This is a genomic window from Ruegeria lacuscaerulensis, from assembly GCF_013034685.1.
GTDB classification, from domain to species: domain Bacteria; phylum Pseudomonadota; class Alphaproteobacteria; order Rhodobacterales; family Rhodobacteraceae; genus Ruegeria; species Ruegeria lacuscaerulensis_B.
Window position 1 is genome coordinate 115,344 of the sequence record NZ_WQGO01000008.1, and the last position, 52,607, is coordinate 167,950.

At 55.2% G+C, this 52,607-nt stretch carries 44 protein-coding genes and 2 pseudogenes (1 of these 46 only partly in view); 24 read left to right on the plus strand and 22 right to left on the minus strand.

From position 1 onward, the window contains the following. From GOV80_RS18685 to GOV80_RS18705, 5 genes are all read right to left on the minus strand, one after another. On the minus strand, positions 1-23 hold the 5' end (the start) of the coding sequence (locus GOV80_RS18685; protein WP_170786987.1) for an SDR family oxidoreductase. It extends 673 nt beyond the left edge of the window; only the first 23 of its 696 coding nucleotides appear in the window; it begins with the start codon at positions 21-23; its stop codon lies off the left edge, out of view. A 10-nt stretch (positions 24-33) separates the two neighbouring features. Further along, the gene (locus GOV80_RS18690) at positions 34-543 is read right to left on the minus strand and encodes a nuclear transport factor 2 family protein (RefSeq protein ID WP_170786989.1); all 510 of its coding nucleotides are present in this window, start codon (positions 541-543) and stop codon (positions 34-36) included. 60 nt (positions 544-603) lie between these two features. Further along, a complete protein-coding gene (locus GOV80_RS18695; RefSeq protein WP_170786990.1) occupies positions 604-1,557 on the minus strand; it encodes an alpha/beta hydrolase in 954 nt (317 codons plus the stop codon). 113 nt (positions 1,558-1,670) lie between these two features. Then, entirely contained in the window at positions 1,671-2,558 is an 888-nt protein-coding gene (locus tag GOV80_RS18700) for an AraC family transcriptional regulator (protein WP_170773749.1), read from the minus strand. A gap of 51 nt (positions 2,559-2,609) precedes the next feature. Continuing rightward, positions 2,610-3,506 carry a LysR family transcriptional regulator gene (locus GOV80_RS18705; protein WP_170773747.1) on the minus strand — a complete coding sequence of 299 codons (897 nt, stop codon included), beginning with the start codon at positions 3,504-3,506 and terminating at the stop codon, positions 2,610-2,612. A gap of 120 nt (positions 3,507-3,626) precedes the next feature. Here GOV80_RS18705 and GOV80_RS18710 point away from each other — a divergent pair, with 120 nt between their 5' ends. The 4 genes from GOV80_RS18710 to GOV80_RS18725 all read left to right on the plus strand — a co-directional run bounded on the left by GOV80_RS18710 (position 3,627) and on the right by GOV80_RS18725 (position 6,403). Further along, positions 3,627-4,121 carry a nuclear transport factor 2 family protein gene (locus GOV80_RS18710; RefSeq protein WP_170786992.1) on the plus strand — a complete coding sequence of 165 codons (495 nt, stop codon included), beginning with the start codon at positions 3,627-3,629 and terminating at the stop codon, positions 4,119-4,121. A 20-nt stretch (positions 4,122-4,141) separates the two neighbouring features. Beyond that, the gene (locus GOV80_RS18715; RefSeq protein WP_170786994.1) at positions 4,142-4,534 is read left to right on the plus strand and encodes a nuclear transport factor 2-like protein; all 393 of its coding nucleotides are present in this window, start codon (positions 4,142-4,144) and stop codon (positions 4,532-4,534) included. Beyond that, on the plus strand, positions 4,531-5,133 hold the full coding sequence (locus tag GOV80_RS18720) for an NAD(P)H-dependent oxidoreductase (RefSeq protein ID WP_170786996.1): 603 nt from the start codon (positions 4,531-4,533) through the stop codon (positions 5,131-5,133). Before GOV80_RS18715 ends, GOV80_RS18720 begins: the two co-directional genes overlap by 4 nt. Before the next feature lie 112 nt (positions 5,134-5,245). Continuing rightward, positions 5,246-6,403 (plus strand): adenylate/guanylate cyclase domain-containing protein, encoded by a 1,158-nt coding sequence (locus tag GOV80_RS18725; protein ID WP_170786998.1) that lies wholly within the window; start codon positions 5,246-5,248, stop codon positions 6,401-6,403. A 579-nt stretch (positions 6,404-6,982) separates the two neighbouring features. Here GOV80_RS18725 and GOV80_RS18730 read toward each other — a convergent pair. The 3 genes from GOV80_RS18730 to GOV80_RS18740 all read right to left on the minus strand — a co-directional run bounded on the left by GOV80_RS18730 (position 6,983) and on the right by GOV80_RS18740 (position 10,666). Continuing rightward, positions 6,983-7,288 carry a LysR substrate-binding domain-containing protein gene (locus GOV80_RS18730; RefSeq protein ID WP_170787000.1) on the minus strand — a complete coding sequence of 102 codons (306 nt, stop codon included), beginning with the start codon at positions 7,286-7,288 and terminating at the stop codon, positions 6,983-6,985. A 225-nt stretch (positions 7,289-7,513) separates the two neighbouring features. Continuing rightward, the gene (locus GOV80_RS18735) at positions 7,514-9,430 is read right to left on the minus strand and encodes an adenylate/guanylate cyclase domain-containing protein (RefSeq protein WP_170787001.1); all 1,917 of its coding nucleotides are present in this window, start codon (positions 9,428-9,430) and stop codon (positions 7,514-7,516) included. Between the two features lie 363 nt (positions 9,431-9,793). Further along, complete coding sequence (locus GOV80_RS18740; RefSeq protein ID WP_237215922.1) at positions 9,794-10,666, minus strand: AraC family transcriptional regulator; 873 nt, start codon at positions 10,664-10,666, stop codon at positions 9,794-9,796. A 179-nt stretch (positions 10,667-10,845) separates the two neighbouring features. Between GOV80_RS18740 and GOV80_RS18745 the strand changes: the two genes are divergently transcribed. Both GOV80_RS18745 and GOV80_RS18750 read left to right on the plus strand, forming a co-directional pair. Further along, a complete protein-coding gene (locus GOV80_RS18745) occupies positions 10,846-11,658 on the plus strand; it encodes an SDR family NAD(P)-dependent oxidoreductase (protein ID WP_170787003.1) in 813 nt (270 codons plus the stop codon). Between the two features lie 38 nt (positions 11,659-11,696). Beyond that, on the plus strand, positions 11,697-12,539 hold the full coding sequence (locus GOV80_RS18750; protein WP_170787004.1) for an SDR family NAD(P)-dependent oxidoreductase: 843 nt from the start codon (positions 11,697-11,699) through the stop codon (positions 12,537-12,539). 362 nt (positions 12,540-12,901) lie between these two features. Here GOV80_RS18750 and GOV80_RS18755 read toward each other — a convergent pair whose 3' ends face one another. Then, positions 12,902-13,393 (minus strand): flavin reductase family protein, encoded by a 492-nt coding sequence (locus GOV80_RS18755; protein WP_170787005.1) that lies wholly within the window; start codon positions 13,391-13,393, stop codon positions 12,902-12,904. 101 nt (positions 13,394-13,494) lie between these two features. On the opposite strand from GOV80_RS18755, the gene GOV80_RS18760 reads away from it, so the two are divergent. From GOV80_RS18760 to GOV80_RS22420, 5 genes and pseudogenes are all read left to right on the plus strand, one after another. Next, positions 13,495-14,469, plus strand: coding sequence for a LysR substrate-binding domain-containing protein (locus GOV80_RS18760; RefSeq protein ID WP_170787007.1), 975 nt, complete (start codon positions 13,495-13,497; stop codon positions 14,467-14,469). A gap of 103 nt (positions 14,470-14,572) precedes the next feature. Beyond that, complete coding sequence (locus tag GOV80_RS18765; protein WP_170787009.1) at positions 14,573-15,634, plus strand: LLM class flavin-dependent oxidoreductase; 1,062 nt, start codon at positions 14,573-14,575, stop codon at positions 15,632-15,634. After that, positions 15,631-16,410 carry an SDR family NAD(P)-dependent oxidoreductase gene (locus GOV80_RS18770; RefSeq protein ID WP_170787011.1) on the plus strand — a complete coding sequence of 260 codons (780 nt, stop codon included), beginning with the start codon at positions 15,631-15,633 and terminating at the stop codon, positions 16,408-16,410. Before GOV80_RS18765 ends, GOV80_RS18770 begins: the two co-directional genes overlap by 4 nt. Positions 16,411-16,413: 3 nt before the next feature. Further along, the gene (locus tag GOV80_RS18775) at positions 16,414-17,217 is read left to right on the plus strand and encodes an SDR family NAD(P)-dependent oxidoreductase (RefSeq protein WP_214648069.1); all 804 of its coding nucleotides are present in this window, start codon (positions 16,414-16,416) and stop codon (positions 17,215-17,217) included. A 93-nt stretch (positions 17,218-17,310) separates the two neighbouring features. Further along, a pseudogene (locus GOV80_RS22420) lies at positions 17,311-17,817 on the plus strand (trimethylamine methyltransferase family protein). A gap of 140 nt (positions 17,818-17,957) precedes the next feature. Here GOV80_RS22420 and xylB read toward each other — a convergent pair. Next, entirely contained in the window at positions 17,958-19,394 is a 1,437-nt protein-coding gene (gene xylB, locus GOV80_RS18790) for a xylulokinase (RefSeq protein WP_170787017.1), read from the minus strand. Positions 19,395-19,515: 121 nt separating this feature from the next. Between xylB and GOV80_RS18795 the strand changes: the two genes are divergently transcribed. The 7 genes from GOV80_RS18795 to GOV80_RS18825 all read left to right on the plus strand — a co-directional run bounded on the left by GOV80_RS18795 (position 19,516) and on the right by GOV80_RS18825 (position 27,052). Next, a complete protein-coding gene (locus tag GOV80_RS18795; RefSeq protein WP_170787019.1) occupies positions 19,516-20,541 on the plus strand; it encodes a LacI family DNA-binding transcriptional regulator in 1,026 nt (341 codons plus the stop codon). Positions 20,542-20,636: 95 nt separating this feature from the next. After that, the gene (locus GOV80_RS18800) at positions 20,637-21,938 is read left to right on the plus strand and encodes an ABC transporter substrate-binding protein (protein WP_170773725.1); all 1,302 of its coding nucleotides are present in this window, start codon (positions 20,637-20,639) and stop codon (positions 21,936-21,938) included. Between the two features lie 106 nt (positions 21,939-22,044). Beyond that, positions 22,045-22,911: a carbohydrate ABC transporter permease gene (locus tag GOV80_RS18805; RefSeq protein ID WP_170787021.1), complete on the plus strand. Its 867-nt coding sequence runs from the start codon at positions 22,045-22,047 to the stop codon at positions 22,909-22,911. A gap of 12 nt (positions 22,912-22,923) precedes the next feature. Next, on the plus strand, positions 22,924-23,754 hold the full coding sequence (locus GOV80_RS18810) for a carbohydrate ABC transporter permease (RefSeq protein WP_170448185.1): 831 nt from the start codon (positions 22,924-22,926) through the stop codon (positions 23,752-23,754). 12 nt (positions 23,755-23,766) lie between these two features. Then, positions 23,767-24,771 carry an ABC transporter ATP-binding protein gene (locus tag GOV80_RS18815; protein WP_170773719.1) on the plus strand — a complete coding sequence of 335 codons (1,005 nt, stop codon included), beginning with the start codon at positions 23,767-23,769 and terminating at the stop codon, positions 24,769-24,771. Continuing rightward, on the plus strand, positions 24,768-25,541 hold the full coding sequence (locus tag GOV80_RS18820; RefSeq protein ID WP_170773717.1) for an L-iditol 2-dehydrogenase: 774 nt from the start codon (positions 24,768-24,770) through the stop codon (positions 25,539-25,541). Before GOV80_RS18815 ends, GOV80_RS18820 begins: the two co-directional genes overlap by 4 nt. After that, entirely contained in the window at positions 25,541-27,052 is a 1,512-nt protein-coding gene (locus GOV80_RS18825) for a mannitol dehydrogenase family protein (RefSeq protein WP_170787024.1), read from the plus strand. Before GOV80_RS18820 ends, GOV80_RS18825 begins: the two co-directional genes overlap by 1 nt. A gap of 127 nt (positions 27,053-27,179) precedes the next feature. Here the strand turns inward: GOV80_RS18825 and GOV80_RS18830 are convergent, their stop codons facing one another. From GOV80_RS18830 to GOV80_RS18840, 3 genes are all read right to left on the minus strand, one after another. Further along, positions 27,180-28,169: a HupE/UreJ family protein gene (locus tag GOV80_RS18830; RefSeq protein WP_170787025.1), complete on the minus strand. Its 990-nt coding sequence runs from the start codon at positions 28,167-28,169 to the stop codon at positions 27,180-27,182. Further along, positions 28,166-29,020: a peptidyl-prolyl cis-trans isomerase gene (locus GOV80_RS18835; RefSeq protein WP_170787027.1), complete on the minus strand. Its 855-nt coding sequence runs from the start codon at positions 29,018-29,020 to the stop codon at positions 28,166-28,168. Before GOV80_RS18835 ends, GOV80_RS18830 begins: the two co-directional genes overlap by 4 nt. A 134-nt stretch (positions 29,021-29,154) precedes the next feature. Beyond that, complete coding sequence (locus tag GOV80_RS18840; protein WP_170787030.1) at positions 29,155-31,077, minus strand: DUF3604 domain-containing protein; 1,923 nt, start codon at positions 31,075-31,077, stop codon at positions 29,155-29,157. A 691-nt stretch (positions 31,078-31,768) separates the two neighbouring features. On the opposite strand from GOV80_RS18840, the gene GOV80_RS18845 reads away from it, so the two are divergent. Further along, positions 31,769-35,089 carry an ATP-binding protein gene (locus tag GOV80_RS18845; RefSeq protein ID WP_170787032.1) on the plus strand — a complete coding sequence of 1,107 codons (3,321 nt, stop codon included), beginning with the start codon at positions 31,769-31,771 and terminating at the stop codon, positions 35,087-35,089. Positions 35,090-35,260: 171 nt separating this feature from the next. Here GOV80_RS18845 and GOV80_RS18850 read toward each other — a convergent pair whose 3' ends face one another. Beyond that, positions 35,261-37,771: a CoA transferase gene (locus tag GOV80_RS18850; RefSeq protein WP_170787034.1), complete on the minus strand. Its 2,511-nt coding sequence runs from the start codon at positions 37,769-37,771 to the stop codon at positions 35,261-35,263. 41 nt (positions 37,772-37,812) lie between these two features. Further along, the gene (locus GOV80_RS18855) at positions 37,813-39,480 is read right to left on the minus strand and encodes a GMC family oxidoreductase (RefSeq protein WP_170787036.1); all 1,668 of its coding nucleotides are present in this window, start codon (positions 39,478-39,480) and stop codon (positions 37,813-37,815) included. 211 nt (positions 39,481-39,691) lie between these two features. On the opposite strand from GOV80_RS18855, the gene GOV80_RS18860 reads away from it, so the two are divergent. Next, a complete protein-coding gene (locus GOV80_RS18860) occupies positions 39,692-40,603 on the plus strand; it encodes a LysR family transcriptional regulator (protein ID WP_170787038.1) in 912 nt (303 codons plus the stop codon). A gap of 167 nt (positions 40,604-40,770) precedes the next feature. Beyond that, positions 40,771-41,043 (plus strand): hypothetical protein, encoded by a 273-nt coding sequence (locus GOV80_RS18865; RefSeq protein WP_170787039.1) that lies wholly within the window; start codon positions 40,771-40,773, stop codon positions 41,041-41,043. On the opposite strand, the gene GOV80_RS18870 is transcribed toward GOV80_RS18865, so the two are convergent. Beyond that, a complete protein-coding gene (locus GOV80_RS18870) occupies positions 41,033-41,977 on the minus strand; it encodes an alpha/beta hydrolase (RefSeq protein ID WP_214648070.1) in 945 nt (314 codons plus the stop codon). The genes GOV80_RS18865 and GOV80_RS18870 overlap by 11 nt on opposite strands. A 118-nt stretch (positions 41,978-42,095) precedes the next feature. Between GOV80_RS18870 and GOV80_RS18875 the strand changes: the two genes are divergently transcribed. Then, positions 42,096-42,686 carry a TetR/AcrR family transcriptional regulator gene (locus tag GOV80_RS18875; RefSeq protein ID WP_170773700.1) on the plus strand — a complete coding sequence of 197 codons (591 nt, stop codon included), beginning with the start codon at positions 42,096-42,098 and terminating at the stop codon, positions 42,684-42,686. A 307-nt stretch (positions 42,687-42,993) separates the two neighbouring features. Here GOV80_RS18875 and GOV80_RS18880 read toward each other — a convergent pair whose 3' ends face one another. The 4 genes from GOV80_RS18880 to GOV80_RS18895 are packed head-to-tail and all read right to left on the minus strand — an operon-like array spanning position 42,994 to position 46,143. After that, positions 42,994-43,728: an SDR family NAD(P)-dependent oxidoreductase gene (locus GOV80_RS18880; protein WP_170787040.1), complete on the minus strand. Its 735-nt coding sequence runs from the start codon at positions 43,726-43,728 to the stop codon at positions 42,994-42,996. Next, complete coding sequence (locus GOV80_RS18885; protein ID WP_170787041.1) at positions 43,725-44,459, minus strand: SDR family NAD(P)-dependent oxidoreductase; 735 nt, start codon at positions 44,457-44,459, stop codon at positions 43,725-43,727. Before GOV80_RS18885 ends, GOV80_RS18880 begins: the two co-directional genes overlap by 4 nt. Positions 44,460-44,467: 8 nt before the next feature. Beyond that, a complete protein-coding gene (locus tag GOV80_RS18890) occupies positions 44,468-45,589 on the minus strand; it encodes a mandelate racemase/muconate lactonizing enzyme family protein (protein WP_170787042.1) in 1,122 nt (373 codons plus the stop codon). Then, entirely contained in the window at positions 45,586-46,143 is a 558-nt protein-coding gene (locus tag GOV80_RS18895) for a TetR/AcrR family transcriptional regulator (protein ID WP_170787044.1), read from the minus strand. Before GOV80_RS18895 ends, GOV80_RS18890 begins: the two co-directional genes overlap by 4 nt. A gap of 282 nt (positions 46,144-46,425) precedes the next feature. Here GOV80_RS18895 and GOV80_RS18900 point away from each other — a divergent pair. Both GOV80_RS18900 and aspT read left to right on the plus strand, forming a co-directional pair. Continuing rightward, positions 46,426-46,649, plus strand: a pseudogene (locus tag GOV80_RS18900) (transposase); the annotation flags it as partial. A gap of 213 nt (positions 46,650-46,862) precedes the next feature. Next, a complete protein-coding gene (gene aspT / locus GOV80_RS18905) occupies positions 46,863-48,563 on the plus strand; it encodes an aspartate-alanine antiporter (RefSeq protein ID WP_170787045.1) in 1,701 nt (566 codons plus the stop codon). Positions 48,564-48,662: 99 nt separating this feature from the next. On the opposite strand, the gene GOV80_RS18910 is transcribed toward aspT, so the two are convergent. After that, positions 48,663-50,294 (minus strand): bifunctional aspartate transaminase/aspartate 4-decarboxylase, encoded by a 1,632-nt coding sequence (locus GOV80_RS18910; RefSeq protein ID WP_170787047.1) that lies wholly within the window; start codon positions 50,292-50,294, stop codon positions 48,663-48,665. A 424-nt stretch (positions 50,295-50,718) separates the two neighbouring features. Continuing rightward, positions 50,719-52,107, minus strand: coding sequence for an SLC5/6 family protein (locus tag GOV80_RS18915; RefSeq protein WP_170787050.1), 1,389 nt, complete (start codon positions 52,105-52,107; stop codon positions 50,719-50,721). Positions 52,108-52,607 lie beyond the last annotated feature (500 nt).

Genomic DNA, 52,607 nt, shown 5'->3' on the forward strand with positions numbered 1-52,607 from the left:
AGTGCGATACGCTGACTGGTCATGGTTACTCCTTCAATTCGCCTCGGCCGCGCGCTGGCCGGCAAGTGCCACAAGCCCACGGTCACCGGATTCCCAGATTGCCGTCATGGTCATCGATGTGACAACCCAGCGGTTGTCCGACTTCTCAAGCTCATAGTCATAACGACCACCAAGAACCCACAAGCCGTCATCAAGACGATGGGTTGCTGTGAAATCCGCCTGTGCCGTCGCAGATGTATCGGACAGGGAGGTGACGGTGTGATTGGTCACCATATGGTGCGTCGCGTCGAAACCGGGCAGAAAGGCGGACCATCCAGCTATAAGCTCGTCGGCGGGTTGTGTTACTGGGTCTCCGCCCCAGAGGCTGGTATAATCCGTCGTGACGGTATCGGAAAACGCGCCGCGCACGCGGGCCCAGTCGTGGCGGTCAGCACCTGCCGCGATGTCGGTAATGGCAGTCGAGATATCCGCTTGTTGTTCAGCAAAAGCCGCGGATCCGATCATAGAGACGGCCGCAAGGGTCGATGTGAGTTTTCTACGCATGAGGATGCTCCGAATAGATGAGGGTGGACGCCGAACGATTGCTCGGCGTCCGGACAGGGCTTAGTTGCTCGAACCGGCGCGGAAGTGGTCAGCGACGGTATCCGCCGCGTGAGTGACATTCTCAGGGTTGTCGTAGAAGTCGAACTGCGTGACATCCTCCAGCCATTGCGCGGTCGCCTCGCCTGCAAAGCCGGCAAGGAAGGTCTGCACGCCCTGTGGGATCGCCGCGCTTTCCGAATGCACAATGGCCAGTGGCTTATCCAAACGCTGCGGATTGTCGGCGGGGTGATAGGTCAGCCAACCTTCCCAGCCCGCATTGTTCCATTTGTCATCGTATTCGGGGATCGCGCCACGGTCGGCCTCATAGTAGTATCCGCCGATTGGCATCAGCACGCCCTCGGCACCCTCGGGCCCTGCGGCAGGAATGATCTGGCCGCCAGCGGCCTCGGCGGCATGGGACACTTCAATCAGCCCTGCGACACCTTCTGCACCGCCATAAACCGCCTCAACGATCTGGGCGTTCTGCAACCAAGGTGCAACCAGACCCAGCCGCTGAACCAGCGGATTGCCAGAGACTGCATCGACCATGTACCCGGCCGAGGCACAAATCCCCAGACCGTTGATGTGGTCGGCATCTACTTCGGGCAAGGTCGCGACGAATGCAATCGCGGCTTGGATGTCCGATGTCTTGGCCTCGGGGCTTTCAACAAAGCGCACGTTGTTCGGCAGATCACCCGATTTGCCCCAACCGCGGAAATCGAAGGTGAAGGCCGCAAAACCGCGTTCGGCCATCTCGCGGGCATAGTTGGCGGGCATCTGTTCCTGAACCGAGGTCCAGGCCCCGGTCACGACGACGGTCGGCAGCGGCTCGGTTCCGCGCTCTTCCGGCAAATACAATGTGCCGGACATGGTGGCGCCTTCGTTCTCAAAGGTGACGGTGCGGGTTTCCACCTGCGCAACGGCGGCTGTCGACGCCATCAACGCGGCAGCAGTGTTCATAGCAAGGGTGTTCATAGCGGTATCTCCCAAAATCTGTCTGGATGGGCATACGCCCAATGACACCTGAGATACGACGCCGGCGGCAGGGATACTTGCACCGGACTGCCGCGTTTTTGAAAGATTCTGCTTCAGAGAGCCCGCGCTGCACGGAACGCGCGCGGGGTCTGGCCCACCACCTGTTTGAAACTGCGCGTGAAATGCGCCTGATCCGAGAACCCGCAGGCCAAAGCGATGTCGCCCAGAGGGCGCGCTGGGTCTTCGATCATCTTCATCGCCTGCTCGACCCGGTAGGCCATGACATATTGCATGGGGGTCGAGCCCAGCGTTTCCTTGAACACCCGCGCGAAATGCGAGGGGCTCATGCCTGCCTCAGACGCCAATTGATCGACGGTGATCGTTTGGTCCAAACGGTCCTGCACATAGGCCAGCACCCGTTGGTAGTGCTGAGAGGTAAAGCGCGAGGACAGCTCAACCTCTTCGGCGCGGCGTTTGCCGTATTTCTGCAGCAGTTTGACCAGAAAAACCCGGCTCATGGCTTCGAACATCACCGCCGAGGACATATCGTCGGTCGCAAGCGCGTCGCGCAGGATGACGCCCGCAGCACATAGGTCAGGATCAGAAAACTGCGGCTGGTCGTGAAACTGCTCCGGGGCCAGCAGCATACCAAGTTCAGACTGCGCAAATCGCTGAACCTTGTCCGGATGCAAAGTAATCACGATCACGTCGGACTGCCCGTACCACCGCCAACCCGACCGCATGCCTGCCGGGGTCACGATGACCTCATCCTTGCAAAAGGTGAAATCCCGCAGCGTGCCGTCCCGCCAGTTTTGCACGCGATGCCCCTTTTCCTGCAGGTTCAGAAGGACGTGGTGTTCCGAAAACACCTCTTCCGGCATCCGATCGGGTTCGGCGCGAAAATACCGCACTGACATCAAACCTGCCGCCGAAGGGCGCTGCATCGCATCGCTGTTCAGCAACGGTTCTGACGGGTAGATATCAGCGTATCTTAGGGGCAAAGAGCGGCTCCGGCTGGCACTATTCGATATGTGGGGTCTGCGCGCGCAGGGTCAAACGCTTTGCTGGCGCTTTATGTGGTCGATGAACAGCCTTAGGGGCATCATGGATTTATACTCGCGTGGGAAATACATGAAAAAGCCAGGGGTGGGTCCCAAGTGGTCGTCCAGAACCGGTTGTAACTCTCCCGCAGCGATCTGGGTGCCGACATAGGCCTTGAATGTATAGGCGAGGCCCAGCCCTCGCTTAGCCAGATCGACGGAGGCTGGAAGGGCGTTGGCGATCAGGTTGCCCTGCACATCGACGTCATACCCTCCCTCGCTCGATTGAAAACTCCACGGCGCAATCTGGCCCGAGGATTGAAACCGGTAGCGGATACAAGTATGCCCCAGAAGATCACGTGGTGTGTCCGGGATGCCTCGTGCCGCCAAGTAGTCCGGACTGCCGACAACGGTCACCGGAAGCGGCGGCGTCAACCGCACTGCCACCATATCCTGCGCCACACGATCCCCCAGACGGAAACCGGCGTGCAGCTCTTCGCCCAGTATGTCTGACAGCGCATCCGTTAGCGACAGCTCCAACTCGATCTCGGGATACGCGGCGCAGAAACTGTTGAGGATCGGACCAACAAAGAGGTGATAGGCAAACTCCGGCATCGCCAGTTTCAACGTGCCCCGCGCGGCGTGACCGGTGCTGCGCGCGCTTTCGACGGCCTCAGAGAGTTGATCAAAGGCAGGCCCAGCGCCACGGATCAGGGCGCGTCCGGCCTCGGTCAGGCTGATCGAGCGTGTTGTCCGAATGAAAAGCGCGGTGCCCAACTGATCTTCCAACGATTTCAATTGATGGCTAACGGTTGACGGCTTGATACCCAGCGCCTCGGCCGCAGCACGTAGCGATCCGTGGCGCGCGATGGCCGTAAAGATTTCAAGCGTGGCAAGTGGCAGGCGCATCATATCTCCGAGCTACCTCATTATTCGATATGATACATGAAAGTAATGCCAGTTTGGTTAATTATCACGCGCTATGAAAATTATTAACTTTGTGTCACCACGTATTCAGGAGGACACAAGATGAACACTCTGACCAAAGTTGCTGCCCTCACCGCTGCTCTGATCACAGGAGAGATCGCCATGGCCGCATCCCCCGAAGACAATATCAAGGTCGTACAGGACTTCTTCGCCGCCTATGGCGCCAACGATCTGAACGGCATCGCAGCCGTGATGGACGAGAACGTAAAATGGCACATCCCGGGCCGCCATCCCTTGTCCGGAACCAAGACCGGTCGGGATGAAGTACTGGCGTTTTTTGAACAGCTGGGCACCGCCAGATTTCAGGCCGAACCCATCTATTTCGGAGCGGATGAGACCCATGTGGTTGATATCCACCGCGGCTGGTCGAACGCCGACGGCAAACCGAATGTCGATACGACCTGGGCGCTCGTCTACAGGATCGAGAATGGCAAGATCGTCGAGGCAACCAACCTGTCCGCCGATCAGGATGCGGCAAACACGTTTTTCTGGTCCCAGTACTCGCTGGCTCCGGTCCCTGAGCGGCTGGCCAAGTGAACTATCAACAGGTGATTCAAGTGACCGATTACCCCGAAATCCGCGGTTTCATCGCCGACTGGTTTGCCCGGTTCGACAGGCTGGATCCGATCGACGCGTTCCTGCCTGACCTCCATCCAGACGTAGAGTGGGATACGCCTGACATCGACACCGCACTTGGCGGACATGACCGGGTGCGGGCCTGGTATCGGGTCGTGTTGAAAACCTTGCAGCGCCCGACCGAGCATCACGTCAGCAAGATCGTAGTCAAACCCGGTGCCGCACAGTTCGAACTTCTGTTTCGCGCCACGACCGTTGCGGGCGACCTCATTGAAGCCAGCGTTCAGGAAGACTGGCGCTTTGAAACCCGACCCGATGGCCGCCCGCTGATCACCCACTATTCCGCAAAATTCTTGCAAGAGGCTGATACATGAAAACCCTCGTACTGACCGCCCATCCGGACCTGAGCAAATCGCGAATCAACCGCGCATGGTTCGACGCACTCTCTGATGTTTCGAACGTGACGACCCGAGATCTAACCGCCATTGGTGGTGCCGAGATGCGTTTTGACACAGAAGCCGAACAGGCCCTCTTGCTGGCGCATGACCGGATCGTGTTTCAATTTCCATTCTACTGGTATTCCGCACCGCCGGTGATGAAGGCTTGGATGGATCAGGTGCTGAACTATGGGTTCGCTTACGGGCCGGGCGGGGACCGGTTGAAGGGGCGCGAGCTGTTGATCCTCGTCTCAACCGGTGGCCCGGAGCACAGCTATCACGCAGGTGGATACAACAACTTCTCCATGGCTGAGTTTCTGAAACCGTTCCAACAGACGGCGAACCTGGCAGGCATGACATATCTACGCCCGTTCGTGGCTCACGGCATGGCGGTGGCAACTCAGGATCAGATTGACGAGAATGTGCCCCATATGCTGGCTTATTTGAGTGATCCCGAACTGGATCCAAGAGTGAGACAAGCCCGATTGCTCAAGCAACTAGAAGACGACCCCTCGCTGGCGGCGGCGGTGAGCTGAAGCCGACGGATCCCGCGTCTGGCAGAAAGGCATGAGTTTTTCAGCCGGCGTGGGTTCTTTCGTGACCAATGACAGCTAAAGTATCAGCGCGGAACAAGAGTGTGAGACCACGATGACCGAGATTGATCACCTGAAACACTGGTTGATTTCCGATGGTCGCCTGCTGGGCGACGAGGGTCTCATTGTCAAAGGGTATTGCGAAGGATTGGTGGCGCTTGGCGTACCCCTGGCCCGCGCAAGGATCGCCCAGAATTACTCGAACCCTTTGCTTAGCGCGCGGGGCATCATCTGGACGCCGGAAGAAACCCGTCGCTACACCGTACCGACCACGGTTCTGGCAACAAGTGCATGGCACGGCAGCCCGTTTGAATATGTCGTCACGCAGCGGCGCCCATTGCGCAAACGCCTGACCGATCTTGACGTTCTGGAAGAACATCCGGTCTATGCCGAGCTGGCCGAAGTAGGCGCCACAGATTTTCTGGCCATCCCGCTGGAGCACGGCAACGGTTCGGTTCAGGGCACCAGCTTCACCTCGGACGCAGATGTTGGGTTTTCGGACGCGCATATCCGATACATCGAAGACACGCGATACGCACTTGCCGCTGCTTTGGAACCCATCGCAATGCGTCATTCGCAAAAAAGCCTTCTGCAAACCTATCTGGGGCACGGTCCCGCCGAAGAGATTGATCAGGGCCACATAAAGCGCGGAGAACACAGAACAGTCTCCGCCGCGATCCTATTTGCAGATCTGCGTGGCTTCACTAGCAAAGCCTCATCCTGGTCCGAAGAAGCTTTGCTTGCCATGATGGGTGAGTATTTCGAAATGGTCGTGTCGCCCATCCAAGAACAGGGCGGTGACGTTCTCAAGTTCATGGGGGACGGCATACTTGCAGTTTTCAACATTGATGACGACGCGGAAACCTCGTGCAGATCTGCTGTGCTAGCTGCAGAACAAGCCCTGACCATCCTGGGAAACTACAACGAAACAGCCGCCGACACGGGAAAAGAGCCAATAGAATTCGTAGTCGGCATTGATTTCGGTCGCGTCACCTTTGGCAACATCGGCAGTCCGGATCGCTTGGATTTCACAGTTGTCGGACAAGCTGTGAATGTGGCCAGTCGTGTTCAGGAGCTATGTAAGAATTTGGATGAAAAGTTACTAGTGACGCAGAGCGTCGCAGAACATATGCCACACCATATGCAATCAGCCGGCTGTCACTCAATCCGCGGTTTATCCAATGAAATCGAGGCGTATAAGGTCCGAGAATAGCTTTTTCAAAGCCAGGTTTTCGGTGACCGCGACCACTGTTATCGCCTCGATCAAAAGAAATTTTCGTTTGCGCTGAACAAGTGGGAACTTCTGAACTTTTACCCGGGTCAACACAAGATAGAGAAGAGCTTACGACGGCCTCGCGCCTCTGACTATGTTTGCAATACGAATGCCAGTTTGAGGTGAAGTTGAACTATTACGTCGACTCAGAAGAGAATAACCGACGCCCACCTATGGTGTATCTTGGCTGTCGGAGATGTCTCGAAGGCGGACGCAAGAAGGAGGCTGGCGGCTTGGTCCGTGGTGCTGGGCTACTGCAGCTTCCTTAACAAGTAGGAAATCGTGTCACTTAATTCTAACCCAATAGCGGCGACTTCAGGATCAGTTGAAAGGTGAAGTTAACCTTTCGCGCCCATCTGGAAAATAGAATATTTGGGTGCCTTTAGCGAAATCGACATGAGTCTCAAATATTGTCAAAACGGCGCTTACTATGAGTGCTGCCAAACTGAATTTGGCACTTTCGACAACTGGCACTGCTGAGTTGGCCCGGTTCTTTTTGAGCCCTGAATTTGGGATTTTTCAACAAGAATTCCCGTTTTCGATCGGTTTTTGTCGTTGCTGATCAAACCAGTCCTCGATCATGTCCAGCAGTGCCGAAACGGCCCGGTAAGCTGCAGCCACCCGCCATGTGGGACGATGATCGTCCGTTTCCAGTATGCTTAACCGACCGTCGGTCACGTATGGCTTCAGCAAGTGGCGCGGCGCACACGTCAGCATGTCCACGCTCTGGACGACAGCCATGATCATTCCGTACTGATCTGTCGGAAGCGTCGCGCAAAACGGACTACCAGTTTCTTGCTCCAGAAAGGCGAGATGATTTTGCAAATCAAGGGGTACCTCGGTGCGAATTCATCTGAGTCTAATGTGGAACGTTGTGAGAATGCATTGGGCGCAGCCCGGCAGTTGGGCGCGTTGGCAACAGGTAATTCGCGAAAAAAGTCACCTCGAAAGCCAATGGATCTGGCTCACAAGTTTACAAAGGGTTGGGGTGCCCGAATGAGAAGGTGCGCCAAGCTTGATGCTACTCCATGCAGGACCGCATCGTAGCGGTCAGCCTGCACTATCCTCCCGCAGCGGGGCAAACTGTCCCTCGGGCATGTCCACAGTTCTGTAAGCTTCGACAAAAGGCAGGATATGTTGATCCGGGCGCGCAAAGCGCCGATACATCCAGACAATGTCAGAAATTTTTATCCCCGGACGAATTTTGTAGAGCCTTTCTCGCGCGGAAATGGCTGCGTCTCGAGGACCCAGTTCAGCCAGAATTGCAACCTCAATAGAAACCGACCACCAGACGTCCGGCTGTGCACCCTTGCGATAGGTCTTCAGCGCTGTTTCGTAATCTCCGTTCAGGAAATGATACTCGGCCAGCGCCTGATACCAGTTTGGGTCTGCTGCATTTGGGTCTAGCGCGATTGCATTTTCGACAAGCGCAGCCCCAAAATCCAGACGACCGGACCATATGAACTCATAGCCGATTTGCCCTTGCAGATAACGATCGGTTCCCAATGCCAGTGCTGCATCGGCGGACGAGAAGAACCCGTCAAGATCGCGTTGAATCTGAAGCACAAGCGCCAGAAGGAAATGAGCGCGCGCAGAATACGGGTTCAGCGACACCGCGTTCCGCGCGGCCTCTTCCGCGCGTTGGATTTTCTGGTCCTGTGTCCCTGGATAAAGCCCGGTAAAAAGCTTCACATCGGTCAGCAGTGCCTCGGCCAATTGCGCCCACCCGCGCCAATACTCGGGTTCGTCCTCGACAACCCGCACAATACAGCCCCGGACGCGCTCTTGCATATCTCGTCGGTTCAGAAAGCCAACGCGCAGCAAGGAACATTCATAAGACGAGAGAAGTTCCGGAGGTTTCGCACGCGCATGACCTGCGTGAATGCGCTTGATCGCCCCGCCTGCGTCACCCAGAGCAGAGGCAACTTTTTCGGTGATGCTCAGTTGAACGTCTAAAATGTTTGAAGTCGTAAGACTTTCATCATACGCCCCAGACCAGACCTGATGCCCCGAGGTTGTGTCTATCAGTCTTGCCGTCACGCGCAGACGATCTGCAACCTGCCGGACGGAACCCTCCAGCACATAGTCCGCGCCGAATTTCTGCCGGATGCTGCTCGGGTCACTTTCGGCCGGCCCAACAGAATGGGTGGATTGGCGGGACAATACATTGAGGTCCTGGTAGCTCCCCAGCTCAACGATGATGTCTTCGCCAATGCCAACAGCCAACAAATCGCGGGCGTCCGTATTGCTAAGGTTTTGAAACGGCAGAACCGCAACGGTCGGACCTGTTGGCTCTGACAACAGAGCGGCTTCATCAAAGGTCATGGCATCGGACGGCTCGTGATCAAAGCCGATCCACCACGTTAATAAGCTTACAACGCCCAGACCAACCAGCACCAAGGCACCGGTCATCAATGGAAGCTTGTTTGATCGCCGTTTGAATGCGGACGCTGTGTCGGACATGACCCGGAAAACTCGAACCGGTTCAGCGATGTTCTTCAGGTTTTTCAGACCGAGATCCTCAAACTCGGCATCTACCTTGCCCATTGCCTGGTGCGCGACACTCTCAGAAACCGCGACACCACCCGGGTCAGCCAGACCTTCGATGCGGGAGGCAACATTCACCCCGTCTCCATAGAGGTCCCCATCAGCGATCATGACATCACCAAGGTTTATCCCAATCCGAAGCTGCAACCGCGACCCGTTGGCGAGGCTGGGAGCAGCCTTTGCCAATGCCTGCTGGATTTCGACGCCACAGGATACAGCATCGACAACCGAAGCAAATTCGACAAGAGCACCATCCCCCATCAACTTGACGAGGCGCCCGTGATGTCTCGCAATTGCGGGATCAAAAATCTCTATGCGCAACGTCTTGAGAGCGGACAATACCCCTGTTTCGTCGCTGCCCATCAACGACGAATACCCAACGACATCGGCAGCCATGATCGCGGCGAGTCGGCGCTGCATAGGACCCTCCTGCTCGCAGTTTAACGGATGTCGCGAAATCTCGACAGTGGATGCCCTACTGATAGTCTAACCAATTTGGCTGTCATGGTTCAGACTAAGTGTTCGCTTCACCTCAACGGCCCCTACTCTTAGCAGACGCAGCAAATGTCAGCTTTCCGTCCAAATCAGACCTTCACTCCATAGACCCCATAATGCGCGCGGCCTAGCAAACCAACCGCATGCTGCGCGCGCAATATCAGCCAATGACCGAATTGCGGACAACTTGCCAATTCGCCGGTAACTAAAACGACCGCTCTCGGAAATTGACCGGCCCGAAAAGTTTGGCTCGTTACATGGCTTGGCGTTTGCGTTTTTCCTGCAGGGCTATTGAACAGTTTCGAAAACCCGATCTTGTCTTGGAGAGCGCCCGAACTTGCGGGCATATTCCCTTGAGAATTGAGCCGGGCTTTCATATCCAACCCCGTAGGCAATCTCTGATATCTTTGCTCCGGTAGATTGAAGCTCATTGCGGGCATGAAGCAGACGCAGGTCTTTCTGGTATTGTAGCGGTGATGTTCCCGTTACCGCCTTGAACTGCTCGAAGAAGGCCGAACTGCTCATACCTACACGCCCGGCAAGCTCTCCGACAACAAGAGGATTGGCCAGATCTGACCGGATTTCGTGTGTCGCCGCGAGAATCCTGCTAGACGTGTTTTCGTGCCACACCAGTTTTTGAAGCGTGCCGCCATGCTGCCCGATCAGCAGGCGGGCATGGATTTCCCTAGCCGTGATCGGTGACAGCATGTGACGCGTCTCTTCGGTTTCGCACTGCTGAAAATACCGCAACAGGGCGCTTTTCATGTCATCATCGGTGTCAGCCAGGCAGATCGAAAATGGATCCGACACGCGTTTACTAGAAGATTGAGGCAGTGAGGATGCCAGACCGCGCACGAGATCCAGATCAAGGGGGAACACGAGAGCAACGTAGGGACGTTCAGGTGTGGCCTCGGTAATCCTTGAGACAACCGGCAGTGCGTTGCTGACGATCAGCGACTGCCCTGCCTGTACGGAGAGCGTTCTGGTACTGGTCCCAACCTCTTTGGCGCCTTGTAAAACCGCGCACAACAGCGGGCGGTAGACATTTGCGTCATGTTGAGTGGTCGAAGGATGGGTGAGAAAAACCGCCCCGCTTTCCTTATGTGTCAGGACACCCTGCGCGACGCCCGCGTGGTCAAGCAGATCCCGAACATAGTCCAATAGTGTATGAGGTCTCATGAATGCCTCCAGTCGTTGCCCTCATCGCTAGCACGGAACAAAAATGACTATTACTGAAAACGCTTACTTGTGGAGAATTAGGCAAGAAAATTGGAAGATATAGAAAGATACATCCTCTTTTTTGTGACTATTGTATGCTTATAAACTTGCGGAGCAACAATGTGAAAACCATTCTGATCACCGGGGCGTCATCCGGTATTGGCGCAGCAACCGCCCGACATTTCCAAGCGAATGGTTGGAATGTCGTCGCCACTATGCGCAACCCTGCAGGCAGCACCGATCTTGGGGCTTTGGAAAACGTGCATCTGACCCAACTGGATGTGACGGATGCGGGCTCAATTGCAACGGCCGTTCGCGATGGCATCGAACGGTTTGGCCAGATTGATGTTTTGTTGAACAATGCGGGTTACGGCGCCTACGGTGCACTAGAGGCCTTTTCGATGGATCGCATCCGACGTCAGTTTGACACCAACGTGCTTGGGTTGATGGAAGTGACCAAAGCGGTTCTGCCTCATTTCCGCCAGAACCGGTCAGGCACGGTCATAAATATCTCGTCCATCGGAGGACAGATTACATTTCCGCTTGGCGCGCTCTATCATGGTACCAAGTTCGCAGTAGAAGGGCTGTCCGAGGCGCTGCATTACGAATTGGAACCCCTTGGCATCCAAGTTCGCATTGTCCAACCAGGCATGATACGGACGAACTTCGGCGGCAGCTCTTTCGATTTCGCGATGGATGAGAACCTGTCGGATTACGCGCCTATGGCCGAAGCCATGGGGCGTCTTTTTGGCAAACTGGCCGCGAACCCTTCTGAACCAGAAACGGTCGCGCAAGTCATTTGGGATGCGGCCAACGAGACCGGAAACCGCCTGCGTTTTCGCGCAGGGCCCGATGCCGAAGAATTGCTGAACGCGCGCAAACAACAGGATGACGAGACGTTCATTGAAGGCCTCAAGCAAAAGATGGCGCCCTGAAGGACCCTTTAGTCATTCGCAGAAAAAAGGGATGCTCCATGTACCGAAAAGCAATCGAAAAAGGTGGCCTGGCTGTTGTAACCGGGGCCGCAAGCGGTGTCGGCAAGGCCGCGGCCCAACGATTTATTCAAGACGGCTTGGGGGTTGTGCTGGTCGATCTGGCGGGCGAGGCCTTGGACAGAGCTGAGGCAGAATTGCGCGAACAGGCCGGGGCGTCCGCAATTGTTCAGGCGGTTCCGACGGATGTTAGCGACGCCAAAGCTGTGAATGCCTTGGCAGATCAGGTCTTTGCGCTCGGTGAGGTGGCTGTCCTGATGAACAATGCCGGTATCGCAGTGCCGTCCGGCAGCTGGGAAAACGCGGAAAACTGGCGCAAATTGTTTGAGGTCAATCTTTTTGGCGTCATGAACGGTGTCCATGCTTTTCTTCCGCGTATGATTAAGGCGGCGCGTCCGGCAGTAGTGATAAACACTGGGTCAAAACAGGGCATCACCACACCACCCGGAAACCCCGCTTACAATACCAGCAAAGCTGCTGTGAAGGTCATGACAGAAATGCTTGCGCATGATTTGCGGCAGGCCGAAGCGGATATCACCGCCCATCTGTTTGTGCCGGGATTTACCTTTACCGGTATGATTGAAAAGTTTATGCCGGAAAAACCTGCCGCAGCCTGGACAAGCGAAGAGGCCGTTGACTATCTGCTGAGGCGCATGTCGGACGGGGACTTCTATATCCTCTGCCCTGACAACGATGTGTCAGAAGAACGCGACCGCAAACGGGTTGAATGGGCCATGGGCGATATCATCAACAATCGCCCGGCTCTTTCACGTTGGCATCCCGACTACGCGGATGCCTTTTCGACGCACGAGGTCTCGGAATAGTCAAACTAGACAAGATGCGGTGATAAATACACCGAGGGTGCTGGTGGATGCGGCGAGTAAGACCGTTGTGTATCTGACAGGCTCCACACCGAAACTTGAATCTGATCGGACAAAACCGGGGGATGTGGTCGGACACTCGTACGAACCACAATATCAATTACTTTGGGATCGTTGCTGGCCTGAAGGGTTTATAGCAATGGCCAAGATAACTTTGCCCCTTAGGATCAAGGATCGGCCCATTTCGGTCATTCGCCAGAGTACCTCAACGCTGCGGACGTTGCCCGCATTGCGGACATTGACCACAACGCAAAGGATTGCACAGTATTGCACAGGCATAACCTCCAATTCCTTCGGTCGCCGGTCTATTTGGGATAGGTCAGCTCACGAAAATCGCCATTCCAATACGCCAGCGGTTTAGTCTCAGAGCTTTCGGCGCGTTCGACCTTGCCGATCAGAATGCGGTGCGTGCCGAATGAGACTGTCTGAATATGCAGGCATGTGAAGATTGCGGCAGCATTTGACAGGACCGGCAGGCTCGTCCGTTGGTCAATCGTCCAATGTTCAGAGGTAAAACTACGCGGATCCGTAAGGTCGGGGGCACCGGCGAACGCAAGCGCCAGCATGTCATGCTGAGGCGCGACATAGTTCACGCAAAAGATCCCGTGTTCCTCAATCATGCCCAGAATGCGGCTTTTCTTGTTGATGCAGATCAGCACTGCAGGTGGTGCTGCCGTCAGGGAGCAGGCTGCGCTGACGGTCGCGCCATGCGGGCCGTGCTCGCCGCTGGTAGTGACAATTGACACAGGCGTCACCGCCTTGCGCATTGCGGATGTAAATTCAGTAGGGTCCAGCATGTCGCCTCCTTCGGTCTCAGGCATTTCTGTGGGGGCGACCGCCTTGAATACAAGAACGAATTGCTTAAGCTTTGCCTAACAAAAACTTATGCAGGCCTGTGATGCGACGCGCCCTTCGAAACAAACTGGATCATCTTCGCCCCGGTGCTTTGTCGAAACTGGAACCTGTTGGCTTTGACAGCAACCGAATGCGTCGCCCGCTGCCGCCGTTGCAGACCCTGATCGCATTCGAAGCCGCCGCGCGGCTGCAGAGCTTTACGCTGGCCGCGGCGGAACTAAACCTGACACAACCGGCTGTCAGCCAGCAAGTCAAGCTGTTGGAGCATCGACTAGGCGTCAAACTCTTCCGTCGCCGCAACAACATGATCCTGCTGACCGAACAAGGTGAACAATTTGCCGAAGACGTGGCCGAGATCCTAAATACGCTGGGGGAAAGCGTACAGAACCTGGCCCCGGACGCCGGGCGGACGACGCTGACGGTTAGTCTGCTGCCCTCGTTTGCGTCGACATGGTTTGCCGCGCGGGCGCACCGGTTTGTGACGGCCAACCCTACGGTCGACTTGATCACTCTGTCGACCGTGGCAAAGACAGGCTTTGGCCAAGAGGATGCAGATGTCGCCATTCGTTGGGGGCCAGGCGGGTACGAGGACGGGTACGAGGAACGCCTATTCGGCGAGAAGCACATACTTGTGGCCTCTGCGCAAACGGCCGAAACGTTGCGCGACATGTCGGACATCAATGCGCTGGCGGATCGCCCCTTTCTGCACGACACAAATTACAGCGAGTGGCGCGCTGTGATCGAGAAAAATGGCGGTGATCCTGCGGCGTTCGAACGGGGGGCCTTTTTCGGCGACAGCAGTGCCACGGTGAACGCCATTCTCTATAGTCAAGGCATTGGCGTTGTGCGCGATGTGATTGCCCGGCATCTGCTGGTCTCGGGGGCTTTGGTGCAATTGCCATTCGAACCGGTCAAGGGGCCGTATTCCTACCACTTTATCTGCCCCGAACGGCGGGTAGAACAACCGCGCGTTCAGGCCTTTCTGACTTGGTTGCGGAAGGAGGCACAATCTCCATAAGAATTTCTTTGCCACTGGTAAAGGATTCAACATTTGGTGCTTTGCCAGCTTTCCGACAAACTGCACAGACCAAGTGATGTAGCCAGACCGGAGCCTCAACGACATGGAATTTTCGTTGTTCAACCTGATGACCAAGCCTGTTGATGGCTCGTCGCATGCGGATGTGTTCAACCAGATGCGCACCATGACGAAAATGGTGGATGAGGCAGGCTTTGATGTCGCCTGGTTCGCCGAACATCACCTATCGAACTATTGCATCTCGCCCTCGCCGCTGATGACAGCCGCGAATATGGCTGCCCACACCAAACGGATCAAGGTCGGCCCTGCGGTGGTGGTGATGCCTTTCTACGAACCCTTGCGTTTGGTCGAAGATATCTGCCTAGCAGATCAACTGACCGAGGGCCGTCTGGTTCTAGGTCTGGGCACTGGCTATCAGCCCCGCGAATTTAAGAAATTCGGATTCGATATCGACGACCGTCTGATGCGCGGGCTGGAAATCTGGGATTGCATCGAACAGGGCGTCTATGGCGGCGTGATCGACTTTCAGGGCGACCACATTCAGATCAGCGACGCGGCCCTGTCCATCGCTCCGGTTCAGGATCGTATCCGCACCTTTGCCGTCGGAAACGCACCAGAGATGCGCCAGAAGATGATCAACTACGGGGCCGAAACGCTGACCACGCCGGCCATTGGGCCAAGCGCGATCGTGGGGACCGCGCGGCGGCTCTACAAGGAAACGCGCACCGAGAACGGCCTGACGGGTGATGATTTCCCCTTTGCGGTGCAGCGCTATATCTATGTCTCTCAAGACAAAGACGATGCCCGTGCGGCAGCCGAGCAGGTGCTGATCCATGCCCGCATGGCCAACAACATGCGCCGCCCCGAGCCGCTGATGGAGGGCGCGGACCTCAAGATCGTGCCCTTCGACAACGAACCGGATATCGACACGGTTCTGCAGCGCGCCATCATTGGCGATGCCGAAGACGTCACGCAACGTCTCGTGGCCGAAGCGCGCGAGTTTGGCATCACGCATCTAAGCGTCTTCATGCAGATTGCTTCGATCCCCTTTGCCAACACCCTGCGCTCGCTCGAGGTGTTCTGCGATCAGGTCATGCCTGCGGTGAATACCGCGCTCGCGGCGGATAAGGCGGCGCTCGCCTCATGAGCGGGCCGAATTTCTCGCTGGCTGGCAAAACCATTCTGATCACCGGGGCCGCACGCGGATTGGGTGCGGCGATGGCACATGCCTGCGCCGCGCAAGGTGCGCAATTGTGCCTAAAAGACATAAACGGCGAGGCCCTCGAAGCCACAGCAGACGGCTTACGCGCGGATCGAGCAACTGTCCGAACGGCCGCTTTTGACCTAACCGATTTCGACGCCTGCACCGATTGGGTGCAGGGTATCGACCCGATCTGGGGTCTGATTAACAATGCCGGAATCACCAATCACGGGCACGTACTGGACCAGACGGTTGGTGACTACCGCTCGATCTATGATCTGCATGTCTTTGCACCCTTTGTACTGGCGCGTGAAGCGGGCCGAGTGATGCGTGCCAATCAAGGGCCTCAGCGAGGGCGGGTCGTTTCGATCTCGTCCATTGCCGCCACACATCCGCGACCGGGGGTCGGCAATTATGCCTCGTCCAAAGCGGCCGTTGCAGGTTTGACTCGGTCGCTAGCGGCGGATTTCGGTACGGACGGCATCTGTGCCAACGCAATCGCACCCGGCTATGTCCTGACCGAGATGAACCGTAAAATCCTAAGCGACGAAGGTTTCGTGCGCCGAATTGAAAACCGGACACCAGCAGCGCGGTGGGCGGATCCAGCGGAAATCGCGGCACCTGTGGCTTTTCTGATGTCCGAGGCCGCCTCTTACATCAACGGGCAATTGATCGCCGTTGACGGCGGTATGAATGCCTTTTTGCAATCCAATGAGGGATGACTGATGAAACGGTTGGAAGGAAAAGTCGCCCTGGTGACGGGTGCGGGATCCATGAAGGGTGGCATGGGCAACGGCAAAGCCACCGCCATTCGTCTCGCGCAGGAAGGCGCACGGATCTGTGCCCTAGATTTGCATCTGGCCGCGGCTGAGGAAACCTGCAAAATGATCCGTGCCGAAGGGGGCCGCGCCGTTGCGCTGGCCGCCGATGTCACGCAGGAAGATCAGGTTCAATCATCAATTACTCAATGCCTGTCCGAATTCGGCCAGATCGACATTTTGCAAAACAATGTCGGAATCCTGAAAACCGGCGGCGCCATGGACAGCACAGTCGAGGATTGGGACATGCTGGTGCATGTGAACATGAAGGCGGTCTTTCTGCCAACAAAGCATGTTCTGCCTCATTTTGTTGATCGCAAGGGGGGAGTTGTGACCAACATTTCCTCGATCGCCGGGCTGCGTTATCTGGGCACGCCCTATATTGGCTATAATGCCACCAAAGGGTCGATCATTTCCTTCACCCGCAATCTGGCAGCAGAAGTGGCACCACATGGAATCCGCGCAAACGCGATTCTGCCGGGCTTTATCGACACACCAATGGCGCGCGATATCACCGAACAGAATGCGGAAGACCCCGAGGCAATTGACTGGGATGCGCTGGACAAGCAGCGCGCAGCACGCATCCCGCTGGGCCGAGTGGGCACCCCGTGGGATGTGGCCAACGCCGCCGTGTTTCTGGCCAGTGATGATGCGTCCTATATCACCGGCACTGAAATTACCGTCGACGGCGGCGTTTCATGCCGCGTGTAGAGGGACGATCAAGGCGCGCCACACGGGTATTGGACCAGAAAGCAGTGCAGACACGCCTTGCGCCAGCTGCATGCGTGTTTGAAACCGCTGGAAGTGCTGGACCCTGACGCGATCGCCTATCTTCAGCACTACCGCTTCGGAACCCCTGCGATGTATGGGCAATATACCGACTCGATCTCGAAAAAATCCAGCACACTAATGACAGGCATCCCCGAGGTCGCTTTGATCACGACAGCAATCGGTCAGCCTGCATGCAAACTCGACGTGCCTTGGCGAACCTTTTCTAACCATGTGTCCCCGAAGTCCTTTTGACGCGCAATCGGGCTATGAAACGGCTACAACCTTTGCGTCTCGGGGCCAAACCTGGTGCTGCATTCCGGAGGCAGGGATACGGGTCGGCTGGCCATCTGCGATGGCAAGTTCATCGCCAAGGACGCACAAAACCAGTTGATGGCGCGACATGCGGACGGGACATCAGTAGACCGGTTCAATGAGGCGCTTCAGCCCATGCGGCGGGTCGGACCAGTTGCGCGCTATCTCAGCGACCGTTTTACATTGGATCTTTTTCGCAGCGCCTTATTTGGACGGCGTCGTTTGTAAAGAACTGGATGCCTATGTTGCGCGTCGGGAATGAGAACATCAGCTACCTGCGCATTGATGCGTTTCTTGTTCGATGATATCGGAACGAGCCCACCGCAGCGCAGGCAGTTGGCCGAGTTTTTGGTGACAGTACACGGCTCCTATTCCGCCAAACTGACTGCCTGATAAAGCTTCCGAAACCGCGCCAACCGCTTGAACAATAGTGGCATATCTGCGGGCTCGAACCTGTCCGATGTTGGTGGCTGAAGCGCAAGATCAGCTAAATCCAAAGCCCCATCACCACAAGCTGCCAACCGAGCTGCACCATAAGCCGGACCGGCATCAGCTCCGGTCGATCGCACAATTGGCTTTCCGGTCACAGTCGCAATCAATCTCAACAGAAGATCTGATTTGCTGCCTCCTCCTATCGCTGCGAGCTCTGGCAATTCTTCTATAGTGTCACCGAAACTCTGCGCCGCATCGGCAAAGCAGAAAGCAATCGCCTCCACCACGGAACGGCAGATGTCTGCGCGCGTTGTGGAATCCTCCAGGCCAAAGAAACAGGCTCGGATATGCGGATCGCCGTGAGGGCTGCGTTCTCCCGTCAGATAAGGCAGAAAAATTGGCACACGGTCCCCGCTGACCGTTTCGGCAAGCGCGACAACTTCGGCTTCGGAAAGCCGCAATTGGCCACCTATCCAGGAAATTGGTCGCGCGCCGTTCAGCATCGCCGCCATTTGGTACCATCGGTCGGGCAGTGTGTGCGCAAAAGCATGCACATAGCGTTCAGGGTTTGGCTTGTAGCTTCGATCTGCCACAAACAGCTGTCCAGAAGTCCCCAAAGAGATAAACCCCCGGCCCGGTTCGGTGGCGCCCAAAGACACCGCCCCGGTTGCTGCATCTCCACCTCCTGCAACGACTGGCGTCCCGGGTTTCAAGCCGGTCTCAGTCGCCGCTTGTGGTGTCACAGTCCCAACCACACTATGACCATCGAATACCTGCGGCAGCCAATCCAAAGCTACATCTGTGGTTTCGGCAATACCGGCGTGCCAGCCACGCGACGCCTGATCGAGCCACATTGTCCCGGCGGCATCGGACGTATCAGTTCCCAATTCGCCATGCAGCCGTAAACCGATGTAGTCCTTGGGAAGCAGGATGTGGGCCAGTTGGGCATAGTGCTTTGGCTCATGCTGTTTTAGCCATGTAATCTTGGGCGCGGTGAAACCCGGCAAAGGAAGGACCCCAGCGATTTGACCAATCTGCGGCAAGGCCTGTCGCAGATCGTCGCATTCCCGCGCCGCCCTGCTGTCATTCCACAGGATTGCCGGGCGGATTGGGCGCAGATCGCGGCTCAGCAAAACGGCCCCGTGCATCTGACCTGACAACCCGATGCACTTCACCTCCGACAGCGTAACTTGCCCAGAAATTTGGCCTAAGGCGTCGCGTGTCGCCTGCCACCAAAGATCCGGGTGCTGCTCTGACCAACCGGGTTTAGGAGAGGAAGTCTTTATACTCACCGAAGACGTTGAAAGAATTCGACTGGAATCCGCGCAGACAAGCTTGACCGCTGACGTACCGATATCGATCCCGAGATACATTCAAACCCCTTACCTGCACAAAAGTCCGGAACTTGTCTTGCTATTGATCTTTTTAGCGCGCGCAAAGAATATGTAAAAATAGGATAAGATCAAGGCGGCTGAGATACGCAGGCAGACTGGCATGACCAAGATAAAGAATATGGAAGAGTTCGCAGCCCTCAGCGGGATCTCGCGACCCACGGTGTCCAAGTACTTTCACGACCCAGACAGCGTTCGCCCAACTACACGGGCACGCATAGAAGAAGCGCTGGAACAGTTCGACTATCGCCCGAACATCTATGCTGTGAACCAGAACCGCAAGCTGACCAAGAATATCGGCATCGTCGTGCCCTACCTGGCCGATCCGTTTTTCGCTGAAATCGCGCGGTATCTAGAACAAAGCTGTATCGCAGCCGGGTACCGCCCGTTTCTGTTCAGCTCTCATGGCGAACAAAAACTGGAAAACGAAATCCTGGACGGCTTACAATCCTTGAAACCCGCGGGCGTTTTGTTGGCGCCTTTGGGACGTATCTCAGACAAGTCCGCTATTGAGAAATTCTGCGCCAGTGTGCCAACGGTTCTGTTCGACAGTAACCTCGATGGATTGGGCGCAGCGTTTATCGGGTCCGATAATTTCAGCTTTGTGTCTCAGACCGTAGAATACATGACTCGCACCGGCGAGCCGCCTTCGTTTTTCGAAATGCGGACACCTGCGAACCCCAATGCCAACAAGCGACGCAAGGCTTATGTCGACGTAATGGATCGGCTGGGTTTTGAGCCGCATGTGATCAAAATCGAAGGCACAGGTTGGGCCTTTGAAGAGATCGGCCGAAAGGGTGCGCTCAAGGCTTTGGATGAACGCAAGCTGCGCACGGATTCAGTTCTGTGTAGCAATGACCGATTGGCCATCGGCTTTCTGGCGGCGTGTTTCGAACAGGGGATTCGCGTTGGTAGGAAAGACGATTGTACACTGCGGGTGGCGTCGAACGACGATCATCCGTTTGCAAAATTCACCTGCCCGTCACTGACGACCGCCGCGCATGACTATGACAATGTGGCCGCGCGAAGTGTTGAAACACTTTTCGAACTCATTGAAAACGGTGGGAAATTCGAGAGCCGAACAGAAACTCTCTTCCCTGCACGATTGGTCCTGAGGGAATCTGCATAACGATCTAAAATTAACGCGCGTAAAGTTTTTATTGACGGCGCGACAAATCCTGAACTAGGCTCTCTGCACAGCATCCAAGCTCAGGGAGGACAGGGATGTACTTGAAACACGCACTTCGTGCGGCGACTGCGCTAACATTCGTCGCAACGGCAGCGGCCCACGCACAATCCATAACGATCGCAACCGTGAACAACGGCGACATGATCCGGATGCAGGGTTATACCGACAAATTCACCGAAGCGACGGGCGTTGAAGTCGAATGGGTGACGCTGGAAGAGAACGTTTTGCGCCAGCGCGTGACCACCGACATCACCACCAAGGGTGGTCAGTTCGACATCATGACGATCGGTATGTACGAGACCCCGATCTGGGGTGCGAACGGCTGGCTGGTTCCGCTGGATGGTCTGTCCGAAGACTATGATGTCGGTGACATCCTGCCCGCGATGTCGGGTGGTCTGAGCCATGAAGGAACGCTCTATGCGGCACCGTTCTATGGCGAAAGCTCGATGATCATGTATCGCACCGACCTGATGGAAAAAGCAGGCATGGAAATGCCCGAAGCGCCAAGCTGGCAATTCATCAAAGAGGCCGCGGCGGCCATGACCGACCGTGACGCTGACATTAACGGTATCTGCCTGCGCGGCAAAGCCGGTTGGGGTGAAGGCGGCGCGTTCATCACTGCGATGTCCAACTCATTTGGCGCGCGCTGGTTTGACGAAGACTGGAAGCCTCAGTTCGACCAGCCAGAATGGGCCGATACGCTGAACTTCTACGTTGAAATGATGTCGGAATCTGGCCCTGCAGGCTATGCCACCAACGGCTTTAACGAGAACTTGTCGCTGTTCCAGCAGGGCAAATGCGGCATGTGGATCGACGCCACCGTTGCGGCGTCATTTGTGACCAACCCCACTGACTCGACCGTGGCGGATAGCGTTGGATTTGCACTGGCCCCCGATACCGGACTGGGGAAACGCTCCAATTGGCTTTGGGCGTGGGCACTGGCCATTCCGGCTGGTACACAGCAGGAAGACGCGGCCAAACAGTTCATCGAATGGGCAACGTCGAAAGACTATATTGAGCTAGTTGCCGAAAACGAAGGTTGGGCGAATGTTCCGCCTGGTGCGCGCACCTCTTTGTATGAGAACCCGGAATACCAGAAGGTTCCCTTTGCCAAGATGACGCTGGACTCGATCCTGTCCGCTGATCCGAACAACCCCACGGTCAAGCCGGTTCCGTATGTTGGCATCCAGTTCGCTGCCATCCCGGAATTTGCAGGCATCGCGACCCAGGTCAGCCAAGAGTTCTCGGCAGTCTATGCCGGACAGCAAACGGTTGAAGAAGCCCTTGCCAAAGCGCAGGCCTTCACCGCCGAAGAAATGGAAGCCGCAGGGTACTGAGGTTTTCTCCCCGCGGGCGGGCAGTAATCTGCCCCCCGCTCCCCCCTTCCACAACTCGCGTTTTTCTCGCAGGCTGGGTTACGCCTGAACAGAGAGGGTTTGCGTTATGGCTACTCAACATTCCCGATCCGTTGCTCGCCTGATGATGGCACCTGCAGTGGTCCTGCTGCTTGGCTGGATGCTCGTGCCGCTGACGATGACGCTGTATTTTTCCTTCAAGAAATATCTGCCGCTGCGCGGTGGGGATCTGGGCTGGGTCGGGTTCGACAACTACATCCGGTTCGTATCGTCCAGCTCTTTCTGGCCAGCCGTTCAAGCCACCCTTGTGATCGTCGGGGGGGTGCTGGTTATCACCGTCGTCCTAGGCATTCTGCTGGCGATGCTGCTAGATCAGCCGATGTGGGGGCAAGGTGTTGTCCGCATTCTGGTGATCGCGCCCTTCTTCGTCATGCCCACAGTGTCTGCGCTAGTCTGGAAGAACATGTTCATGGACCCGGTGAACGGCCTGTTGGCCCATTTGTGGCGCTTTTTCGGGGCCGAGCCGATCTCGTGGCTGTCCGAGGCGTCGATGACTTCGATCATCATGATCGTGTCTTGGCAGTGGCTGCCCTTTGCAACCCTAATCCTGCTGACAGCGATCCAGTCGCTGGATAGTGAGCAGTTGGAAGCGGCCGAGATGGATGGTGCCCCCGTCTTGAAGCGATTCTACCACATCATCCTGCCGCATCTGAGCCGCGCGATTACCATCGTGATCCTGATCCAGACAATCTTTCTTCTGTCAATCTTCGCCGAGATCTTCGTGACCACCGGCGGCGCGTTCGGCACCCGTACACTCACCTACCTGATCTTCCAGCGGGTGCTGGAAAGCCAGAATGTTGGCCTTGGATCAGCCGGAGGTGTCTACGCAATCATCTTAGCCAATATCGTTGCGATCTTCCTGATGCGCATCGTCGGCAAGAACCTGGACGCGTGAGGAGGTAAGACCATGGCCCGCGCTGTCACAACCCGCCGCAAATCTCTGAATACCGCCCTCGCTTGGGCCGTTGGCTTGCTGATCTTTTTCCCGATCCTCTGGACCATCCTGACCAGCTTCAAGACCGAGGCACAGGCGATCGCCAGCCCACCGCTGTTTTTGAACTTCAACTGGACGTTGGAAAACTACGCCATCGTGCAGGAACGCTCGGACTATATGCGGTTTTTGTGGAATTCGGTCATTATCGCCGGTGGCTCGACTGTTCTGGGTGTCATCATCGCGGTACCCGCAGCATGGGCCATGGCCTTTGTGCCGTCCAAGCGCACCAAGGACATTCTGCTGTGGATGCTGTCCACCAAGATGTTACCTGCCGTTGGCGTGCTCTATCCGATTTACCTGCTGTTTATCCGTCTGGGCCTGCTGGACACACGCGGAGGGCTGGTGGTTGTCCTGATGCTGATCAACCTACCCATCATCGTCTGGATGCTATACACCTACTTCCGCGAAATCCCCGGCGAAATTCTGGAAGCCGCGCGGATGGACGGGGCGACGTTGAAAGAGGAAATCCTCTACGTCCTGACCCCTATGGCCATTCCGGGCATCGCCTCAACCGTTTTGCTGAACTTCATCCTGGCCTGGAACGAGGCATTCTGGACCCTCAACCTGACCGCTGTCGACGCGGCACCGCTGACGGCCTTCATCGCCAGCTATTCCAGCCCCGAGGGCCTGTTCTTTGCCAAGCTTAGCGCTGCCTCGACCATGGCCATCGCTCCAATTCTGATCCTTGGCTGGTTTAGCCAAAAACAACTTGTCCGCGGCCTGACCTTCGGCGCTGTGAAATAAGGAACACGACACATGGGACGTATTCAACTCAAGTCCGTGACCAAAAGCTTTGGCGATGTGCAGGTCATTCCGCCGCTGGACCTGACCATCGAAGATGGCGAGTTCACCGTCTTCGTCGGCCCCTCGGGCTGCGGTAAATCCACCCTTTTGCGTCTGATCGCTGGATTGGAAGATATCACCTCGGGCTCTATCGACATTGACGGCGCGGACGCCACCGATGTCCCGCCCGCGAAACGAGGGCTGGCGATGGTGTTTCAGTCCTATGCTCTGTATCCCCATATGACCGTGCGCAAGAACATCGCCTTTCCCCTTCGTATGGCGAAACTGGATCAGGCCGAGATCGACAAGCGCGTCGAAGGCGCGGCAAGCGTCCTGAACCTGACCGATTATCTGGACCGCCGTCCAGGACAACTATCGGGCGGCCAACGCCAGCGGGTTGCCATCGGGCGCGCGATTGTGCGCGAACCAGCGGCATTTCTGTTCGACGAACCTTTGTCGAACCTCGACGCGGCGCTGCGGGTCGGCATGCGGCTAGAGATCAGCGAATTACACGAACGCCTCGCGACCACCATGATCTACGTGACCCATGATCAGGTCGAAGCCATGACGATGGCCGACAAGATCGTCGTCCTTCAGGCCGGAGTAATCGAACAGGTCGGCAGTCCGCTGGAATTATACCGGACACCTCGAAACCTGTTCGTTGCGGGTTTCATTGGCTCCCCCAAAATGAACTTCATCGAGGGCGAAGAGGCCGCGAAATACGGTGCTCAGACCATCGGAATAAGGCCTGAACATATCACAGTCTCAGACACCGAAGGGGACTGGTCCGGGGTGGTGAGCGTTTCTGAACATCTGGGCTCGGATACATTTTTCCATGTCCACGAAACCGGGCTGGCCGACACAATCACTGTCCGCGCGGATGGCGAGGTGGGTTTCCGCCATGGCGACCGCGTTCACCTGACACCGCGCGCTGATGTGATCCACCGGTTCGACGCGAAAGGCTTGCGGATCGGATGACACGTCTGGCTGGTAAAACCGCCCTGATTACTGGGGCCGCGCGCGGCATAGGGCTGGCCTTTGCAAAGGCCTATGTTGCGGAGGGAGCCCGTGTCGCCATAGCCGATATCGGCATCCAGCGCGCGCAACAAGCCGCGACTGAGATCGGCGCATCTGCTCTTGCCGTGGAAATGGACGTGACAAACCAGCCGAGCATCGACAACGCCATCGCCCGCACGACGGCACATTTCGGGCCGATCGACATATTGATCAACAACGCAGCGATCTTCACTGCCGCTCCGATTGTTGAAATTGATCGTGCCGACTATGAGCGTGTCTTCGACATCAACGTTGCCGGTGCCTTGTTCACCATGCAGGCCGTCGCCCGCCATATGATCGCCCATGGTACTAAAGGTCGGATCATCAACATGGCATCGCAAGCTGGGCGGCGTGGAGAGTCTCTGGTTGCCGTGTACTGCGCCAGCAAGGCCGCGATCATATCCTTGACCCAGTCTGCAGGCCTGAACCTGATCCCACATGGGATAAATGTAAACGCGATAGCTCCGGGTGTGGTGGATGGCGAACACTGGGACGGTGTAGATGCGTTCTTTGCCAGACACGAAGGAAAACCCCTCGGACAGAAGAAACGCGAAGTGGCCGCTGGCGTACCCTATGGTCGCATGGGCCGGGCCGAAGACCTGACCGGCATGGCCGTGTTTCTCGCCTCTGACGAGGCAAAATACATCGTTGCACAAACCTATAATGTCGATGGCGGAAATTGGATGAGCTGATGAACCCTGTGGCACACGCAACCCCTCCGATCCAGCTGCGGCGAGACAGGCTGGCAGACTTGCCAGCAACCGTCAGAACCCCTGCTTATCAACCCTCGGACTTGACGCCCGGTATCGTTCACATCGGCCTTGGAAATTTCCACCGCGCTCATCAGGCTTGGTACATTCATAAGCTTATGCAGCAGGACCAGGCCCGTGATTGGGCCATTATAGGAGCAGGAGTACGCAGCTATGACGCCGGGATGCGCCAGAAGTTGCTGGCGCAAGATTGCCTGACCACGTTGATTGAGCTGGATCCACAAGGAATATCCGCAGAGGTCATAGGCCCGATGATCGACTATCTACCGATTGAGGCTGGCAACGCTGCATTGATCCGCGGGATGGCTGATCCGTCTATCCGAATTGTATCTTTAACTGTAACTGAGGGCGGCTATTTTCTGGATGCCAACACCGGCGCATTCGACACGGATCACGATCATATTCTCCACGATGCGGCAAACCCAAATCACCCCCGCACCGCTTTCGGCGCCATTGTTGCAGCGCTCGGGATACGTCGTGCAAATGGCTTGACCCCCTTCACCGCGCTAAGCTGTGATAACCTGCAGGGCAACGGCACTATCCTTCGAAACTGTATCGTTGGGTTAGCGCGCCTGTCGGACCCTGATCTTGCCGATTGGATCGACCGAAACGGCGCATTTCCCAATTCGATGGTGGATTGCATCGTGCCAGCAACGGGTGATCAGGTGATTTCACAATGCAACGCACTTGGTATTGATGACCGCGCCCCGGTTTCACACGAGAACTTTCGCCAATGGGTCATCGAGGATAACTTCTGTGCCGGACGACCATCACTTGAACAAGTTGGAGCCACCTTAACCGAGGATGTTCACGGATATGAGGCACAGAAGCTGCGCATATTGAACGGAGGCCACCAACTGCTCGCCAATGTTGGAGAGATACTAAACGTCCCGACGATTTCTGCTTGTATGCAAGACCCTGACATATTGGCGTTTTTTAAAAAAGTCCAAATCGAAGAAATTCTACCCCATGTCGACGCTGTTCCTGGAACGACCCCGCAAGAGTACCTTGGGTTGGTTGAACGTCGGTTTGAGAACACTGCAATTCACGACACAACGCGCCGGGTCGCGTTCGACGGATCAGCGCGACACCCTGGGTTTGTGCTGCCCTCGATACGCGATGCAATTGCTTCGGGCTCTTTCATAAACGGGCTTGCTCTAGCAGAAGCTTTTTGGTGCAGAATGTGCGCAGGGGTTCGCGAGGATGGCTCAGAAATCGCCCCTAACGATCCTGTTTGGGAAAATCTGAGAAAAACGGCGCTGGCGGCCAAAACTGATCCTGGACTTTGGCTTGAACAGGACCTGTATTGTGGCGATTTTGACCATGACACGCAGTTTGTGGCTGCTTTTGCTCGGTGGTTAAACGAGATCTGGAAAAATGGGAGCAAAGCGGTTCTAGCCGAATTTGTCTCTCACAACTCATTATCCCATTAGCTTCCCACAACTCCAATCAAGCAGCCGCGGCGCAACTTCATCTTCGCCCTTGGAACGGCATTGTCCTCTCCAACACAGAATCTAACGAACAATACTGGTACAGCGAACTTTGGAACATCATCACGATCTAAAAACCACCAACTCGTTCAATGAGCCAATACATCGACACTGAACCAATGCCATAAGCGGTAACAAGCGTTGCGGTTTGGCTGATCGGAAGTGCTGTGAACCGCCAAACCAAAACCAGAACAGCCAAAGCCCCGACAAAACTTAGTTGTCCGGCCTCGACGCCAAGGTTGAATGCAAGCAAGGCTTCAGGAATGTCGTTAGAGGGAAGCCCTATCTCGGCCAAAGCGCCTGCAAATCCAAGCCCATGCAAAAGCCCAAACCCGAAACATACGATCCAGGGTTTCTGTTTTGAAAGTCGGAACCGACCTTCGCCGCCCTTTACAATCTCCATCGCCAAAAAAACGATGGAAAGCGCGATAACGGCTTCGACCGGTGGCCCGGGAACATTTAAAACTCCGAGTGTTGCCAATGCCAGTGTAATCGAATGGGCAAGCGTAAAGGCTGTTACGGCTCCCACCAGCCTCCAGGGATCGCGGACTAGAATAAACAGCGCGAAGACAAATAACAGATGGTCCCAGCCTTCCAGAATATGTTCAAAACCCAACTGAAAATACGCGATGAAAACAGACCATGCTGTCTGTTCAGAGGGTATTCTCTGGGCGGTAATATCTGAGGTGAAACGGAGTGTAGCAGACTCGGCCTGAAGGGGATGCCAGCGGAACAATACATCGTTTTTTTGGGTCTCCAGCCCTTCGATTGTAATGGATTGACCCGCGACATCCGCGCGGCACTCCACAATCCAGCTAGAAACCCATGCTCGCCCATCGGACATTGGATCAGGCCCGCTGGCAGGTGTACAGCTATCCGGTAGCACCACGTCGATCGCCATTGGCTGACCGTTCACGTCTGGCTTACGCCAATGAACACTCCAGGCATCCGGTGAGATTTGACGAATTTCTAGATATCCCGGATCAAGCGCATGTGCGGCTGCATTGCCGGCAGACCAGGCAAACAGCAGAGCATACAATAGGCCAAGTATGAATTTCATTTGGCCTGACCTGTGAAATCGGGTGCAATGATCTCATAATTGTCGGCAAGAGCCTCATACTGCGCCTGCGCCAGATCTTCGCTCATGACGCGGCGCCAATCCCGCAGCACTTCATCGTAGATATCTGACAATGGAGGTATCCGGCTTGGCTCGATCTTCAGCAGCTGTACCAGGTGGACCCCGTAGCCTGATTGGATTGGCCCCACCCATCGACCTTCTTCGAGATTGACGAAACCATCGGAGAACCCTGTTCCGAAGACAGAGTCGATGACCCGCGTCGCGGTCAGCGGCATCGACGCAGGCAGCAATGTCGCGCGGTCCAAGTCGGATACCTCTTGTTCCGCTCGCAACGCGGACAATGCCCTTTCGATGTCGGCGTCACTTGGCTTTTCACCAAGAAAAACCTGAGTGAAGGCAATCTTTTTTGGTGTCGCGTAGCGGTCCGCATTTTGCTGGAGGAAAACTTCTAGATCTTTGTCTGCAGGTACAACTGACGTGGCCATGGCTTCGGTCAAAAAATCCATCTTTTGGCTCAGGCGCGATCTGATCACGCTATCCCCGCGATCCAGACCAAGCTTTCTCGCTTCCCTAACCAGAACCTCTTCGCGGATGGATGCATCGACCAAAGCCTGAAGCTCGGCATTGCTGGGCCGACGTTTCCACCTGGCTGCGAACTGTTCAGCTAACCGCGCGGCATCGCTTTCGCTTATTGCTATGGCCTCTGGATCTGCGATCAACTCGTCATTCGGAGAAACAATGTGAAACCAAATGAATATGGCAGCTCCGATCAAGAAGAAATGGAATAGAGGTTCTATCACTATTCGCATGAAGGCTCCTGCGTGAAACGCCATCTGGCGATATGTTTTATGCTGGCTTCAGTCAGTTAAATTTTCCAAGGAATCGTAGCCCACGACGTTTTGCAGCTCAGGTGAGAGCAACGCGGCAAAGGTTGCTGCCTCATTCTTCAAACGCGTGCGAAGAAACGTCACTCTGCCGGTGTATACCAAATCGGCGAAGAGTACGCGCGTTCCTGATGCGTAAGCACCGCATCCTCTGGTAGCTCGGCACCAAACCTCAATTTGTCGTACAGTATCCAACGTGGCGTCGGGATTTCGAGCGCACGTACGTAGTAGAATGCGCGCGCATTTGGATCGAAATCAGGATCAGACCAAACGGTTACAAGTTCGGCGGTCCCGATTGTGTTGGTCCAACTTGCGGTTTCGGTATCCACCGTGTTGCCAACCGCAGGGATTTTGCCGTTTTGATCAGCAACTCGATCGTCCGACCATGCCACATCGTAGACCTTCTCCTGCAAAGCACCTTCGGAGTCCAGCCATCCCTTAATCACCTGCACACGATCCAGATTGGCCCCAACCGGGTCGCGTAATGCAGCGATCAGGAATGAGGGTGCTCCGTCGCCCTCATTAGGGCGCATGTCGGAACCCATTGGAACGCCCTTCGTGTAGCCAACATTTGCAATGAACCGGGTTTCAACATCGGCGTCATTGAAATCCCATCCACCAAAGAAGCGCAGACCAATCCGTGGCCCCGTGGTCGCGTAGGTTTCGCGCCGCTTGAATGCATCGAAAATCGCCGCGCGCGTATTTTCAGTCGCCCAAACGGCCGTGTAGCCGGACGCGACGAGGAGGTCGCCGGGAATTTCGCCAAGATCATTGGCTATGAAAGGATGCTTGATCCTTGTGGCCGAAGGCTCAACGCTGACGGATTTTCCGAAGAAGTTATCTTCTTCGGCTGTCGCCAGAGATGTATGGCTGTCCGTCGCGCCGCCCATGCCGAACTTATAGGGGTTCACGCCGAACTTTTCTTCCAACATCAAGCCGCGCTTCAATGCCTCGCGCGCGTATTCACCAGCCAGCATGTCGTCGGTTTTAAGTTCAGAGATATCAAGATTGCCGACATCCCAGTTTTCGTAATCCGCAAATTCATCATCAGGGCTCAGGAAGGGATGCGCTTCGCCGTCGCCCTTGATCTGAGTGACCTCATAATGCGGCTCCCATTTAGCGCGGGCAGCGACGTATTCTTCGTCAACCTTTCCACCGTGATAGGTGTCTTCGGTTGGGAACATCCATCCATTTGACAAGTTGCCATTATGAGCGAATGCAACCGCGCGCCCGCCTGTTTTCTGCTGATACTCTTCAAGCCAAGCATAAAGCGCCTTTGGATCTGTATCACCATAAGGGGGTTGCGTGACCGGAGGTACCATTTGAAGCGCCCTGATAGGCCCATCGCGCAGCATAACGTTCCGGTGCAGGTTGAAGCCTTTCGGAACCGACGTCCACTCGAACCCAATGAAAGCGGTGAAATTGCCAGGGTCGTTGTGTCGTTCAGCCGCCAGAACGATATTTTCCCAAGTAAAGGCAAAAGCATCAGCGCCCGGGCTGTATGATTCAAGCAAAACTTCCGGCAGAGTCATCTGTGAGAAGTTGGTAATAATGTCGAATGCAGCCTTGCCAGCTTCTTCTCCACCCGCTTTGTAACCTTTGTACCACTCCAATCCTTTCGGATCGGCGAGAACACCGGGTTTGCCTGCCTGCAGATCAGGAGCGAATCCCATCAAGTCTGTGTGGTCCGTAAGAACCATCCAATCCAATGGCCGGGCCAGTCTGACAGGCTGGCCCGTCGAAGAAATGACTTGCTCACCTTTGGCAAAGCGCCAGGCTTCGTCCGGCAGCAGAGTGTTGCCAAAGGCTCCGGCGTCCAATGAAAGTCCCGTATGAAGGTGAGTGTCCCCCCATAAGGGGCGTTCCGGGAAGGATCTGTTGGCATAGGGAGAATAGGGTTGCTCCGAGAACAAGCCCTCGGCAGCCTCTTCACTTGGGACAGCATCGGCGAAGGCGCTAACCGGCGTCAATCCTAGAGCTGTTAAGCTTAGAAGCATACGAAACATTGTGACCTCCCAAATCAATTTTTACCCGGCAGCGTTGGTGATTTACGTCGCATCGGACTAATATTCGCATTTCTTTATATCATATTGATTTTGTTCTTCGGAAAGATTCTTGTTTCGTTGTGACGGTGCTAGAAATGAGACAGGCCAAAGACCCCTTTCCTAACATCGTTCAAATGACAGTTTGCCAACAAACTAAGGTCTTTATCCTACCAATCTATATGGTTGGAACGTTGCTGGTCGATTTCCTTAAAACAGACTGGACGGTCATCTCGTTCTTGACGCCCGAGAAAGCTTCCTACTTACAATTTGGAGTTTATCTGAGAATCGACTCTCACGTGATTAAGCGTCAATCGCAGCACGACATTACATGACAAACGACCGTAAATGGCTGCAGTTTATGGGAGAAGAGTTCATTCGTCGGTGCGATGGCATAGGTAGAGTTCCAAATCATCGACCACATTGGGAACAGTTGAAGCGGTTCGCTTGAATCCGACTTTGCATCCAGTAACACGTCAAGAGAGCCAATGAAGCCCTTGACCTCTTACAAAACGGTAGTCTTCACTAAACAAAAAACTGATCATACTGTTGGACAAATGAGCCACCGGTCATTTGACGGGTTAAGTTAACAAGGAGATGCTTGCTGGCAGTGCGCATTCAGAGATCCTACTCCTAACGCAAGCAATACCAATTGATGTCCGAAACAGCGTCTTGGCTAAATAAACATGGTTTGTCCAAGTATGCCGCCGCTTTTGCCGAACATGAAATTGAACTTTGCGACCTGTCTGAACTAACTGACGAAGACCTTATTACCATCGGACTTCCCTTGGGGCCGAGAAGGCGTTTTCTGAAAGCCGTTCGCGCCAGCATGGAAATGGGGCAGCGCCGGCCCAGCAATAGCAACAGCGCCGAGATCGTGGCTGAGCGGCGACAACTTACTGTAATGTTTATCGATCTTGTCGGTTCAACGGAAATAGCGCAAAGCGTTGACCCGGAAGATTTGGCTGATGTACTTCGACTTTTCAAGGAAACCTGTGCTGCGGCCGTTGCAGCATTTGATGGCCATATTGCCAGCTACTATGGCGACGGCATTATGGTTTTCTTTGGGTTTCCCCACGCCCATGAAGACGACCCGGAGCGCGCTATTCGTGCCGGTCTGCGCATCATTGATGAGATGCCAGATGTTCGCACCCACGCGAAACTCAACGTTCGGATTGGGATAGCAACCGGGTTGGTTGTGGTCGGCGATCTGCGCGGCGAAAAGATGTTTGAAGACGGAACGGCGATGGGTGAGGCACCCAATCTGGCCGCGCGTCTTCAAGCGATGGCGGATCCGGGTACGATGATCATCGCCCCAACCACTCATCAGCTGGCGGGTGATGCTTTTAAATACGTTCTGCGCGGTGCGTTCAAACTCAAAGGTTTTGCTAAGGAAGTCGAAGCCTGGCAAGTAACCGGGGAGCGGGAAACAGTCAGCCGATTTATGGCGATCGACAATATTTTGCTCAAGCCCTTGGTCGGTCGCACCGCGGAATTGGAGGCGCTGAACGACAATTGGGCTTTGGCCGGTGATCGCCAGGGTCAGGTTGTGTTGGTGTCAGGTGAGCCGGGAATTGGCAAGTCGCGTCTGGTAGAAGAATTTCGGCAGAACATCTCGGACTTGCCCCACAAGCAAATGCGATATCAGTGTTCTCCATATCATTTTGCGACTTCCCTGCACCCCATCATTCGCCAACTTGAGAATGCAGCTGATCTTCGCGCGGACGAGCCAAATCACGTTAAGCTTGAAAAAATCCGCGGCGTGTTGAGCGATCAATCGGACGATGCTTTGAAGTTGGCAGGATCCCTTTTGTCTGTTCCGTTTGAAGATCATTTGGGACCTTTAGATCTGACACCGCAGCAGATCATGGAACAGTCGCTGGAATTGTTGCTGGATAATCTTGCGTCAGAGGCTGACGGTCCTCCAGTTCTCTTCCTTTTGGAAGATGCCCACTGGATTGATCCAACAACCAAATTGCTGCTTGATCGGATGGTGGACCGAATTCACAACCTTCCGGTGCTGGTCGTCATGACATTCCGGCCCGAGTTCGATCCAGGTTGGACACTGCAATCGAACCTTACGAAGGTTGATTTGAAGCAGCTAAACTTTCGACAAGTAAAGAGCATTGTTGACGAAGTCGCCAAAGGCGAGATGGTCGCTGATGAGATGTATGACGTGGTCGCGGCAAGATCCAACGGCGTGCCCCTATACGTTGAGGAGGTGACGAAAGATCTCCTTGAATCTGGCGTCCTGACCAGGGGAAGAGACACCTACACGATGGGCGGGGCATCGCCGGCAAACTCGGTGCCCAGTACGTTACATGATGCATTGATGGCACGCCTTGATCGCCTGAGCTCTGCCAAAGAGGTCGCCCAGATTGGCGCTGTAATTGGCCCTCAGTTTACTTATCAATTGATCTCAAAAGTGGCGAACGTAAGCGATGGTGCGTTGCGCGCAGGGCTGGAGCTTTTGGTCGAGGCTGGCATAGTAACAGCGTCTCGTTCAGAGGGTTTCGAAACCTTCAGCTACTGTCACGCCCTTATTCGTGATACCGCTTACAACAGCCTTCTTAAGCGGGAACGTCGGGTTCTGCACTCTCGTGTCGCGCAATATTTGAAAGAAAAGTCGGCTCATACGGGTGATGCAAGCCCGGAAATTCTGGCTCATCACTACACCATGGCAGGCATGTGTAAGGAGGCTGTGGACTATCGTTATCTTGCAGGTCAGCGAGCAGTCCAGCGGTCTGCTAACATTGAAGCAGGCACGCAATTGTCCCTGGCGATTGAGCAGCTTGGCGAAATGGATCAAAGTATCGAGCGGGACCGCAAGGAAATTGAGGTTCAGGTTCTCAAGGCCGGTGTCTTACGAACGACCGCCGGAATAGCCGCCGACGAAACCGGTTCTGTTTACGAAAGAATACGCGACTTGTGTGAACGCGTTGAAGAAACAGAGCAGCTATTTCCAGTTCTGAATGGTTTGTATTCCTTCCATTTGGTGCGCGCCGAGTATGATTTGGCCAGGAACGTCGCGGCGCAATTGCTGGATCTGTCGACCTCGACTCGTGAGACGCAGCATCAGATGGTGGCGCATCGCGCAATGGGCGCAGTACTGTTTCATATTGGTGATCTGGAGCCCGCATACGAGCATTTAAGCAAAGCACTCGAACTCTACAGCCGGGAACGTGATGCACATCTGGCTTACATCTATGGATCCGACCATGCGGCGATTACGTCGTGTTTCCTAAGCTTGGCAATGTGGATGCGCGGGGATCCAGACACAGCACTTGAGGTGCAAATGCTGGCGGTTTCGGGTGCAAAAGAGCTGGAGCATGCTCACAGTATCGCGCAGTCTCTGACCTATCTATGCATGCTTCATCTGTTGCGCCGTGAACCCGAAAAAGTGCTGGAGATCGCAAAGCAGCTTGACGGGCTGTCAGCCAAGCACTCATTCACATTCATGTCTTTGACTGCGACCTTGTGGCGAAGCTGGGTGAAAGCCCATGTTTCGCCAAACCAAGAATCAATCGATGCGTTACACGAAGCGTCGATAGCGTGGTGGGAGAGTGGTGCGGGAAACTACAAACCATTCTTTCTGACACTTTTGGCGGAACTCACATTGAACATAGGTGACCGAGATAGGGCCCTAAATTTTCTGGCTCAGGCTCGTGAACAACAGCAGTACACAAATGAAGGATGGGCCCGATCTGAGACGGATCGAGTCTACGCGCTGGCACGTTGCGACAATGAATTGGCAGAAAAAGAATTTCGTGGGGCACTAGCTACTGCAAGAGAACAGAAAGCAAAGATGCTTGAACTTCGAACATCCGTAGATTTCGCAAAACAATGCAAACTATTTGGACAGGCGCATAGGGCGATATCTGATGTTCGCACTGCTTTGGATGGGATTGCTGGAGGTGAGACTACGATCGATGTGATTGAAGCAGTCAAGCTCCTTAATCAACGACCCGCAAACTAAGTTTCTTGTTTTCCTGCGCATTGCGCGGCTCTATCGCTTGCGAAACTCTTTCGGAAGAAATGCGCGCTGCAACGGTCGCAAAATTAGCTGTACTCTATGTCATCCCAGAGCCGCCAATCGCAAAAAGCAAGCTTGCCCCTGTGCCCTGCCACAAGCGACCTTGCCATTCGTTTAGCTCGGCAAATATTCCGTACTCCACGACTCTGCAACATCGCCAGATTTGATCATCACTTCGATGGCCTCCTCCACATAACCGAGTTCACCGAGGATCATGCGGGTTGAAGTGCCAAACTTCTCGGATGGCTCGACTGCAAATACCTTTGCACGGGTTGGGCGCACTGCGTAGGGGTCAAGTTGTGTTACCTCATGACCGCTGGGGTGGTCGGGGTAAATCGAGAAAGAGTAGCTGCCATTTTCAGTGCCCGGTGTACCATCCGCCTCGCGTGAATTCCGCGCGCGCAAAGCGTCGAGGTTTTCGCAGATTGCCACGCCGATATCAGCCGATTGCAGTTTTTCCACCCAATCCGACGCAGGAAGGGATTGGAATGCAGTCGCAAGATAGGCGGCACGGTCTTCTTCTGGCAGATCAGGCAGATCCTCTAGGCCCTCGACTTTTCGGAACCGCGGCAGATCGGCTTCGTAGGCACTGAGCAGCACATAGCGCCCCGACGCGGTACTATAGAACCGTGTCAGAGCATCATAGCCATTTGCCTCGGGGCCCGACGGTTCGTCGAAAAGCCCTCGCCCCTTGTAATCAAAAGCAAAGGGGATTTGCAGAAGACCGCTATTAGCATTGAGCGAGGTGCGACCGCGCCCAATCCGACCGAAGCGGTATTTCTGATAGAGTGCTGCGGCCACTCCAAGTGCGCCACCAAATCCGCACATAACGTCGATCGTGCCCACATGGGCGTGTTCCTCTGGTCGGTCCATAGCACCACCAAAGCGCAGCATGATACCGGTTGTCGCCTGAACCAAGTCATCGTAGCCGATGTAGTCAGTACGCGTGCCACGGCGCACGCCGCTGAAACAGTCGAGTTTGCAGAACAGTACATCCGGGTTGAGCTTTCGCAGGCTGTCAGCATCAAGACCCATTTTCTTGATCTGATTGTCCGGTGCGTTCCAAACGATAACGTCGACGGATTTAACAAGATCCTCGAAAACCCGGCGTCCGTGATGAGAGGTGATATCTGCTAGAATGGAGCGCTTGCCGCGCATCTGGGACATGCCATAGATGACGGTGTTCCAGCTGTCATACATCGGCACGGAGGGGTCGAGCTTGATCACCTCGGCCCCGAACCGCGCCAGATAACTGGCCGAATGTGGGCCCGCGATCACATTGCATAGGTCCAGAACCCGTACGCCGGTTAACCACCCTACTTTCGCGGTTTCTTCAGAAGGGTCTGGGATCTCGGTGCGGTGTTTCTTCAATATTTTCAACGCTTCGTCGAAATCGACCCATCGACGGGGCTCCGGCTGCAATGCCTCTTCGCCGCTCTCTTCCATCCAGACCACTGGGCCGGGTTGCGTCATATCACCATAAATCGGGTCGTGAACGTCGATCATCAGACCCGAAGTCTCGGCGTATTCGTCATGAATCCATTCCTGCAGCCAGCGCTGCGGCGCTCCGGGGATCAGGCCCCGGCCGAACATTTTTTTCCATTCGTGCGATGTGCGGGTCATAAAGACCTCTTTCATACGCGCCGCGATTTTATCGGCCCAGAATTTGGGCATCGGATAGACCCCGAGTGAGGTGTCGTGCGACCATTCCGACCAAGGTTTGTATGTGTCTTCTTCCGAAGTCAGCCCGTCAGCAACCAACTCGTCATAAATGCCGAGTACTTCCAGACAGCGACGGGCGTGGTTCTTGTGGCTGGGGCAAACGACGTAGAACATGCGCCCGTCCTTACACATGTAACTGCGGAAGAACGGGTCCAACAATTCCTGCAGTTCTTCATATGCAACGTTCATCGGCAGACCTTCGATACGCCGACGTTCAATCTCGACCTCGCGCTGGGTCAGATAGCGCTCGGGCATGTTTTCTACCTTGATCGAGTTGTAACAGAGCCCCTCCATCACGGCGGCTGCCAGCGGAACTTCGATCTGGTCGCCAAGACCTGTTACCTGCCGTGATTGCAAAGCCAATACCGTAGCCGACGCGGCGATCTGCGAGGCATAAGCCGAGGCAAGTGGCAGGGGAGAAAATGACGGGTTCAGCCCCATTAGCACTCGGTTTAGCCCCATGTCGGTAAATACGCCCGAACTTGCCGCGACGATGCTTTCGTAGGCCCGAAGTTCGCGCCGTTCTGCGTCATTCGATGCGAAACCGGGGATCGAGATCGTGATCAATTCGGGCCTTTGGTTGCGCATCGCAGCAAAGTCTATTCCAAGCGCGGCCAGTTTACCCGGGCGGAAGTTCTCGACGATAATATCGGCCTCGGCGCAGAGCGTTTTGGCTCTCTCCAACCCCTCTGGCGTCTTGAGGTCCAAATTAACGATCACCTTGTTCCGGTTCAGTGCAGCATTTGCCGGGCTGTCCCACATCGGACCGCCAGGCGGATCAATATGCACCACGGTTGCCCCCAAATCGCCCAGCAACATTGCGACGGCAGGGCCCGCGATATACTGGCCGAAATCGACGACCTTCACACCGGTCAGCGGAAGATTGGAAAACGAATTGCGCATGGATCCTCCGGGAAACTTTTACGTCCGGATGCTGACAGGTCTTATTGACCCGCCAGCATCCAGCCCGCGGCTTTTTCTGCGATCATGATAGTGGGCGAATTGGTGTTACCGCTGGTAATCTCTGGCATGACCGAGGCATCAACCACACGCAGACCAGCCACCCCCTTCATGCGTAGATGCGGGTCAAGAACGGCTGTTTCATCGTCCTCGCGCCCCATTTTGATCGTGCCGACAGGGTGAAAGATCGTGCTGGCGATGTCGCCTGCCAACCGGGCAAGTTCCTCGTCGGTTTGATATTGGATACCCGGTTTGAATTCTTCCGGCTCGTAAGCTTCCATCGCGGGCTGCGCCATGATTTCGCGCACCTGCCGCAGGCTTTGGGCGGCAACTATGCGGTCTTCGTCTGTGTCAAGATAGTTGGGCGAAATCTGAGGAGGCTGACGGAAGTCCGAAGACGCAATACGGACATGCCCGCGACTGGTCGGATTCAGGTTACATACACTGACGGTAATGGCCGGGAAGTCATGTAGGTCTTCGCCAAAGGCTTCAAGGCTCAGCGGCTGGACATGATATTCGAGGTTGGCATGAGGGCGCTGAGGATCGGATCGAGTGAAAGCCCCCAGCTGGCTGGGCGACATGCTCATCGGGCCAGACCGCTTCAGCACATATTCCAAACCGATCTTGGCTTTGCCTACCAGAGAATTGGCCAAGGTGTTCAGCGTCCGAGTGCTCTTTACCTTGTATACCGCTCGTATTTGCAGGTGGTCCTGCAGGTTCTCACCAACGAAGGGCGCATCCATTGCTACGTCTATCCCGTGCTCTTTGAGAAGCGCCGCTGGGCCTATTCCAGACAGTTGCAGGATTTGCGGAGAGTTCACGGCACCCGCCGACAGAACGAACTCCTTTGAGGCTTGGACCGTTACGGGCTGCCCTTTGTGGTGGACAACCGCGCCGGTGCAACGCAACGCGGTGTCTTTGCCTTTCTCAAAGGTCAGTTTCTCGACCTGCGCCTCGGTCCAGATCGTCAGATTTGGGCGTGACTTGGCCGGGCGCAGAAACGCCTTGGACGTGTTCCAGCGCCAGCCCGAGCGCTGGTTGACGTCGAAATAGCCCACCCCGGCATTGTCGCCCGTGTTGAAATCATCCGTCTTGGGAATGCCGTTCTCAACGGCGGCATCGGCAAAACTGTCCAGAACATCCCAGCGCAGCCGCTGTTTTTCGACCCGCCATTCGCCACCATGCCCGTGCAGGTCGGAAAACCGGCTGTTGTCACCAGTGCTCGGGTCGGCGCCATCGTCTAGCTTGTAGTGGTTCTCATGAGCCTTAAAGTCGGCCAGCGAGTTGTCCCAACTCCAGGCCTCTTCACCGGTGAGCTTGGCCCAATTGTCATAGTCGCGGGCCTGACCCCGCATATAGATCATCCCGTTGATCGAAGAGCATCCACCCAGCGTCTTTCCGCGCGGATACAGCAGGCTGCGACCGTTCAGCCCCTTGGCTGGTTCGGTTTTGTACATCCAGTCCGCGCGCGGGTTGCCGATGCAGTAGAGATAGCCAACAGGGATGTGTATCCAAGGATAGGTATCGGCCTTACCCGCCTCAAGCAGCAAAACTCGGTTCTTGGTGTCGGCGCTCAGCCTGTTGGCCATCAGGCACCCGGCCGATCCGCCACCAATTACGATATAGTCGAACCTGTTTGCGCCGTCAGACATCCGTGTCGTCCACCTATTCAGTCGTTGCTTCGCCTTATGCGCACCGGAAAGGAAATGGATTCCGATTTTCTTGTACGCGACCCTTTCATTTACCTCCGAAGTTCGGGAGGCTGTTCACCTGGCCCCGCATCATTGGCTTCACTGATCTCTGCGCGAGAGGCACACAAAAATCTAATGACAATTCGCACAATGCCATATTAGTAAATTTTATATGGACCGGTTTTCGAATATTAACACCATTCTGGCCTTTGTAACGGTGGCCCGTGAAGGCAGCGTTTCCCGCGCAGCCGAAGTGTTGAACCTTACCCAGCCGGCCATCAGCCATCAGATCAAGCGTCTTAGCGAAGAGACTGGACTGACGCTGTTCAACCGAACCGCAGCTGGGTTGCAGATCACCCATGACGGCGCTGCGGTTTTGGCAAAGGCGCAACAAGTCCTCGATGCAGTCAGTGATTTCCAACGCAGTGCCCGCCAGCGTATTGGTCGTTTGAGTGGAAAACTGACGATCGGCACGATCGTCGATCCGGAGTTCATTCGCTTGGGCCGTCTGTTGGCGCATCTGCGATCAGAGCATCCTGATGTTGAAACCGAGTTGGTACACGGGGTCAGCGGGGACATCCTGACATGGCTCAGACGGGGTCGCGCCGATGCCGGGTTCTACCTGTGTGGACCCGACGACCTTTCCAGTATTGGGTCGGACGGCGGTGATCCTGTGCACGCCATAAAGCTGGCCGATTTTATGTATCGCGTGATCGGGCCAGCAGGCTGGCAGAAGCAGGTGGAAGAGTCCGACTGGCCTTCGCTTGCAGCCTTGCCTTGGATTGGCACTCCCGAAGCCTCTGTCCACCATCGCTTGCTGGCCAAGATTTTCGAAGATCAGGCCAGCCGCCCGAACGTGGTCGCATTGGTGGATCAAGAAGCTTCGATGCTTGAAATGGTGAGATCCGGGATTGGCCTGAGCCTCTGCCGCGATTCCATCGCGCTCCATCAAAAACAATCCTTTGGACTTGCCGTCTGTAATTCTGTTTCAGTTCCTGCGTGCCTGTGCTTTGTGACGCTAAAACGGCGCAAAGATAACCCGATGATCGCCGCAACATTCGACCTACTAAATCGGTCCTGGTGATCGCACGAAGCGGACGGAGCCTGATGTGTCAATGGACGCTACTTTCACATTCCTTGTGAACATGGTGCGGGCTGGAACCGGGCAAATGATTAATCCCAAGCTGGTCGAGCTACGGCGAAGACCAAGCGAACGGCTTTGTTTGCGCGAAAACTGCGTCCACAGATATCATGTCAAAGCTGTCGCTTGACGCCATCGGTCGACGTGAAAACCAAAATATTCTATTTTATAACTTGAGGTTACGCGGGATTGAAAACAGCAACACGCGTCACTTCAATGGTTGCAACTTCTTCGCGGAAAATCCCGAAACGATGATCGAGGTTTTTGCAACCGCACGGGATGACGATGAGATTTCTGCGGGACCGTTCACGCGATCCCGCAACTCGTCAATCGAAAAGGCAGCGGTCGCGAAAGGGCCTCTGCCTTTACAGTTTATCTGCTGAAGAACTCAGCGACCGCGTCAGTCGACGTCTTTACAGCTTCAGGTTTGTAGTAGAAGTCCACGTGGCTGAATTCATCAAAGGCCAGTTCCTCGTGTTCATTTGTCAGCTTCTTAACAAACTGGGTTGAACAAGGCGCGGTGAAAGCCGTTTTGCTGTAGATGGTCAGTGACGGCTGCACGATTTTGTCGGCATAGGCTTCGCCGATGGAGATCAGCGACTGCATGCCCTGGTCTCCGATATGCATGTTGGTGTAGGTCGGAACCGCGACCGGGCCTTTGACACCATCACGCCCGTAGTAGTCATAGGATTCTCCGGCCATCGGATTGACGCCTGATCCGACAAAGTCTTCGCGGGTTTGCTCATCATTCAGCCCAAATGGTGCGACATAATCGGGCTCGCCGGTTTCATACATCTTCTGCGTCGAGGCGTTCGAGGCCGCGATTTGCTGATTGACCATGTTGCGGTCGGTCCATTGAAAATCGTCTGCCGCCATCATGCCCGACACCATTGCAATTTTCTTGATGCGATGGTCGGTGACTGCCGCCGACGCAATGATCGAGCCGCCTTGGCAAACGCCCAGTCCGTAGATTTCATCCACGAACGGAAGTGTGCCGAGGTAGGACACGGCGTCCCAGGTGTTTTCAATCAGCCGGAACATGTAGCGAGACTGCTTGTGCTCCCCGGGCAGTGCAGGGGACGAGCCCATTCCGAGATAGTCGAAGCCAAGGTAGATGAAACCGCGCGCGGCCATCTCCGGCCCGTAGGTTGCCGGGATTTGGTCCTTGACCTGCGGGAACGGACTGGCACCCACGATAGCCTTATAGGTCGTTGTCTCTTCAAAGCCTTCGGGCAGGTACAGATCGCCCGCCAAATCCACGCCAAAGGATTTGAAGGTGACTTCGTTTTTGCCCGCGGTGAAATTTTGGGTTGTCATGGTCTTGTTCCTTTCGGGATCAGGCATCATTGCGCCTTGCTAAAGTAAATCGTTGTGTTTACTTATGGTGAATAGATGACGTTTGTAAACACGTCTTTTTACTTTTGAGGTTGAAACCGTGAAACGTACTGAAAAAAAACGAAAAGATATTATCGATGCGGCCATCGATGAGTTCAAAGAGCAGGGGTTTCTGGGGGCAAAAACAACTTCAATCGCCAAAAAAGCGAACGTATCGAGTCGCACGCTCTACAATCACTTCGAAAGCAAAGAAGCGCTGTTCGATGCAATCTCAGAGATCATGTTGGAACAGAACCGGCGCATGGAGCCGGTATCCTATGACCCTGCTCGCGACTTTGCCCAGCAACTGAAGGATGCTTTGTGGCGCTACGTCGAGGTGATCACAGAAGAAACAGCTATTGGACTTAATCGAATGGTTCTATCTGAGCTGATCCGTGACCTTGATCGTTCCCGGCGGTTTTTCACTGAGACCGAGTCCCATGACTACCCAATGACAGGCTTGATCAGTGGAGCTATGGACGCAGGCGTCATCCGAAAAGCTGATCCGGCCTTCGCAACCAACCAGCTTTTGGGGCTGGTGAAAAACTTCTTCTTCTGGCCAGAGTTCTTCCTCGGTCAGAACCCGACATCAAAGAATGTTTTGGACGATTGTGTTGCTATGTTCCTCGCGCACTACAAAGCGGACGTTTGATTGGCGATCGCCCGCTTCGTCCCACGATATGTGAGTCCGTGAGAGTCAGCACTTTGCTCGCGCCGCGAAGGGCCAGTCGGGTGAGCAGCACCGCAGCGATTGGAAATCTCGACCAATGACACGTTTGGGACGTGAGGTATTTCTGGCAAATTTGCCGAAGGCGTGGATGCTACGCGGCATCCGGGGTTGGCAATGAACCCAAAGTGCTAGATACTGCGGTTCGCATAAAGGTCCGCTGCTTAAAGTGCGGTTGAAAGAGTGTTTGAAATGCGAAAATTTGTTTAGGCAATAGTCGGATCAGCAAGCCTTAAGGCAGGCTGAGTTTACTCATTCTACCACCGTCGATCGTGTAGACCTGCCCTGTTACAAAACTGGCTTCACTTGACGCCAGAAATGCGACCAGTGCGGCCACTTCGTCGGGTCGCCCGGTTCGGTTAACCGGATGAATGCCGCCGATCTTACGTCGGAACGCATCAGGCTCTGCCATCGAATTCACGAAGTCTTCGTTGAGTTCCGTGTCGATCCATCCGGGTGCTACAGCGTTGCATCGGACTCCTTCCTCTCCGTGATCCACAGCGACAGACCTAGTCAGGCCGTGCAGGCCCGCTTTTGCGGCACAATAGGCCGCGTGACGAGGATTGGATCCCAAACCTTCAATCGACCCAGTGTTGACAATGCTCCCGCGTGTTTTGCGCAAATGGGGGAGCGCGGCCCGGATCATCAAGAACGGAGCCGTTAGATTCAATGCCAGGCTACGTTGCCAATCCTCAATGCTCGTGTCTTCGATTTTGGCCTCCTGCATCATACCGGCATTGTTAACGAGCACGTCCAGTTGACCGGCACGCCCAACCACTGTCTTGACGACCTCGGCGGGCAGCTGCGGATCGCTCAGGTCCGCGACAATGCCTTCAAAGACCTCATCGGTTTGACGTTGCGCCGTGAATACACGCGCGCCCTCCTGCCGCAGTCGTTCTGCAATGGCGAGGCCGATGCCAGATCGACCACCGGTGACCAGTGCGACTTTCCCTTCAAATCGCCTCATGAGACTGGCTTTCCACCATTCACCTCAACAAGTGCGCCGCACATGTAACGCGCTGCGTCAGAAGCCAAAAACAAAACGACATCCGCAATGTCCTGGGGTTCAGCTATCCGGCCGATAGGGACAGTGGTCCCTAGTTCAGCCACGGCAGTGTCGGGGTCATAACCGCGCTTTTCAAAGCCACTACGCAGCATGGGCGTGTTCACTTCATTTGGGCACACCGCGTTGATCCGAATGCCCTGATGCGCGTGGTCCATTCCCATGCATTGGGTCAAAGATGCGATTGCCGCCTTGGTCATACAATATAGCGCGTGGTTCGGGCCTGGAGCTTTTCCACCCCAACACGAAGCTGTGTTTACGATCGCCCCACCGCCATCATTGGCCATTATCGGGATTGCTGCCCGACAAATGCGAAAGGGAGCTTCGACGTTAACCGTGATCGAGAGATCCCAATCTGCGTCTGTCGTCTCTGTCACGGCACCGCGTGTAATAACGCCTGCGTTGTTGACTACGATGTCCAGGCCGCCGAGCGCAAGATTAGCAGCCTGAGGGAGGGTATCTGCATAGTCAGCCTGCGACAGATCACCCGGCAGGTGAGCGTCAGCATCAATGCCATCAACATTTCGATCCGCCGCGGCCACCAACGCCCCTTCGGCCCTCAAGTTGGAAACGATTGACGCCCCGATCCCACCAGCTGCGCCTGTGACCAGTGCTTTTTTGCCTACAAATCTCATATCCATCCTCACGCTTGGAAGCTGGCAACAGGATCACCAAATATCTCGGGATTTGGGGTAACGCCGAGACCCGGACCTTCGGGTAGCGCGATAAACCCGCTTTCGATGCGAATACCGTTTTCGGGGTCATAGTGCCCGTCGATATAAGGTGCGGCCACCCATGCTCCTTCGCAAAGGTCGGGGCGCACGGTTGCTGCAACATGGACACAAGCCGCCGCGATAATGTCGCCGCCCCAGGCATCGTCGCAGGTATGCGGCAGGTTGCGGGCTTCGCAGATATCTCGGAAGCTGCGCATGTTGGTCAGTCCTCCTATGCGCGTGACCTTCATTCCAAACCCGTCTACTAGGCCGGCCCCCGCTGCGCTGATCACGGTATTCAAGTCAACGCTGCTTTCATCCATGTAGATGGCGTGGGTGACTTGCGGGCGGATCTTTTGCAAGTCTTCGACCGTGTTGCAGGGCTGTTCCATAATGAACGGAATGTCAGGGCATTCGCGGCTCACGCGCAGTGCATCGCGCGTTGTCCAACCTCGATTGCCGTCAACCGCAAGACGCATTCCTGAGTTCTTGATCTGCTCCCATACTTTCCGGATCGTTTCGATATCCAGCTCGACCGGACGCCCGCCAACCTTCACCTGAAGGCGCGGATAGCCCTCATCGCGCTTATCAGCAGCGAGCCGGGCGATCTCATCCGGAGCACCCACACCTGTCGCATAGTAAGAGGGTACGCGTTCCGTCACAGCACCCCCGAGGAAGTCTGCCACTCTTATCTCAAGCAACTTGCCCAACAGGTCGTGCGCTGCGATGTCTATCGCCGCTTTTGCATAGTTGTGGCCATTGAGCAGGCTGTGCATCTTTCGTTGCAACACCAATGGCCAGAGCGGCTTACCGATCAAATCTTGTGCCATATGTATCAAAGCCGCGCGTGCGCCAAGCGCATGCGCTTCGGCATAGGTGGGGCCTACCGGGCAGGTCTCTCCCCACCCTTCTGTCCCATCGGTCGCTACAATCTTCACCAGTGTTGTGTCCAGCGCCCAAACTTCGGCATTGGCCATCGTATAGGATCCATTCTTTACCGGCAGATTGTGCTGATAGATATGGATCTCTTCGATTATAGGACCGTGACTCATGTGAAGCCTTCCGTTTCCAGCACTTTGCGGGCTGCAAGAAGCGCAGATCGGGTGGCCGCCGCAGGACCCCTTAAGCGGGCCACGTCAGTCAAACCTTCGTGCAAAAGAAACAAGGTTTCGGCTGCGTGGCGCGTGTTCTGGTCTGGAGCAATACGTTCTAAGCGGAGCTCAAACTCATTCGCCAATTTGAGCTTGTGCGCCTTAACCAGTTCGGAGATCGGCGCGCTGTTGGGGTGCTCCGCCAGTGCATTCAAAAATAGACACCCAGTGTTTGATACATCACTTAACCAGTCACCCAGTCGCACAAGCGGGTACAATACATGGTCAATGCCCTGTTTCGGACCACCCGCAAGCCACTCGAAATATGCAGCGTCCCGATGCTCCAACGCGCCAACAATCATCTCTTCACGGCTCGGGAAATGCTTATAGAGCGTGCGGATCGAAACATCTGCACCTGCACGCAATGCCTCGACCCCTAGTCCCGCGAAACCCAACTCCGAGAATTGTTGGTGAAGGGCACGAGCTATCTTTTGTTTGGTTCCAATCATAAACATAGTGTAGAACGTTCGCTCTACCATCCGCCTAAAAAAACGTCATGCGCGTGCCGGTTCGCGACGTTTTATTTGGCAGCTTGGTTGCTCTGGTCTAACAATCGACATTTTCTGAGACGCGTCTACAGCACGTTCCCATTTCATCGCAGAGAGACCGTTCTACCTGGTGCGCCTTAGGGTCAGGACCCATTGATTTCCGCGTTGGTGCATGAGTCACGGTTCGAAAAACGAGCGATGACCGTGTCTGATCTTTTCTGGCTCACAGATGCGCAGATGGCGCGTCTTCGGGAAGCGTTGAAAGACAAAGGGAAACGAGCCTGTATCCCTGGCCGGAAGCAGCGGAAGAAACCGGTAAAGTACGACAGGCGTCGATACAAACGGCGCAACCGGATCGAGATCATGTTCGGAATGTTGAAGGATTGGCGGCGTGTGGCAACCCGCTACGACAGGTGCCCCAAATTCTTCTTGTCCGCCGTCGCACTCGCAGCGCTGCCATATACTGGCTATGAGACCTGACCCTAAAAGACGAACAGTGTATGGTGTGACCTGCATTCTAAAAACGGCTATTGGGTTTCACGTTCACCTGCCCTTTAAAAGAGTTTGTTCCAAGTAGTTTCGAAACGACCGCACGACCTCGGGTGTTTAAATTTTTTGTTTTCAATACAGTAAGGCTCTGTATCTTTAGGGGAAAGGACCAGCGTTTGGACTCTGGAGATTTCAAAATGGAATTGATTACAGAACAACTTCGCGCCTTCCCGATTATGGCTCTGTTTCTTTGTCTGGGCCTGGGATATGGCGTTGGAAAGTTTCGGGTCGGCAAGTTCGAACTAGGGGGCATTGCTGGCACGTTGTTGGTGGCGGTCTTTATAGGCCAGATCGGCGGCATCAATCTTAGTACCGATGTTCAGAATGTATTCTTTTCCCTCTTCATATTTATGGTCGGTTACAATGGGGGGCCTCAATTTTTTGCGGCCTTGAACCGAACTGCGCTGACCAAGCTATTGGCCGCGTTTATGATGACCGTCTGGGGGTTGTTTTTTGTTATCGTTGTTGCTCGGTTGGCGGGCTTGGACAAAGGGCTGGCCGCAGGACTGGCCGCTGGCGGTCTGACACAATCTGCAATCATTGGCACCGCTGGAAACGCCATCGATCTGCTTGGGCTCGCCGCTGATGAGGCGGAAAAGCTGAAAACCAACATCGCCGTAGGATACTCGGTTACTTACATCTTCGGCTCAATCGGCCCGATATTGGCAGTTAGCATCATTCCCATCATCATGCGTGTCGATCTGCGGCAAGAAGCGATTAAGCTGGCTCAGAAACTCGGCGGCGGTGGTCCCAAACTAGAGGAAGGTGAGTTCCTTCCCATGAATCGGTTCGACGCCCGCGCCTATCAGGTAGATGCCGATGCAAGCATTGCCGGAAAATCCGTCAAGGACATCGAAAATGGCTATGATGGTGATCTGATCGTCGAACGGTTGCTCCACGATGGCGCTCCTGTGGATCCGACTCCTGAAACGATAATCAACGCCGGAGACGTTGTGGTCGTCTCCGGCCTCGTCACGACTTTGACCCAGTTCGAGGGGAGCGCCAGTGGTGAAATCGGAGAGTATCCCCCTGAACTGACGGTTGTAGAGGAGCGTCGCAACGTCGTGGTCACCAACCGTAAACTGACCGGCAAAACCTTGGTGGAGCTGCGCGAGGCTCTGACGTCAGATCAAAGGCGCGGTGTTCATATCTCAAAGATCACCCGCATGGGCCATGATGTCCCCGTCCTGCACAACACCGAGATTCACGCAGGTGACGAGATCAGTATTGTCGGTCACAAGGACGACCTGAACCGAGTTGCCAAAGTTGCAGGCTATGTGCCGCCTTCGGCCTCGGTCACCAATTTCATTGCCTTGGGGATCGGGGTGGCCATCGGCTATCTGATCGGAGAGATCAGTTTTGTCATCGCAGGAACGAAGGTGGCTTTGGGGTCCGGCCTCGGTTGCCTGGTTACAGGATTGATCATCGGCTATTTGCGCATCCGGCAACCCAAGATCGGCGGTATTAACCGTGGGGCCGCGAATTTCCTTCAGAGTTTCGGTTTGGCCGTGTTTGTTGGTGTGGTTGGCCTAAATGCAGGCAAACCCGCACTGGAGGCGATTCAGGAATATGGGATCACGCTTCTGCTTTTAGGCGTTGTGGTTACATTGATGCCCATGATCGTGCAGTTCCCGATCAACTATTTTGCCTTGCGTATCAAGAACCCGGTTGAGGCCTGTGCGGTTGTGACCGGATCACGCTCGGGTAATCCCGGTTTTGCGACACTCTTGGAAAAAGCCGGGAACTCGACACCAACGCCAGCCTTCACCATGACCTATGCCGTGGCCAATATCTTCCTGACACTCTGGGGGCCTTTGGTTGTGGCTTTTGTTCCGTAAGTCAGACCGCACAACAATCAGAGTCCTGGCTTGGAAGGGTGAGATCAGCATGATTACCAATCATCATGCTGAACCGTTGCTCTGCGCTGCAGCTAGACCTCAACCGTGCAAAGGCAGTCCTTTCGAGGCACGGTAGGCCTGCACGTAGCCAGTGGCCACTGCTCGCACCGCTCTTCCGATCTGGCGGTAGGCACTATCATCCAAATTGGCAAACGATACCCGCGCCGACCAGTTAGGCGCGTCAAAGCCCGATCCATTCAGCAACACGATCCCGTGGTCCTGAGCCAGTTTGAAGGATATATCCAACGGGTGCACATTCTCCTTGATCCACTCGACGACCTCTTCACCGACGTATTTGCGAAGCCAGAATTCGAAGTCGATAATACCGTAGTATTTGTCGAACAGCGGGCTATCGGGAACTTCAATGCCCATCCCTTCGACCAGCTCGTCAAAGCGATGTTTCAGAATACCCCAGCAGAATTTCTGATAGGCCTTCTCTTCGTCCATAAGCTCGACGAGTGAAAACAAGGTCATCATCACCTGTTGCGGCAGCGATAGACCTGCAGTGTGGTTCAGCGCAACATCGCGGCTGTCGGCGACGATCCGGTCGATGAACTTGAACGAGGATGGATCAGGCGTCAACGTTTCGTAGCGTGCGTTGACGATGGCCTTGGTTTCATCCGGAGCATCCGCAATCATCTTGTCGAAGATGTTGTTCTCGGCCACCAAAATCGCGCCTAGACGCCACCCGGTGCAACCAAAATACTTGGAGTAAGAGTAAACCCCGATGGTGTTCTCGGGCAGATGCCCCAAAATCGACTGAAAGTTTGGAACGAAGGTCCCGTAAACATCGTCAGTCAAAATGATCAGGTCCGGGCGGCGGGTCTTTACGAACTCGACGAGCCGCGCCGAGACCTCTGGGCTGATAGCGACGGAAGACGGATTGCCCGGGTTGACCAGAAAGAGTGCTTTGACCTTCGGGTCGGACAGAATTTCGAAGTCTTCGTCGTTCAGTTGAAAGTGGTCCTCTTCTTTCGAAGAGACATCCACTGTATTTAGCCCATAGTCTTCAAGGACGGGCATTTCCAGATAGGGCGTGAAAATCGGTGTGCCCAACGCAATGGTGTCACCGGCATTCAGCAATCGCTGGTTCTTGAGCGCTTTGAAGATGTAACACATCGCTGCGGTTCCGCCCTCAACCGCGTAGATATCGAACTTCGCATCCGGTCGGTGCCCCGCGCACATCGCCCACATAATGTATTCGTGGACAATAGTTTCGTTGTGTTCCATGCAACGGTCGGGCATCGGGTAATGGTCGCCGACAATACCGTCGGTCAACTCGAGCACAAAATCGTCAGGCGTAAATCCAAATTTCTCAATCGCAAAATCAACTGTGGCCACCAAAGTATCCGCACCAGAAGGGCCGTTTCCTTCAACCGATTTGGCGCAATACGTCTTTAGCCTGTCATAACATCCTGGCCCTTGTGGCATCCCAGCCAGACCAACCTCCGGCTCATTCCGATGGCGCTGAGCTTCTGTCATGGCGAACTGTCCCAAAAGGAAAAATGCTTCCCGTGCTTTGGTGGCGATCCAGTTGGGGTTCCCTCGACCGGCATTTAGGTATGGCAGAGCCATCTGCCGCGCCTCTTTTTGCGCCAACTTGATAAGTTCGTCTTTTATTTGGAAAGGACTTAGGTTTTCAAATTTATGCAGGTTGAGCGATTCTGGCATGACATCAAATCCTTGCGTTAAAATAGATGACCTGGTTCAGCGGATCGCATGCAGAGCAATGTGTCAATTAAAACAACACCAATTGAAGAGGCCGGTGAGACGCGGAGGATTGTTTGTCTTCATTGGAAGCCTTAGCTGCATCCATTCTACAAGGTAGTCAGAATGATAGAAATTGTGCTGAAGCTCTGCGCTTGGAACTGACATTCCAAATGAAATTGGGCAATTCGCTGGATTAAGCGAGAAAGCCATTGGTCGGGACCGTTGAGGTGATTGCAGCGAACCACAGATTTGTCTGCAATCTGCGAGTACGATCATTTCCAGATTGCGCGATTGCCGCGAACGACGGCAATGCGGGCGCGGCCGCGGCGTCAGAGCTTCGTGACGAGTGTCTCTTATAGGCCGTTCAAGCTTTCGCGCTGGTCAGCTATTCGCCCGCAACCCTGCCCGCCTCGCGCTGCGACCCGATCCAGACAGCGATACATCCCACGACCAACACACAGATACAAATTTGCAAAAGCTGCTCGTATTTGTGCCCATCAATGAGGACCTCCGCCACAAAGGCCTTCCCGCGGAACAGGTAAGCCATCGCACCAAGCATGGCGGCGGTAAAGCTGACAAGATACGCCCAGAGCGCCACCTGTCGACCGCCAATAAGCCCAGCCAGCAGGATCGGCGTCAAAAACATTGAAGCGGTACCCGAGACCGCGACGGCATCAAACAGGGTCTGGTTACCCCAGAGCGTCAGCGCCGCACCCGCGACTGCGAACAGAGCCATGGCAATGCGCCCACCGGTTAGGGTGCGGGGGGCCAAGCGCAGTTCCTCAACCACCAGTCGCGCGGCCGAAGACAGCGCGGAATCCAACGTCGAGAGCGCCGAAACCAGCAGTGAAACCAAAAGCGCCATAAAAACCCAGCCCGGCAGGGATCGCGCCCAGGTGCTGATCAGCTCGCCCTCATATGCCGCCCCATCCAGTGCCGCCTGAATGCCAAAGAACCCAAATGCCACGATGCAAAGCGAGGAAATCCAGAACGCGTGCAAGAAGCTCTTCCGGGTTGTATCGCTGTCCGCAATAAACCCACGATCCATCATGACCGGATCATGCACGGGATAGGAGAACACCTGCAGAAAAGCCACGACCAACAAAACCCAGCCATTGTGCGGGCCCGAAGTGCCTTCGGCGGTCAAAACCGCGCCCAGATCAAAGTTGGGGCTGAGAACCAGCGCGACAAAGGCCAAGGCGAAGACCACAAGAAAGACCGCCATCTGCAGAACATCCGTCCGAAGCGCTGCGCTGAGCCCGCCCCAGGCCGAATAGGCCAGCGCCAATAGCCCGACCAAAAGGATCGAACACGTGCCGATATTGGCGCTGTCAGGTGCTAGTGCGCTAAAGATCAGACCGACCACGATCAGGTTGGCAAAGACCTCAGACAAGAGTCTGAGGGCAATCACGAGGTTATAGCACCCTGTTCCCATTGTTCCGAAACTGTCGCGGAGCCAATCCTGAACCGACCGTGCACCCCGCGCGCGCAACCGTTGCACTACAAAACCACCAGTCAGGAAAGAGCCGTAATACGCGGCATAGGCCAAAACCCCTGCGATGCCGTAGAAATAGCCCAGAATGGCAGAATTCATGAGCGAGCGGGCAAAAATCCAAGTTGTGACTTGGCTCAGCACCAACGTCCACAGGCCTGGCGCGGCTCCTTCGGTGGTTGTCCCACCAAAGAATCCCGAAACCGAAGCACGCCGGGGTGATACCCAGAGACTTGCCAGAATTACGGCACCGAATAGAGCAATAATTGCCGAAACCTGCATGGATTCTCCTGCTGTTGATCTGTGGCGCAGCTAACAGGCAAGTTCGCCAACGACCATTCAATTGAACGTGAAGCTGATTGTGGGCGTTGTGTCGCAAACTTCTTGGAGGGCGGTGTTTGTGGAATTGGCAACATGATATTAACGGGGCGGCGTCAGTTGATCGGGCAAACCAAAGGCAGCATGAACACTAAGTTGCATGCTGCTACAGATAGTCTGGGATGCCCGATACGCTTCGCCATATCCGCCAGGCAGTTCGGCGACTACACGGGCGCTCGGGCTCTGATGATTAGCCCGGAACCTGATATTCGCACGACGGCAGCGAATGAGGGCTCTTTCCGTGGACTGTGAGTTCGGCCGCCTAAGAATTTCGATCCTTTGGCGAACGGCAGGTTTGATGGGCCGCAGCGCAGCGTCGGCGTGCTATAACCAATGGCAGGAATGAGCCGATGTCGTTGAAAAAGTCGTTCGTTTTTGCGTCTTGGTGTTCTGCGTTGTCTATA

Coding starts and splice junctions, on each gene's coding strand:
- GOV80_RS18690 (WP_170786989.1), bottom strand. CDS start 543: ATGCGTAGAAAACTCACATCGACCCTTGCGGCCGTCTCTATGATCGGA.
- GOV80_RS18695 (WP_170786990.1), bottom strand. CDS start 1,557: ATGAACACCCTTGCTATGAACACTGCTGCCGCGTTGATGGCGTCGACA.
- GOV80_RS18705 (WP_170773747.1), bottom strand. CDS start 3,506: ATGCGCCTGCCACTTGCCACGCTTGAAATCTTTACGGCCATCGCGCGC.
- GOV80_RS18710 (WP_170786992.1), top strand. CDS start 3,627: ATGAACACTCTGACCAAAGTTGCTGCCCTCACCGCTGCTCTGATCACA.
- GOV80_RS18720 (WP_170786996.1), top strand. CDS start 4,531: ATGAAAACCCTCGTACTGACCGCCCATCCGGACCTGAGCAAATCGCGA.
- GOV80_RS18725 (WP_170786998.1), top strand. CDS start 5,246: ATGACCGAGATTGATCACCTGAAACACTGGTTGATTTCCGATGGTCGC.
- GOV80_RS18735 (WP_170787001.1), bottom strand. CDS start 9,430: ATGCAGCGCCGACTCGCCGCGATCATGGCTGCCGATGTCGTTGGGTAT.
- GOV80_RS18750 (WP_170787004.1), top strand. CDS start 11,697: ATGTACCGAAAAGCAATCGAAAAAGGTGGCCTGGCTGTTGTAACCGGG.
- GOV80_RS18755 (WP_170787005.1), bottom strand. CDS start 13,393: ATGCTGGACCCTACTGAATTTACATCCGCAATGCGCAAGGCGGTGACG.
- GOV80_RS18760 (WP_170787007.1), top strand. CDS start 13,495: ATGCGACGCGCCCTTCGAAACAAACTGGATCATCTTCGCCCCGGTGCT.
- GOV80_RS18765 (WP_170787009.1), top strand. CDS start 14,573: ATGGAATTTTCGTTGTTCAACCTGATGACCAAGCCTGTTGATGGCTCG.
- GOV80_RS18770 (WP_170787011.1), top strand. CDS start 15,631: ATGAGCGGGCCGAATTTCTCGCTGGCTGGCAAAACCATTCTGATCACC.
- GOV80_RS18775 (WP_214648069.1), top strand. CDS start 16,414: ATGAAACGGTTGGAAGGAAAAGTCGCCCTGGTGACGGGTGCGGGATCC.
- xylB (WP_170787017.1), bottom strand. CDS start 19,394: ATGTATCTCGGGATCGATATCGGTACGTCAGCGGTCAAGCTTGTCTGC.
- GOV80_RS18795 (WP_170787019.1), top strand. CDS start 19,516: ATGACCAAGATAAAGAATATGGAAGAGTTCGCAGCCCTCAGCGGGATC.
- GOV80_RS18800 (WP_170773725.1), top strand. CDS start 20,637: ATGTACTTGAAACACGCACTTCGTGCGGCGACTGCGCTAACATTCGTC.
- GOV80_RS18805 (WP_170787021.1), top strand. CDS start 22,045: ATGGCTACTCAACATTCCCGATCCGTTGCTCGCCTGATGATGGCACCT.
- GOV80_RS18810 (WP_170448185.1), top strand. CDS start 22,924: ATGGCCCGCGCTGTCACAACCCGCCGCAAATCTCTGAATACCGCCCTC.
- GOV80_RS18815 (WP_170773719.1), top strand. CDS start 23,767: ATGGGACGTATTCAACTCAAGTCCGTGACCAAAAGCTTTGGCGATGTG.
- GOV80_RS18820 (WP_170773717.1), top strand. CDS start 24,768: ATGACACGTCTGGCTGGTAAAACCGCCCTGATTACTGGGGCCGCGCGC.
- GOV80_RS18825 (WP_170787024.1), top strand. CDS start 25,541: ATGAACCCTGTGGCACACGCAACCCCTCCGATCCAGCTGCGGCGAGAC.
- GOV80_RS18830 (WP_170787025.1), bottom strand. CDS start 28,169: ATGAAATTCATACTTGGCCTATTGTATGCTCTGCTGTTTGCCTGGTCT.
- GOV80_RS18835 (WP_170787027.1), bottom strand. CDS start 29,020: ATGGCGTTTCACGCAGGAGCCTTCATGCGAATAGTGATAGAACCTCTA.
- GOV80_RS18840 (WP_170787030.1), bottom strand. CDS start 31,077: ATGTTTCGTATGCTTCTAAGCTTAACAGCTCTAGGATTGACGCCGGTT.
- GOV80_RS18845 (WP_170787032.1), top strand. CDS start 31,769: ATGTCCGAAACAGCGTCTTGGCTAAATAAACATGGTTTGTCCAAGTAT.
- GOV80_RS18850 (WP_170787034.1), bottom strand. CDS start 37,771: ATGCGCAATTCGTTTTCCAATCTTCCGCTGACCGGTGTGAAGGTCGTC.
- GOV80_RS18855 (WP_170787036.1), bottom strand. CDS start 39,480: ATGTCTGACGGCGCAAACAGGTTCGACTATATCGTAATTGGTGGCGGA.
- GOV80_RS18860 (WP_170787038.1), top strand. CDS start 39,692: ATGGACCGGTTTTCGAATATTAACACCATTCTGGCCTTTGTAACGGTG.
- GOV80_RS18865 (WP_170787039.1), top strand. CDS start 40,771: ATGTCAAAGCTGTCGCTTGACGCCATCGGTCGACGTGAAAACCAAAAT.
- GOV80_RS18870 (WP_214648070.1), bottom strand. CDS start 41,977: ATGACAACCCAAAATTTCACCGCGGGCAAAAACGAAGTCACCTTCAAA.
- GOV80_RS18880 (WP_170787040.1), bottom strand. CDS start 43,728: ATGAGGCGATTTGAAGGGAAAGTCGCACTGGTCACCGGTGGTCGATCT.
- GOV80_RS18885 (WP_170787041.1), bottom strand. CDS start 44,459: ATGAGATTTGTAGGCAAAAAAGCACTGGTCACAGGCGCAGCTGGTGGG.
- GOV80_RS18890 (WP_170787042.1), bottom strand. CDS start 45,589: ATGAGTCACGGTCCTATAATCGAAGAGATCCATATCTATCAGCACAAT.
- GOV80_RS18895 (WP_170787044.1), bottom strand. CDS start 46,143: ATGTTTATGATTGGAACCAAACAAAAGATAGCTCGTGCCCTTCACCAA.
- aspT (WP_170787045.1), top strand. CDS start 46,863: ATGGAATTGATTACAGAACAACTTCGCGCCTTCCCGATTATGGCTCTG.
- GOV80_RS18910 (WP_170787047.1), bottom strand. CDS start 50,294: ATGCCAGAATCGCTCAACCTGCATAAATTTGAAAACCTAAGTCCTTTC.
- GOV80_RS18915 (WP_170787050.1), bottom strand. CDS start 52,107: ATGCAGGTTTCGGCAATTATTGCTCTATTCGGTGCCGTAATTCTGGCA.